The sequence below is a fragment of the Aphanizomenon flos-aquae FACHB-1287 genome (genome assembly GCF_014698755.1).
In the GTDB taxonomy this organism is placed as follows: Bacteria; Cyanobacteriota; Cyanobacteriia; order Cyanobacteriales; family Nostocaceae; genus Dolichospermum; species Dolichospermum flosaquae.
In genome coordinates, this window is sequence record NZ_JACJTO010000039.1 from 1 (window position 1) to 41839 (window position 41839).

The window sequence follows — 41839 nt, forward strand, 5'->3', positions numbered from 1 at the left end:
TAGGGTATTGCCACGACTCTAAACGGGCGCAGAGACAGAGTAAGACTACCTCGGTAGCATCAGTCTGTGAAGCGTCAAGAATCACCTCGCCTTCAGGCAGGTGAGTATGTCAATATGTGTTGCCATTATTTACCAAAAGAAAACAATTGTAGAGAATTTCTTCGCCAGATAATTACCAAAAGATTAGTCAATAAACAGGTGACAGCGAGGGATAATAAAATATAAGTTGGCGGCATAACTACACCAATCATAAACCAAGTATAAACGTGCAGCATCATGATACTAGCAAATGTACAGGCCAATCCTATCGATATCCATACCTGACTCATGGGACGATTTAGAAATGCGAGGATAATTGTTAATAAAGTGGTCAAGATATTAGCTGGAACAAGAAAGGCACAAATGCCTATACAGTTGTTTCGAGAAAATTCGGTTAAGGTGTGGAAATCTAACATTAATTTTTGGGGATAATTGTAGGTTCTTATTATTAATTTCTATTATAAATAATACATTACTAAAGTTATAGTACCTCACAAATGAGTCAATACACCATTTATGTTACATTTTTTAAAGAATTAGCCCTCTTCTTCTAAATTTTTAAGTAGTCAGGAGTGGAGGAGAATTATCAAATCATGATTTAACAAGCATTCTGACTCCTGACTCCTGAATTTTTGCAGATTAACCCATCAAAATCACAGTATCAATAACGTGAATCATGCCATTATCAGCATCAATATCCGCTGCCAAAACTGTGGCATTTTTTACCTCAAAACCATGATCACAATTAACTTTAATAGGAGAACCTTCCACAGAAGTGACTGTACCTAGTTTCGCTAAATCATCTTTTGTTAACTTGCCAGCTACGACGTGATAGGTTAAAATTCGTGCTAACTGGGGAATGTTTTGTAATAAAGTTGTAATTGTGCCTGGGGGTAACTTAGCAAAAGCGTCATCAGTTGGTGCAAACACAGTGAATGGACCAGGACTTTTCAATGTTTCCACTAACCCAGCAGCTTGGACTGCTGCAACTAATGTTTTGAAGGCATCATTACTAACTGCAATATCAACAATATCAGCCATTGACTTTACCTCGTATCTACCAAAGGTTCTAAAAAATAGTAAATCATGTTTAAGTTTTATAAATTACAATTCTGATAAAATATATTTTGATGATTTTCTGAATATTTTTTTATACATACAATGGATAAACGCACTGATGTAATCTTGGAAATCGGCGCATTAGATAGAAGTTAGACTCAAGCTTTGCTTATTCTCTGGGAAAAAACAGACAAATAAACCATTCCTATAGTTGTTATTTAAGGGGATAAAGCAAAGAAAAAACCTTTACCCCTATGGAGGATGTTGGGAAAATCAGCCCAGGCAAATCTATTGATTAGACAACATTTTCCTTTACTAATCGTTGGTCAGATGCTACTGACAAAAGTTCTTCTACAATATCCCAAGCTGCTGCACATTCACGAGAAGAATCGCCCTTAGTTGCACAAATTGTTCTCGCTTCTTCTCGTGCAACTTCTATTTCGTCCTCGATAAAGATGCGTTTGGGATTTTCGAACAAATCACTTTTTCTGAGGATATCCGTAATTGAGATGATTCCTAATAGCTTACCTTTAATTACAGGGGCACGACGGATGCCTGTATTGGCAAATAAGCGGGCTACATACTCCACACCAAGCTCAGGGTTGACGACAATACAAGGTTTGGTCATAATTTCATAAACTCGCACTTGTTTAGAGTCTTTACCATAGGCTGCAATTTTATAAACAATATCAGTTTCGGTAATCATGCCATAGGGATCATTTTCTGTACGAGGTTCGACAATTAAAGAACGTAAACCCTTAGATTTCATTAAATCTACGGCTTCGGCTACGGTTGCTGAACCACGAATTGTAATCACTTCTGTGGTCATTATGTCTTCTGCTTTCATCATGGTGAAAATCCTGAAAGTAATGAGTATGAATCTGTGGGAGATTGACTTGGGAAATGTCTAAATATAGAGCAGAATAAAATAGACTCACTGACTGTCAATATTTCCTGCTCACACATCTCTAGAGATACATTAGATGTAGTTAACGGTTTAAAATTACTTGGTATTCCTGGTGCGTAAGCTTCAATTACACTACCATCCAGAGAGCGTATTACCATCAGGTAGTCACAAACTGGACACTCTGTACGGATAATTTGATTCATCAAAGAATGCTTGTGAGCTAGTTTTCCATCAGTTAAAAACTGACGTTTTGCTTCACTACCGCAATTAGGACATGGAAATATATACGCTCTCTGCATGGAGAAACCCCCTCAAGAAGGTGAAAGTATTTTGTCTAAAGCTGTGGTGAATTTATCATAAGCAGCTACCCCGACAACTGTTTCTGATAATTCACCATTCTTGAAAAACATAACTGCGGGAATACTGCGAATACCGTACTCTTTGGCAACGCTTTGATTTTCGCCGTCACCAACATCTAATTTGACTACTTTTACCTGATTCTTGTATTCTTCGGCCAGTTTATCCATTAAAGGAGCAACCATTCTACAAGGTCCGCACCAACTCGCCGTACAGTCCATAACAAATAATTCTTTTGCCTCTAAAAATGATTCAAATTCTGATTTTTTGATATATGGAACAAGGGTTTCATTCGGACTTTCAGAAGTAGCCATAGGTTTCTCCGGTAAAAATTTAAATTGGTGATTATTTGGGTGGGAAATGGGAATTTTTCAAGTATGGGGAAGAATGTCCATTAGTTAATACTTAACTAGTAACGAGCGATATTTGAGATATCATGTTCATAGAGGTAATTGAATTCTGAAAACTATGGCAACTGGAAAATCAAAAGACTCTTACTCTTACCTGTGGGAAAAGCTAGACCAAGCCAGAAAAGCGAAAGCTGCCAGTGGCGGCTATGCCGGCTATGGTTCACCTGCTTTTGGTCAACAGTCAGTTGGTGGTGAACTGGTGGAGAATCCATCTGAACAACAGATTATTGAATTAATTCGCCGTCACCACAAGTCAGGAAAATCACTTCCACAAATTGCTGCGTGGCTGAACCAGCAAGGATATACAACCAAGCGAGGCAGTCAGTGGCAACCTGTATCAGTTAAAAGGGTTTTAGACAGGCTCTATGGTAAAATACAAAGAATTTCCGGTATGGATGAAGATTGATGTACACATTTGGCTCTGATTTAGAACCACAAAGTAAAAATGTCTTTTTTACCCCTACTGCGATAGATAACCCCGAATTTTAGCCCATATTTACCTTTTGATGATTCAATCCTTTATATAGAAACTGTTTCCCCCCTTTCATCCTTTACATCCCTCGTATTGTACCTGAAATTTATAGAAAATAATATGTATATGACAAAAAACTTTACAAAACTTTATAAATTAACTTCATCGGCTATTGTCAAATATGGAAATTGATGACCCACTCATTGGCGTTCCTTGCTTAGAAGATGCGATAGATAAGCGTCCGCTGGTTGTTACACCGAATACTTCCCTAATTGATGTTGTCAATTTAATGAATCAGACGCGAGGTAATAGTTGTTTCTTACCTGATTTTGATTCAGAAATGGGTTTTAGTTCCATGCAAGGTACGCGGTCAAGTTGTATTTTAGTTATAGAAGAAAACAGATTACTGGGCATTTTCACTGAAAGAGATGTTGTTAAACTTACAGCAATGGGTAGAGATTTTACTGGAGTGAAAATAGCTGATGTCATGATACATCCAGTAATAACCTTAGTGGAAACTTCATTTCGGGATATTTTTGCGGCACTGTTTTTATTTAGACGATATCGGATTCGTCACTTGGTAATAGTCAATGAAGAGAAAGAAGTAGTAGGAATTATCTCCCCGGAGAGTATTAGACAAGTTTTGCGCCCTACCAACTTACTGAAAATGCGGCGGGTATCAGAAGTCATGACAAACCAGGTAATTCATGCAGCACCCACAGCCTCCGTACTCAGCTTGGCGCAGATGATGGCACAATATCAAGTTAGTTGCGTGGTGATAACGAAAAGTGGTTCTGGGAATGATGCTGAATCCGCTTGTAAACCAGTAGGAATTGTTACAGAAAGAGACATAGTACAATTTCAAGCATTGGGCTTAAATTTATCGGAAATTCAAGCAAAAACAGTGATGAGTACACCCTTGTCTTTGCTGAGTCCAGACGACTCCTTATGTTTTGCTCATCAAGAAATGCAAAGGCGACGAGTGCGGCGATTGGTTGTATCCTGGGATTGGGGGTCAAAGTTGGCTATTGTGACTCAAACCAGTTTATTGCGGATATTTGACCCATTGGAGATGTATAGAGTCATGGAAACGTTACAATTAACTGTAGCTCAATTGGAAACCGAGAAAGCTAAATATTTACAGGATCAAAATAAATCCCAAGAATTAGAAGGTATAGTTGCTGATGAAAATTTAGATAACTTGATTACTACCGTTGAAAGCCGGATAGAACATTTGATCAAAAATCCTGATTTATCCAAAGAATTACAGCAAATGTATTTAGGTTTAGCGACAACGGAGATCCAGAAAATCCGTCATTGTCTTTATAGCTGAAAAATTCTCAGATCATGAATTTTTAATATAGCGATTCTCATGCTTGTGAGGTACAAAGTTTTTTAGTTTTAGGAAACAGTGATTGTATATCATTAGAATGGGAAACAATATAAATGACAAATTACATCTATATAAACGGGAAATAATAGGAAAGTAATAGAAGGAAAATATATGCAATATCGTCGTTTTGGTAAAACTAATTTATATCTTTCTATTTTTTCTCTAGGAACAATGCGCTATTTAACTAATAGCGAAAATGTCCAAAAGACGATTGAAAAAGCTTTATCTTTAGGAATTAATCATTTAGAAACTGCTAGGGGTTATGGTGACAGCGAAATATATCTAGGAAAAGCCATCAAAACTGGTTTATCTGTACCTCGTCATCAACTTTATATTACTACCAAAATTCCCCCCACACCTGACGCTGACACCATGGGTAGGTATATTGATGAATCTTTAAATCGGTTAAATTTAGATTATTTAGATTGTTTAGGAATTCATGGATTAAATACTTGGCAACATTTAGAATGGATACAAGCCAAAAACGGTTGTATGCAAGCTATACAGGAAGCTGTAAATGATGGAAGAGTGCGACATATTGGTTTTTCTACCCACGCTTCATTAGATATAATTTTAGCAGCTATAAATACAGAATTTTTTGAATTTATTAATCTCCATTATTACTATTTTTTCCAACATAATGCCCCCATAATTCAGTTAGCAACAGAGAAAGATATGGGTATTTTTATTATTTCTCCTGCTGATAAAGGGGGAAAATTATATAATCCTCCCGAAACCTTAAAAGAACTATGTTATCCATTCACACCATTAGATTTAAATTATCGGTTTCTGCTCAGTGACAACCGCATTACCACCTTGAGTATAGGACCTGGAAAACCGGAAGAGTTAGTAATATCTCCAGAACTTTTTGAACATGAAAACGAATTAACAGAAGCCGAAATTGCTATTTTTGAAAAATTAGAAAATCAGCAAAATAATCTTTTGTTAACTGATAAATGTAGTCAATGTTATGCTTGTTTACCTTGCCCGGAAAATATTCATATTCCCGAAGTTTTAAGATTACGAAATTTAGCCGTAGCTTACAATATGACAGATTATGGAGAATATCGTTATGGAATGTTTGAAAATGCCGGTCATTGGTTTCCAGGTATGAAAGCCAACCGTTGTACAGAATGTGGTGATTGTTTGCCCAAATGTCCAGAAAATTTAGATATTCCCGCTTTATTAAAAGATACTCATGAGCAATTACAAGGGAAAGCAGGAAGAAGATTGTGGGGATAAATCCAAAATCTAAAATCTAAAATTCTTTAACTCTGACCTCTTCAACTTCTGCCAATGTTTCCAGAGTTAGGGGTGTGGATTGACTTGCACCAGAGAGAAGTTTTAAAAGATTAGGACGGGCATCATATAATAGATAGATAATGCGATCGCCTGCAGCCCACTCCTGACTTGCTGAAATTACCTGTAGACGGTCTTCTCGTTCCAATAATAGTGGCACTAAAATCCCGTCTCGAATTTTTTCTTGTATATGTTCTTGTTGAGAATCAAATTCTGTGGCATTTAGTGTAGTTGTTCCTAACTTCACCTGTCCATTCACCAAATATTCATTCCAAGTTTTTACCGATAAATCAGAAACAAAAGCTTGTTCAACTTTACTATTAACAAAAGGAGAACCTTGAGGATGACGAGGGAATACAGATAAAACACAGGGGGGATTAAATTCCTCAGCAGCCCGTTGTGCTAAGACAAAATTCACCTCACCATTACTTGTAATAGCTAAAAAAGTCCCCATAGAACCAATCCCAGCTTCCTCCAATATTTCTTGATCCAAAGCACTACTAATAATCACCCGCAGATTCTGGGCTTCAGCTTGAGCGATATTTGCCGGGTCAGTGTCAATCATCACCACACTTTCGCCCCTTTCTTGAAAAAAGCGGGCAATTAATAAACCCAAGGGATTACAACCAACAATTACCGCCCCAGTTGCGTCTTTAGAGGTAATTCGTAACCATTTAACTAGCCACCCAGCGGTTAACCCTTGACAAAAAACCGTCATGATAATTGTCAAAAAGACTAAGGCTTTAATTGAGTCACCACCATTAATGCCCCGCTGCGTCAATAAAATCGCAAATAAAGAAGCCATAGAGGCCGAGACTATACCTCTAGGTGCAACCCAACTTAAAAACAATTTCTGTCGCCAATTTAGATCACTATTCCAAGTACACAAAATAATGTTAATGGGCCGAACCACAAACATTAAAACCAAAACAGTTAATAAACTCCCCCAACCTAAAGCCAACACACTGGCAATAGATAAATCAGCCGCTAAAAGGATGAATAAAACAGAAACGCTGAGAATTGTGAGTTGATTTTTAAAGCTTCGCAATAAACGTTCTTCTGGAACTGAAGAATTGGCAAATACCGCTCCAGCTACTACCGTGGTCATAATTCCCGATTCACTGCGGATCATTTGCGCTAGGGTAAATAATGCCCATAACACTGCCAGTACAACCAGATTTTTCAGTTCAAAGGAGATGAAATTGGCGCGTTTGAACATCCAACTCATTAAATACCCACCAATGCCACCTATGCCCGCACCCACAGCGAAACGTAACATTAGACCAACAATAGCATTAACCGGGTCCGTATCACCGTTTAAAATTGTATCCAGGACAACGTAAGCCAGAATAGCTCCCACTGGATCTATTAAAATCCCTTCGCCTTCTAACAACGTTGCTACCTGTCTATCTACATTAATTTGTTGAATTAATGGACCAATTACAGTGGGTCCGGTAACAACAACAATAGACGCATAAAGCAAGGCTATATTCCAAGGAAATTCACCTAACCAGTGAGCAGCGAGACTGCCCCCCAGCAGGGTGATTAGTGTCCCCAGGGTAACTAGTAGCTGGAGACTGAGGGAAACTTTGCCCAACTCCTGTCGATCTAACTTGAGTCCACCTTCAAACAAAATGATTGCCGTTGCCAGGGAAACAATGACTTCTAATCCTGTGCCTAGCAAATGCGGTTGTAATAGTCCCAGTCCGTCTTTACCTAAAAGAATGCCTAATAGGAGCAGTAAGACGATGCTGGGCAATTTGAAATATGCAGCCATTACCTGGGAGCTAATGCCTGCGAAAACAGTGATCACCATCTGGAGGGTGATTTCAAAAGATGCTTCCATATTGTAGATTTTGAGCCATTAATTTCAAAATCCTTTCTAAAGAATCATAAATATTAAGTTTACAGGAATACCCGGTAAGCGTAAAGCCCAGGGGCTAAAGCCTCTGATGGTGTCAAAGGAATCTGGTGCCAAGTATGAACGCCCTCTAGTAGAAATCAAAAATCCCCAAATAATTTATTTTTCTTGGCAAAAGCCCGAAATATGCCCCCGCAGCAGACTTTCTACCTCTTTCGACTGCTGCAAAAAAAAATTTCCCCAAACCTGTTGACATTCTCAAAACAATCCGCTATATTGTTAAAAGTGAAGAGAAACAAGCCCCCATCGTCTAGAGGCCTAGGACACCTCCCTTTCACGGAGGTAACAGGGATTCGAATTCCCTTGGGGGTATTATAAAAGGGATAGGAAAAGCGAAAATCTTTTTCTATCCCTTTAATTTTTGGAACATCTAGGGAATTTAGTTTTGTAAGACTATTGCTTCTACGGGTTGCTAACGTATTGCTAAGGGAATGATTTGCAAATCTTTACCAATTGATATTTTCAGTGTCATCATTTGAGGGGTAGAAAGGAAATAGCCGAAAATTGCCCTCAAAATCTGATAAGTTAAGTGATATGGAACACAAGCGCGTTAATATATTAAAGCAAATACCTCCACAAAAGGGGGAAAATGGTACAGAAAATAGAACCACAGCAAAAGAAACTCACAGAAGTTCTGATAATTTAAGCACAATTATTAGAAAACAATTAATTATACAAAACTTAAATTTTATTTATGTTATATGATAGCAAAATCTAAAAAATTTCGGTGGCAAAAACCTAAATATTCAGCTTTATCTCGAAAAATAGACATTTTCATAGCTGCGGGTAGATTTATGTTATGTCTTTGGTGGGATAGTATTTTTCATCGAGATTCTTTAGAACATCAGAAAAACCGCGCTACTTGGTTTGTTAATATTTTAATTGATTTAGGTCCGACTTTTATTAAAATTGGTCAAACTTTGTCAACCCGTGCGGATTTATTACCTTTAGAATATATAGAGGCTTTGGGAACTTTACAGGATCAAGTTCCGGCTTTTAATAGTCAAGAAGCAATTAATATGATTGAATTGGAATTAGGTAAACCTGTACAATTTATCTATAAAAAATTTGAATTTAATCCTTTAGCTGCTGCTAGTTTAGGTCAAGTTCATAAAGCTACATTATACACTAGTGAAGAAGTGGTTGTTAAAGTACAACGTCCGGGTTTAGAGGCTTTATTTAATTTAGATTTTAAGATATTATTGCAGTTAATTAAGTTTTGTAATAAATATTTTGTTGGACTGAGAAAGTATAATTTAGAATTAATTTATGATGAATTTTTTAATTTGTTGTTTCAAGAAATTGATTATATTCAAGAGGGCAAAAATTCTGATAAATTTAGGGAGAATTTTCATGGATATCCGCGAATTATTGTCCCTAAAGTATATTGGCAATATACCACAACTAAGATATTAACTTTAGAATATAGACCGGGAATTAAAATTAATGATAAAGCTGCTTTAGAAGCCTGTGGAATTAATATTAATAAGGTAAATGAAACGGGTATTTGTTGTTATTTAAAACAACTATTACAAGATGGATTTTTTCAAGTTGATCCCCATCCAGGGAATATGGCAGTCAATGCAGATGGTAGTATTATATTCTACGATTTTGGGATGATGGCAGAAATCAGAACCTTGGATAAAGAGCAGATGATTAAAACTTTTTTTGCTGTGTTAAAAAAGGATAGTGATGAGGTAGTAAATACTCTCATGAGTATGGGATTACTTGAACCTATCCCGGATATGACTCCAGTGAGAAGATTAATCACATTTTTATTAGATAAATTCACTAATAAACCTTTAGATATTAAAGCATTAACTGAAGTAAAAAGCGAACTTTATGAAATGTTTGAACAGCAACCATTTCGTTTACCTGCTCAAATGACATTTATTTTAAAAGCTTTAACCACATTAGATGGTATTGCTAGGACTTTAGATCCTAATTATAATCCTACAGCATCAGCCCAAGCATTTGTTAAAAGTTTAGCAGTAGCAAAGGGTAAAGGTAATACTATTGCTCAATTAAGTCATCAAGCTAGGGATTTTATCCAATATCAACTGACAAAACCAAATAAAACCGAAGTTTTGGTGAAGAATTTAGTAGAAAGAGTTGAAAGGGGAGAGATACAATTAAGAGTTAAAAATATTGAAAGCGAGCGCGTATTAAGACAAATTTATTTAGCGATAAAAACCTTAATTTATGCTTTTTTAACAGGATTTAGTGTGTTGACGGGATTAATTCTGATGATTGCTAATTATCATAATTGGGCGATCGCAATTTTTTGTGTATGTAGTTTTTGTTTGTATTTATTAGTTAAATCCCTCATGAAATTAGCCGTTATAGAGAAAATAGAAAAAATGGGTAAAAAGTAATTAAGGATTTATCTCTCTTCTGTCACTCTGCAACACCACAAGCTACAGATTATTTTTTGCTCTCCTTTGATTCCAAGGTTCATTTATTTTTGGGATTAGCTATTTTTAACTATAAATAAATACTCCATGTCCACAGTAGCAAATTCCTAATTGCTGAGGCATTTGGTAGCTTATGAACAAGTAGACATGGGATAAATGGATTTCACAGAAAAATTTACCTATTGAACATTTCTTTAAACATACTACACTTGTATTACTATCCTAGCTATACCCATAAGGAGAAAAACCATGCAGACCATCACACGCACCCCAACAACTGATATGGAAGTTACTAGTATTCGTCTAGAACGGGAACTCAAGGAGAAACTCAAAGATATCGCTGGAAATCAGGGATATCAATCTCTAATTCGGGATATCCTCTGGAATTATATCCAACAGAAATCAGGTGCGTGGAAACCCCGATTTTCTAAATCTGATATTCGCGCTAGTATTAATGCCATAGCTGAACAAGAGGAGCGTTGTGCCCTCACAGGTAAATTAATTGAATCACGACAGCCAATGTTATTAGGATTGACGAGGAATGGTGATATAATTCCTCTAAGTCTTCAGAGTTTGGACAATTAGTCGCCGTTTATAATCTCAAAATAACTTAGTATAATGGGGTTAACCGTATTTAACTGCAAGATAAATACCTAACCCCATAATAATTTAACAGCAAGGCCGAGTAACGTTGAAATTACTCCATATATTTTGCATTCCGACCCCCGGCCAAATTCCTTATAGCCAGGGGTAAGATAGAGAATCTAATTAAGCATGACGTTGACTGACTAAAACCTGATGAGAATATTCAAAATCATTATTAGTAATTCTGATATCAGCAGGATCTGTCTGTCCTTGCGCTCGGAAACGGCGAATAGCTTCTACAGCAGCTTGATTGCAGAGCAATACTAAATCAGCGCCATTCCAACCTTCTGTGACTTCAGACCAATATGTTAAATTCACATCTAATAATGGTCGTCCCTCAGTGTAGACCCGCAAAATATCTAAACGACTGGCCAAATCAGGCAAATCTACCTTAAGTTGTAAATCCAACCTACCCGCCCGTAATAACGCTGGGTCAAGAGCATCAGGACGGTTTGTCGCCCCAATAACCAGAATACTTGCACCGACCTCTACACCATCCAACTCAGTTAATAATTGCCCTACTACCCGGTTACTTACACCAGAATCACCGCTGTAAGTTCCCCTTGCGGGAGCTAAGGTATCAATTTCATCAATGAATATGACACAGGGTTCTGCTTGTCGAGCCTTAGCAAATAATTCCCGCACTGCTTGTTCACTAGCGCCCACCCAACGGGTCAGTAATTCCGGTCCATTGACACCAATAAAATTAGCTCTGGCCTGGGAAGCTACAGCCTTGGCTAATAAAGTTTTACCAGTTCCCGGTGGACCCCATAACAAAATCCCCTTAGGAGCTATAGCCTTAGTTTGTAGATAAAGTTCTGGATAAAGTAGAGCCCCTTCTACAGATTCTCGCAGAGTTTGCTTAATATTCTCTAAACCACCAATATCATCCCAAGCAACTTGGGGAACTTCAACTTCCACACTGCGAAGTACAGCCGGTTTGATTTCCTTTAGTCCCTGTAAAAAATCAGTTTGAGTAACCGTCATGTTTTCTGGAGCTTGCACCTCTATTGAAGGAACTTGACGACGGAGGGCGCTATAAGCCGCCTTTTGACAAACGGCCTTCAAATCAGCCCCCACAAATCCCACCGCCCGCTCGGCGATAAAATCGAGGTCAACGGTGTTATCCAAGGGCATAGAACGGGTGAGAATTTGCAGAATTTCTTTGCGGCCGTTGATATCAGGAATGCGAAACTGAACTTCCCGGTCAAATCGTCCTGGTCTTCGTAGGGCAGGGTCAAGGTGGTCAGGGCGGTTGGTAGCCGCGAGAACAATCACCCCTGGGCTATGGGAAAAACCATCCATTAAGCCTAATAATTGGGCAACCAGACGCTTTTCAACTTCCCCTTCTACGGCGCTGCGGTCTGGGGCGAGGCTATCAATTTCGTCAATAAAAATAATACAAGGAGCATTTTTAGCGGCTTTTTCAAAGATACCGCGCAATCTTTGTTCCGCTTCACCGTAATATTTACTGATGACTTCAGGCCCAACAATAGCAATGTAGTTAACGCCCAGTTCCTCTGCTAGAGCGCGGGCGGTGAGGGTTTTGCCCGTTCCTGGAGGACCAACTAATAATACGCCGTGGGTGGGTTCTAGTCCTAATTTAGCTAGTAGGTCAGGGCGTTTTAAAGGAATAGCAACCAGTTCTTTGAGTTCTTTGACAATTTCGCTCAGTCCACCGATATCTTTAAGAGCAATACCTGAAGTAGGATCGGGGGGAACAACTGGATCTGAGGGACCTGCACCTGCTGCTGGGGGAGCTTGAGTATTCATCCGACTTGTACCCACATCATTACCCATACTGCCCATGTTACCCCCCATATTACTAGTACGGGGCATATTTCCTGTTCTGGGAATACTGCTTAGGGGTCGGGAGTTAAACTGGACATTGGTCTTGATTTCTCCGTTTTCTGCTTTTTCTTCCAGAGCTTTCACCAGTTCCACTAACTGCTCAAATCCCTTGAATAAATTTTCACTCATCAGATTCCTCCAAAAATTGACTCTAAAAAACCATTGTTTCTTGGCTACATTATCCACTTAAAACAAAAGATCCGCAGCAACTTTAATTCTGGCAATGGGTTCGACAGATCTAGGTAAGTTAGGTAAGCGAATAATTGTTTGCTGTGAAAACAAGCTACTCTCAATCTCTACATCTTCAGTGTAGCGATTTTGCACCACATAACGCTGTTGAATTCCTATAGTTTTTAGAGATTCTGTTAAACGAATGTGTTCAGCTATAATTGCTGATTCAGCCTGAATTACACCCACAAATTGCGTATGCTTTGGGTTTTTTAATTTCTTCTGAGCTTTGACCACTTGTTGGCGCAGACTTCGCAACCGTCCAATAAAATCAACTCGACCCAAGACATTCTGATATTTCATCCACAATTTAAAGATCCAAGATAACCAATCTCCTAATGCAGTTGGCATTTCCAAAAATTGCAGAAGATGGCCTGTGGGCGCTGTATCTAGAATAATCAAATCTTGTTGGCTGCTGTCTAATAAATCCATAATCGTGATTAGGGATAGCATCTCATCAATACCTGGTAAAGCTTGAGACATAATTTGCCGCCAAGCCTCTGGAAGATAAGCAATATTTATAGTTGTATCTGTTTCTGTCCCTTCACCACTAATCATATCCGCTAATTCCCATAGGTAATCGGCACGAAATTGATCTAATATTTTCTCAGCATCAATTTCTTGTCCAGTTAAATTAGGAGCTAATAATTTCGGTTCATGTCCTAATTTTTCACCAAAAGCATCTCCCAAGGAATGAGCAGGATCTATAGAAATTACGCGAATATTTTTATCAGGATAACGATTAGCAAAAGCCCAGGCCATGGACGCTGATACTGTGGTTTTACCAACTCCTCCTTTGCCACCAACAACAATTAGTTGACAACCTTCCGCTACAAAGTCAGTAAAGCTAGGTGGAATCTTAGTCGGCCATTGAATTAGTGGTGCAGCAGCGAGTTCCACATGATCAATAGATTGAATTTGTGCTGCTAGATTGTCTAATGCAACTCCACCTAATGGCGCGAATTGCTGTTGTGGGACTATGAGAACGGGTTTATTTTGGGAAATTTTTAAGAATTTATTGATAAAGTTTTGCTGTTCTGCATAGCGGTCTGGTTCTACATTTGAATGTGCCAAAATTCGATTTATTACTATTCCTCCATAGGGAACTTTTAAGGTTTCTAAACTTTCGATAAATCGCTCAGTTTCGGCAAAACACATAGGTTCAGAAATAGCGACAACTATACAAGCTGTAAATTTATCATCTTGTAGTAGTCGTCTACCTTCTGCTAATTGAAATTTCAGGTCAGCTAAAAAGTCATCAACTTCATCAAGAACATAACTTTGTCTTGTCAAAGTTTCTGTAATTACCTGATGCTTTTTTTCAAATAACTCTAATGAATTTAAAATCACATCTAAAAAATCTTCCAATCGCAACAGGTTTAAAGCATGACCAGAAGGAGCCATATCAACCACTATGCGATCTACTTTTTTTTCAAACAGTAGACGTTGGATTTCTAGTAACCCCATTAATTCATTTAAACCAGGCCAGTTCAAATCCCAAACTGGCGCTAAATCTTGTCCGTCAGCTAAACTTCCTCGCTCAACCAGTAGTTCTAAAAATTGGCTATATTTGGACTTAAATTCTAAGAGTAGTTTTTCAGCATCTAAAGCCTGAACACTTAAATTAGGCAAATCTGGTAATGGTGAAGCATAATCTTTCACTTCTGTCAGTAATACATCTCCTAAGGAATGTGCCGGATCTGTAGACAGCAACAAAATTGTTTCTTCAGGGAACTGTTTTGCCCAATGACGAGCAAAACTGCAAGAAGTGGTAGTTTTACCAACTCCACCCTTGCCGCTAAACATAACTAAATTAAGTGAGTCGTAATGGTTCATAATAAAGTTAAAAAATTCACTAAAAGACTAATAGATAATCATTCAATAAAGTGGTAAGGAGGAAGACTATCTCCCAAAATTAAATCCCACCGTGGACAAGCTTTTTGCCAATTTAAAAATTGTTCTAAAAGCAAGTTTTTATCTTGACCACTAACCAAAAGATAAATTCGCACTTCCTCCTCTTGTTCTTGAATCACAACGGGTAATTGATTAACTTTGGTGATTAAATCAATAAGATATTGTTTTTCTTTTGCTTGAGCTATAAGGAAGTTATTTTGGTTTTGATAGCGTTGCTTTTTAGCTAGGAAATAATCCTTACCTCCCCCCTCAGATGGTACTTCTTCTATGATCCGTGGGATCAATTTTAAAGTAAATTCGTTTTTACCATTAATCTTTTCTAGCTTTTCTTGGTACTCTTGTTTATGGGATTTTAGATGATTTAGCAGATTATTTACGGAAGTAAAATAAGTTCCAAAACGTAATGGTAAAACCGTAATTTGCTTAAAAAGTTCACAAATCACTCGATCATGAGCTAAAGCCATTTTGATAATTTTTTCATCATTATTTTGGAATGATTCTAACAATATCCCCGGCTCGACAATAGCCGCAAGTTCATTACCATTAATTAGCACTACTTGATTAGCAGCACCCTGTGGCAAAATCAAGGGAGAGCTAGGTATTTCTAAAAAAGCATAAGTGTAGAGATTTTCTAATTCCATATATTTCACCTAGATAAAAATATTTGCTGTTACGAAGTATTTAAAGTTCATATTCATTAAAATCAGAGCTAAATTTTTTTCCAGATAATTTGGGGATTTACAATCACAAAAACTTGGTTATAATGATAAAAATATTTTCAGGTATCTTTCATGAAAACAGTTATTAATCGCAGTATTAGTGTAGCTAAAATTAGCACAATGCCTCGTCCTAAGTCTGATGCGTCAAGTCAGTTGGATCTTTATAAAATGGTGACAGAGAAACAACGTATTCAGCGAGATATGTCTTCCATAAAAGAGAAAATGGGTTTACTTCAACAACGCTTAGATATCCTCAATGAACAAATAGAAGCGACAGAAAAAACTATTCATAAATTCCGTCAACCTCACTCCAATACTTCTCAAAATATAGCCCGTTCAAGTATTTTTGTTGAGTCGAATAATTACCAAACTTTTGAGGTTGAATATTAGAAGCCAACGTCTTGATAAATGCGGTAAAGTATGAACACATCTTCTAAATTAACCCGCGAAAGCGGGTTTTCTATAGTCAGTTTCAACTTTACCCCATTGCAGGTAAATTAGGTACAAACCACAAAACCTTGTACTTAAAGGGTTTTACTAAAGCTGCTGCAATACACTTAGATTACAACCCTGCTCAAGAAAGGCTAGGAGTTTCTTAACTTTTCAATAATCAAATAGGATTCCTATGGGATCATTTATCATTACCGTTTCTCAAGAGTTTTAAATGTAAAAAAAGGTAGTTTACTTACCCCTATTTATACTAAGGTAGCGAAACAAGATCTTGATCTTGTTCAGCTTCTAATTCTAAGCGTGCTTCCTCTTGTTCAGCTTCTAGTTCTAAGCGTGCTTCCTCTTCTAGAGCTTGAATTTTTAAAAGAATCTCTTCTTCTTGAATCTCGAATTCCTCCTCACCAATTTCGCCAATATCAAAGGAAAGTTGCAAGCTTAATAATTGTTTATGCAAATTTTCCTGAGCATCAAACTCAGTATTAGTCCGCTCTTGGATTTTTTCCGCAATCCAGACAACTCCATTCAGTGGGCCCATGATTGGTAGTAGTAACAGTTTCGTCAACATCGTCATAACTCCTATGAATCAAGCAGAGCAAATGTATAGGGAGCAGTAAAATTGTTGTAGCGAATACGTAAGCGATCACCAAATTTCTGATCAATCATTTCGACACGCTCACCAAATTCAGATTCACTTTCCCAAGGAATCAAAAAGGCTGCATTGTAAATCATTTCCTCTGTCATAGTATCATTGACTACAATCTCTTGAGCCAAAGGGTCTAGTTCACTAGAGAAAGCTTGAATTACAGCTTGTTTGCGGGCTAATAAATTACTTTCAATTAATTGTCCAATTTGAATCACTTCCTCCATACTCAACTTTTTACCTTCCATGTTGTCGCGCTGCTGCTTCAACTCCTGATGAGACTCCATCATGTTTTGTAATTCCGCTTTAGCATCCCAAAAAACTTTAATGCTAACCTCTCTTTTCCCTGCCAATTTTTGAAACAATTGATTTAATTGATCCTTATGGGGATTAATCAGTTGACTCATGATGGTTTCCCAATCTTTAACCACTAATCCAAACCGCAGGGGGAGAAGAACACGATAACCCTCGTGCATTGTTTGTTCTAAAACTCTTTCATGAGCTAACAAATTACGACGAGAGGCCAAATATTTTTCTTGAAGAGCCTCTGAATATAAAAAACAAAACCCATCAACTACTTCACTATGAACAGGTTGTTTGTCCAATCCTTCAAGAACAAGAGTTTCAGGAATCTTGTCTGGGAAAATACCGTACAAATAAAGACCAGTAATCATAAGCTGTAAAAAGATCAAATCTAAATTTATGATTGATAAATTAGTATTAAATTGGTTTTGAAGTCAAAACCAACCGTAATTTAGCGTGAATAAGATCGATTTGAGCGATACCCAAATCTATCTCACCATCTACAACAATTCCCGTGTTTAAAAGTCGATCTAATAGCTCTAGTACCGAAGGACGACTACTGGGTTGACCTGGATAATAAGAACCGGAAGATGGCAAAAGGGTCCCAACATCTCCCAAATTTATATTTAAATCTGCGGGGTCAACGTCAAACGTCTTACATAAATGTAAAATTTGTTCTTCTAATTTTTGCAGACTATCTGCAGCCCGCTCTAAGTCAGGTTCACTCAGTAAATCCTCTTCCATGCGCCGAATTACTTGAGCTTCCATCAACTGGCGCACCAATTCCAATACAGTCAAAAGTAAAGGAGCTAAACCCGCCTCATTCTTGGCTTTAGCAGGAATAGTTAGTGAATTATTTAAGTTTTCAGCAGGAGTGCAAACCATGTTCATGATGCAACCTCAAGTTTTAAATGTCTCTGATCAAATTTGACTATTAAATTTTCCAGACTTTCAGTTTCTATTGAATGTAGATCATAGTTTAGATTAGACATCAATTGCTGGATCTACGGGTGATGAACCTTCTTCAATGGTTTCAGACTGAAAATCCAGAATTTCCACTGTTGAATCTACAGGTGATGAAATTTCTTCAACGGTTTCAGACTGAAAATCAAGAACCTCCATTGTTGAATCTAAGGGTGATGAACCTTCTTCAACGGTTTCAGACTGAAAATCCAGAATTTCCATTGTTGTGTTTAGATATGGTGAAGTTTCTCCACCGTTTTCAGACCGAAAATCCAGAACTTCAATCGGTGTATCTGGCGATGGAATTTCTTCAGCCGTTTGACGCAAATCATCCCCAATATCTGCTGATAAGGGGATATTCTCCTCCACACTAGAAGAAGTCAGTAAATTTAGCTTTGCCTCTAGGCTCTCTAGACGATGCTGAAGCTGTTGATTTTCTTCAACCAACCGTTGAGCCTTAGTGCTCAGATAGGGATCGCTTTCCCACCAATTGATGCCCATTTCCTTGGCTTTGTCCACGGAGGAAATCAACAAGCGAATCCGAATATGTATAAGTTCTGTGGAAGCTATAGATATAGAAATATCACCAGCAATCACAATGCCCTTATCTAAAACCCTTTCGAGAATGTCCGCTAAAGTCGAACCTTGGGTAGATGTGTTAATAGCTCGACTTGAGTTAGTATTAGGACGCGTTGGCAGCATTGGGGTAGAAGTCACAAGCAATTCAACTCTTGAATGTTATAGGGATCATACCTGATTTTACAAACCAAATATCACTGCTCTAAAGAAAATAAACCACTAGTTATTATTGGGTGATACCCATCAATACTTGTGTCAATTTCCCAAACACAGTTCTGAAACCCAATCAAATCATTACGACATCATAGGGTTTCAGGGTCTTGGCGAAGGTATTGACCCATCTGCTCAATATTATATCAAATTATTGAGTAGAAAAACTGGCAAATTAAAGTGTTCATTCCCCAGCGACTAACATTTCTGATTGAGCAATGATCAACTTTGCTAGTTGCTCTAGTGGTCACTTACCTAGATTGATCTCATCACCCCCCCGTCGGGTAAGTGAGAGACTTATACTTTATAACCTAATTCGCTTGATCAGCCAATTGTTGGGATGTAAATTGGGAATTGTCAGTCAAAAAAACATTGTCTCCCGTGACTCTATTATTTAATATCTCAAGTTCTTCAGCTGAGAATTTATCCAGTAACTCCAAGAAAATGTTCGTTGATTCGCTTATAGATAGATGAGAGCGGTTGAACAGAATATCTATAGCAATATCTGGAAAATCTAAACTTTCTGTTGTCACCGGAATATTATTATCCGCACAGACCTTAGCAATCATTAGACAAGACCGTAAGCCAGAAGTTTTCTCCGCTCCAGTCGCCAGACGAAATGATTTAACTAACCGTACTATGAAGTTAGCCGATTCTCGGTCTATATTTGTTTTCTGAATTAATATCTCTGTTTGAGTGATCTCATCTGGTTCTGGCATACTAATAGTCACCAATCTATCCATCAAAGCGTCTTGGGTTGAGTGAACTCCCGCATACTCTTCTGGATTTGATGTAAAAATCACCCGAAATTGAGGATTAACACTTAAGTATTCTGGCTGATTGCTGCTAGGAGGAAGACTGAGAATTTTTTCTTCTAATGCTGACAGCAAGACGTTATTAACTTCAGGACGTGAACGGTTAAATTCATCATAAACTAAGGTGAAACCTTCACGACAAGCTAAGGTTAATCGGGAATCAACCCAATTTTGCTTAAACTCATCCTCAAGTTTAACAACACTATGGATATAGTTATCTAGTACCTTCTTGTGGGTGTAACCAGATTCACTACCAATCAAATCTGAACTCTTAAATTGGTCGTCTCCAAACAGCATCATAACTGGTCTGTCCAGGCAATTAGCCAAGTGCATGGCTAAGGTTGTTTTCCCTGTACCTGCAGGTCCGCGTAAGTGAATAGGAAACCCTGATTTGAGATAACGTAGTGCCCTAATTGCCACTCGCTCAATAGCAGGTGTAACTACAAATTGACCTGGACGAAGACGAAGAACGGCTCTTTTGTGATTAACCTTGGTAGCAGTCATAAGTTGAAGATAGTAAAAAAAAGTTTATGTTTGTGCCGATACTGCTAAACTTGCATTTGTAAACAAAGCACAAAGTCTAGTTTAACAAGAGTATTAGCATTAATGCTAGGCTGATTTTCTATGTTAATAAATACAGAGTATAAATATAGACAACGAAAACTTCACGCCAAGACTGATTGTTGTTGAATTTTATTAACTACCCCCTTGTCTTACCAGTTGTGTAACTGGAATATCAGGGGGTTTTGCTATGTGTACCTATTGTCCAACTGGAATACAGGAACTAAGAGCATTTATTAACCAAAGATACTCACAAACAAATCCTGACGGAATTTAAGGAGAGACTCTTTCTGTTCCAGAGCTTGAGCAACTCTTGCTTTGTTTGTTTCTGACAAGAACTGCTCAGTTTTTTCTTGAAGATCCTTATAGAAGGCTAACAATTCTTGAGCTTGTTTTTCAGCTTGAGCCATTCTTGCTTGGGCTGTTTCTGATAAAAACTCTTGGCTTGTTTCTTGAAGATTCTTGTGGAATGCTAACAGTTCTTGAGCTTGTTTTTCAGCTTGAGCCATTCTTGCTTGGGCTGTTTCTGATAAAAACTGTTGACTTGTTTCCCGAAGATCCTTATAGAAGGCTAACAATTCTTGAGCTTGTTTTTCAGCTTGAGCAATTCTTGCTTGGGTTGTCTCTGATAAAGACTCTTTGCTTGTTTCTTGAAGATTTTTGTGGAACGTTTGCAGTTCTTGAGCTTGTTTTTCAGCTTGCTCTTGTCTTTTCGCTGTTGTGACGGACAAGAATTCTTGAGTACCAAGAGATAGTTCAGCCACTTTCTCAGCTATTGACTGATGCTCTTGCCGGATTTTTGCCATTAAAGAAATCATGAAGTTCTCCAAAAAAAATAGTAAATTAGCCCAGACCTACTAGAAATCGCTTCCCTAGGTACTACATTTCAAGGATTCGTACTTTTTTGTAATATACTTTGAGAAACGTTGATTTAAAAAAAGTAGAACTAATATCAGGATTAATAAATCCTGATATTCTGGAACTTGCTAATTAAGCAGGTACTGCTGCTGATTGGGTTAAACCAACTGCTTCAGCATACTTCAAGTAGGTTTCTACAGAAGCGATAACGATACGAGCTTCGATAGCTAGTAATTCAACACCAACTAAGGAAACACGAACCCAAGCGTCAATAACGATACCTTTGTCGAGGATTCTATCAATAACTTCTGCCAAGCTGGAGGAAGAATTGGTTTTTTCAACTGCCATTTTCTTAAGTCCTTTTTATTTATTGCCGGAAATTGGGGAAATGATGAGAATAACTAACCTAAATAGAGTAGCGGTTATTCTCTAACTTATTAAATTGCTAATTAAGCAGGTACTGCTGCTGATTGGGTTAAACCAACTGCTTCAGCATACTTCAAGTAGGTTTCTACAGAAGCGATAACGATACGAGCTTCGATAGCTAGTAATTCAACACCAACTAAGGAAACACGAACCCAAGCGTCAATAACGATACCTTTGTCAAGGATTCTATCAATAACTTCTGCCAAGCTGGAGGAAGAATTGGTTTTTTCAACTGCCATTTTCTTAAGTCCCTGTTGTTAGTTTTGTTACCTTTGATTAAGCAATTTGCTTAACCTTTAAACAAGTTATCATCGAATCCTCAGGATGTAAAGAAAAAATTGGTCAAGAAATGTGAAGTTTTATGAGTAGACAAAAATGATACGAATTTGAAATACAAAATATACATGATTGACAGGCTGTCAAACTTGACAGATATGGTTAATATTTTTATATTTGCTTAAAGATTATTGAAAAAGTTAGTCAAGAAGAAAATTATAGTATTAAGGCTTGTCTATTACACATTATTAATATTTATTATTGCTTAAATTATTGCTGTGTAAGGGTTTTAGTTGTATAAAGCTAATGCTAAAATATGATCTATCAGCAAATTTTAAGTGGTGAAATCAATCTAAAATTCACCATTGTAAAGATATATTTGAGTGTCTAGAAGGCATATTACGTATTTTGTTTATTTTGTTCAACCAGCAGAAATTGCGTGAACTTCGGCAACTTATTTGACATAGTAAAAGTTACATGGTTGCGTATAAATACTAAAAATAATTATGTAGACAGAGAAAATATGGTTATGTAACGAAAACTAGACTAGTTGATTATGACTACTTCAATCAAATTCCTGTAGATGAATTAAAATTGTGTATGGATTTTATTTTTTTAACTCAAAAATTATGACTACAGAAGGGACTCCTGCTAATATTTCCCAGGCAGCTTTAGCGACCTTGGTGGATGCTCTTGTTAAAAAAGGTCATCCACGTCAATATGCTGAAGCGATGGCGACTTCAATTATTTTTCAGACTGATTTAGATTTGCGGAATGCTCAGATGGCCAATCTATTAGGCTGGCTGAAACAGGAGCATAATGATATCTATGCTTCGGCGTTGGATGTAGTTGGAAAAACTGCTGAAGAATTTGAACGTCGAGTTCAAAAGGGTTAAGCACATAGACTCAATATAAAAAGATGGGGGAAAAATTAGCTATTTCAGCTATTTTTTCCTGAAAATCTGCTTAAAAGTACAATAGTGGTAAATGCACCTGGGAAAATTGATAGGATGGGAATCAATATATAGATTGTTGCTATACATGAGTAATTTCAAAATTGTTTCTCCTTTGACTGCTTTTGCTAAACAAACCCGTCAGGCTGCAAGCAAGCTGGCAGTTCTTTCTTTGGAGTCCAGAAATCAGGCGATTGAAGCGATCGCTCAGGCGTTAGAATTGGCAAGGGGTGATATTCTGCAAGCAAATCTGGCTGATTGTCAAGCAGCAACGGCGGCAGGAATCGCTGAACCTCTTTATAAAAGGTTGCAGTTAGATGAATATAAATTAAGAGATGCGATCGCAGGTGTGCGAGATGTTGGTAAATTAGATGATCCTATTGGTAAGGTACAAATTCATCGAGAAATTGATACGGGTTTAATTCTTAAACGAACTACTTGTCCTTTGGGGGTTTTAGGAATTATCTTTGAAGCGCGTCCTGAAGCGGCTATTCAAATTGTTTCTTTAGCAATTAAATCTGGTAATGGTGTAATTCTCAAAGGTGGTAAAGAGGCTTTAGGTTCTTGTGAGGCTATAGTTAAAGCGATTAAGCAAGGATTATCTGATACGGATGTTAATCCTGATGCGGTGCAATTGTTAACAACTAGGGAAGAAATATTAGAACTGTTACAATTAGATAAATATGTAGATTTAATTATTCCCAGGGGTTCTAATGCTTTCGTGAAATTTGTGCAAGATAATACCCGCATTCCAGTATTAGGTCATGCTGATGGTATTTGTCATCTTTATGTAGATCAAGGGGCAGATATTACTAAGGCTATTAATATTACTGTAGATTCTAAAATTCAATATCCTGCTGCTTGTAATGCTATTGAAACTTTGCTAGTTCATAGTAGTATTGCTGGCGAATTTTTGCCCCAAGTTGCGGCAGCTTTAGAAGCAAAAAATGTAGAATTAAGAGGTGATGAAGGTACTTTAAAAATTTTACCTAATATTGTCCCAGCAACGGAAATAGACTGGCAAACAGAATATAGTGATTTGATTTTAGCGATTAAAATTGTTGATTCTTTAAATGAAGCTATATGCCATATTGAAAATTATGGTTCTCGACATACAGAAGCAATTATTACTGAAGATATCACAGCGGCGGAAAGTTTCCAAAGTTTAGTAAATGCAGCGGGAGTTTATCATAATTGTTCTACCCGGTTTGCTGATGGTTTCCGTTATGGATTTGGTGCAGAAGTGGGTATTAGTACCCAACAAATGCCTCCGCGTGGACCTGTTGGTTTGGAAGGTTTGATTACATATAAATATCAAATGTCTGGTAATGGACATATTGTGAAAACCTACACAGGTGTAAATGCAAAATCATTTAGTCATCGGGATTTATAATGATTGATAATAGGGCACGTTGAGCTTGAGGGAGGTACATTTCATGCGGGCAAGATGCCCGCACCACAAGAGTTTTATTATTAGTATCTGTACTTGATAATATAATCTCGTTATTAGTCTCCGAGGGGGAATAAGGTAAACTCTTTTTCAAACTAATGCTTTTAATAAAGCTTGCAGTTTCAGTTGCACTTCTGCAAATTCTTTTTCTGGGTCTGAACCAGCAACAATACCGGCACCTGCATACAGTCTAGCATGATTACCATTAATTAAAGCTGAACGAATGCCGACAATAAATTCACAATTTCCTTCCCCGTCTACCCAACCTAAAGGTGCTGCATATAAACCCCTTTCAAAACTTTCATAATGGCGAATTTTTGCACAAGCAATATCTCGCGCTGCACCGGCAACTGCTGGTGTTGGATGCAGTTTTGCAACGATTTGTAGAGGGTGAATATTATTGGGAATAGCGGCACTAATTGGTGTCCATAAATGCTGGATATTAGATAATTGTCGGAGTCTGGGGGCTAAAACTTGGGGTAATAAACCTAGTTGAGATAAATGTTGAGTAATAAAATCTAGGACAAGTTTATGTTCATGTTTTTCTTTGGTACTATTGATTAAGTTGTTAGCATTTGCAGTATCTTCGGTGGGTGTTTTACCTCTGGGTGCTGAACCTGCTAAAGCGTCAGTAATTAACTGTTGTTTGTGAATACTAATTAATCTTTCTGGACTAGCGCCAATAAAATTTTGTCCTTGGCCATTACTGGTGGAAAATACATGACAATTAGGATGTAATTGACGGAGATTATTTAAAGATTGTAATAAGTTAAAATCATGATTAAGACTGACATCTAAGGTATCAGCTAAAACAATTTTTCTTAAATGATTGGAGTGAATTATTTCTAATACTGATGAAACAGAAGTTTTAAATTTCTCACCATTTTTAGTGATTTTTTTATATAAATTTAAAGTAAATGTATCAATATTTAGGGAGTGATTTTTCAAGGATTTAATAATTTCTAAATGACGTTGTAAATTATCTAATATTTTGGTAATATTAATACTAGAATTAATAATTTTATTCATTATTAATGTGCAGCGATTATTTTTTAAAGCTATTTGCCAAGCAGGTAAGAAAACTGTAGCAGAGGGAAATGGATAATCTGTTGTTTGGTGCTGATCAAAAAAACTAAAAGTACAAAAAAATTGAGGTAAAGAAAAAGTCTGATTTTGATCAGAAATAGGAATTATATTTTTCAGACAATTTTTGATAAATTCTTCTGATTTTGTAAACCTGTCTTGACCAGAAATTTCTATTTTATCTACAGTATCAATTGCTGCGATTGCTTCACCATTACTTCTATTTTCAAAATAAAAGTTTTTGCTATTTTTTTGACTAAATTTATCGAAAACCAGCAAAGGATCAACTAAACCAATTTCTAGAGAAATACTGACAATTTTACTATTATTATTGCGGTGGCAATTTTCCTGAATCTCTAATAGTAATTGATTCAGGTATTTGTAGTCTACAAAGGTGTGGCTGCGACATGGTGAAATTGTCATGGATGTATAAGTTAATTTTTATTAAGTTATCTTCCTAAAATGAATAAATCATGGTGGTATTTTTATAGGTAACATAATTCAGTCACCATTAACCAGCATAAAGTTAGCTTGATTCTGGGGTTGATCCTGTTTTGGTTGCAAAATGGCAGGTTTTATGGCAGGATATTCACCTGTAATCATAAAATTAGCATTTTTTGGTAATTTACCAAAGTTAAACTACAAAATTATAAAATTTAACTGATAACGCAAGTTCTAGTAATTTAACTAATCACGATTGATGACTTCAAATCAGATTTCACGACCTCAAGGTAAACTATGGCTGGCGGCTATTAAACCGCCAATGTACAGTGTTGCTATTATGCCGATTTGGGTAGGTTCTGCGGTAGCATTTAGGGAAATAAAGATTTTTAATATCACAATATTTTCTTTGTTTATTGCGGCAGCAATTTTAATTTTAGCCTGGGAAAATATTAGTAATGATGTCTTTGATGCCGAAACAGGAATTGATAAAAATAAAAATCATTCATTGGTGAATTTAACCGGTAACAAAACTTTAATGTTTTGGATAGGAAACCTATGTTTAGGCTTGGGTTTGTTGGGGATAATAGCGATCGCCTTTTTGCAAAAAGACCCGACAGTTATCGGTATAATTCTTTTATGCTGCGGTTTGGGCTATATGTACCAAGGTCCCCCCTTCCGTCTAGGATATCAGGGTTTAGGGGAAATTCTCTGCTTTTTTGCCTTTGGTCCTTTGGGTATGAGTGCAGCCTATTATAGCCAAACTCAAACCTGGTCTAGCACTAATTTAGCAGTTTCCGTAATTTTGGGTATTCTTACGAGTTTAGTGCTATTTTGTTCCCATTTTCACCAAGTTGCAGACGATATAGCCGCAGGAAAAAAATCTCCTATTGTGCGTCTAGGAACTCACACTGGTGCAAAGGTTTTAGTGGGTTTTACTGCGAGTATTTATCCTCTAATTTTACTGTTTGTAATCTTGAATATTTTCCCAATTGGGACATTACTAAGTTTCCTCAGTTTACCTTTTGCGGTGAAATTATGTCGTCACGTTTTAGAAAATCACAACCAACCGGATAAAGTGAGTAATTCTAAATTTATCGCTATCAGAGTTCATTTTGTAAGTTGCTTATTTTTGGGTTTAGGATTTATTTTTGGTTAAGTTACATTAAGAATAAACGAACCACAGAGGCACGGAGGACACGGAGGAATGAGGGGTTGAGTTTTTTTTGGAAGTCCCTAATGGGTTATCAATTTTCTTTTCGTTACTTTAGTCATAAATTCACAAATCCCATTATTACTAATTATGGGGTTTGGGAAATCCGCGAAAGCATAATTATTCGCTTGATTGATGAAAACAATAATATTACTTGGGGGGAAATTTCCCCCATTTCTTGGTTTGGTTCAGAAACCATAGAACAAGCTTTAGATTTTTGTTATCAACTTCCACAAATAATTACTAAAGAGATAATTTTCACTATTTCAGATAAGTTACCGGCTTGTCAATTTGCTTTTGAATCTTCAACCCACTTAGGTAGCTACGATTTCCAATTACTGGGTACTAATCTCACCTATAGTGCCTTATTATCAGCGGGAAAATTAGCTTTAAATCAATGGCATGATTTATGGGAAAAAGGATATAAAACGTTTAAATGGAAAATTGCGGTTGATGATATAAATCAAGAATTAGAAATATTTGATTTACTAATTTCTAGTTTACCAACCTCAGCAAAATTACGTTTAGATGCTAATGGTGGACTTACTTACCAACAGGCTGAATTATGGTTAAAAAAGTGCGATAAATTATTACCAAAAATTGAATTTATTGAACAACCTTTACAGAAAGATAAATTTACAGAAATGCAGGAATTAAGTAATTCCTATTCTACACCTATAGCCTTAGATGAATCTATTGCTAATTTCCAACAATTAGAATTTTGTTTTCACCAAGGTTGGGGGGGAATTTTTGTGATTAAATCGGCAATAATAGGTTCACCATTTAGGTTAAAAGAGTTTTGCAAAAAACATCAAATTGACATTGTATTTTCATCTGTATTTGAAACCGAAATTGGCAGAAAAGCTGCCTTAAAATTAGCAGCAGAATTATCTACAAATAACCGCGCTGTTGGTTTTGGAATTAACCACTTTTTTGAGCAACAAGAAGCAAACTGGCTAGAAAGTCTATGGAAAACCTTTTAGAAGATATACAAAACCATGATTGGCTAATTTGTGATCATAGCCAAGAATTACTACAAATAGCAACAGAATTATATTTACAATTAATGCAGTTATCAAATCCAAAAATTATCATTGCGGAAAGATCACCAGTGAGATTTTTAGGAAGTTTTATTGCTGCTTGTGCGGCTAAATGTCCAGTTTTTCTCTGTAACCCAGATTGGGGTAAAGACGAATGGGAACAGGTCTTTAACTTAGTTCAACCAGATATAGTTTTAGGAATAAATCATAACTTTTCAAAATCACCAATTATCAACCATGAATTACCAATTACTAATTCTATTATGATTCCTACCGGTGGTTCATCAGGAAAGATTAAATTCGCTATTCATACCTGGCAAACATTAACCGCTTCAGTAAAAGGATTTACAGAATATTTTTCCATAGATTCTGTTAATTCATTTTGTATATTACCATTATATCATGTGAGTGGATTAATGCAGTTTATGCGTTCTTTAACAACAGGAGGTAAATTAGTAATTAGCACATCTAAGAAATTAGAAAATTGTCAAATACCCAATATCAAAACAGAAGAATTTTTTATATCTTTAGTTCCCACCCAATTACAAAAACTTCTCCAAAATATTGAATTAACCCAATGGTTATCAAAATTTTCTACAGTTCTGTTAGGAGGTGCACCACCTTGGGAAGAACTATTAGAAAAAGCTAGATTTCATCAAATTAGATTAGCACCTACCTATGGAATGACAGAAACAGCGTCTCAAATTGCCACTCTGAAACCTGATGAATTTTTAAAAGGTAAATTTAATAGTGGAAAAATTCTTCCCCATGCTAAAATCATTATTGATAATCAACCGGGAAATATAAATATTCAAAGTCAATCTTTAGCTTTAGGTTATTATCCCCAAATATGGGAAAATAGAAATAATTTTCTAGTTGATGATATTGGTTTTTTAGATAATCAAGACTATTTACATATTATTGGCAGAAATAGCGACAAAATTATTACAGGTGGGGAAAATGTTTACCCAACAGAAATTGAATCAGCAATTAGAAAAACTCAAATGGTAATTGATGTTTGTGTAATTGGTATAGCTGATAAACATTGGGGACAAGCATTAACAGCTATTTATACTCCCAAAAATAAAAATATTTCCCACATAGAAATTCAAAATCAACTCAAAAATCAACTGAGTAAATTTAAAATTCCTAAATATTGGATTTCCCTAGCAAACTTACCCCGTAATGTCCAAGGTAAAATTAACCGTCAACAACTGCAAAAAATCGCTAAAGATATTCTGAAAACATAATACTTGAGATCCCCAACTTTTTGCAATAACTCGGAGATCTATATCCTGAAATCACATAACCTCCTCTCTCGACCTTCTTCTCTCCGCGCCCTCCGCGTCTCTGTGGTTAGTTTCTAACCAATGGTTCATATAGTTCGGTAATTCTTGCCTACTTCTAATACTAACATCAATACAAGTGTGTCTAGTAATTGCCTTAGCAGCTATTACTTCATCTACTGTCATTTCATAGGTAACTTCAAACTTATCTGAACCTATTTTTTCTGGTAACAAACTAATCACTAAATTGTCACCACAATACATGGGACGAAAAAAATCTACATTTGCATGAACAATAGGAAAAGCTACAGACGGATTAGTAAAAAATGATTTAAGATTAATACCAGAAGCTGCTAATGAAACCTCATAAGCTTCATGACAAATTCTCAACACATTGGCGAAATAAACGACTCCAGCCGCATCAGTATCTTGAAATCGTACAGTGTAGTAATATGCGAAAGCCATTTTTAAAATCTCCTCAATTAAGATATACTATTCATATCATTTTACTAGATATTAACTACTAATAGATCTGAACTAAGTACCATGATTGCTGACCTAAATTGTTTCTAGAAAATCAGTTTAAAGGCTGATATATATCCTCAGAACTAGGATTAAGATAGGGATGGTGCACATCAATCAAATGTTGGGCAAAGTGTTGATTAATAATTTCTATCCGTTCTTCCAAGGCATTTTTACCTTTTTGCCAAGATTCTAATAACGCATTGGCAACAATTTGACAACGATTCATACCAAAACTTTCTTGAGGAGCAAATTTTTGATTTGGTTCTTCTGCTAACCCTAATCCCGGAGCTAAGAATTTAGTAAATAAGGGAATTTCTGGCTGAAAATAAGCTTGATGTTTTTGATAAATGTCTTGAAGAATATTCCGAATTGTGGGGTAATCTTGGCATTCAAAATGTAGCACACCTGCATCATAACGCTGATATGCAGCGGGATTATAAAGAACTTGAAAACTAAAGATAATAGCCGCCTTATTTAAGGCTTGGGTTAAGCTATCCATGAGAACAATCGCCCCGGCTGATGTAAAATTAAAATAAATTCGTCCTTCTCTTAAATCAGAATTTCGGGGATTTTGGTTGTCTATGGCTATATTACTAACTGCCATATAACAGCCATTTTGCAAGCGATTTTTAGGCATCCATATTGCTATTAATTCCCCCACTTTATGGGACTTTTTCCGCTGTTGAAGATGACATTCCGGCTCAATATATAAGGTTAATCCATCCTTATTCACAGCCATGCTACCATCAGGTTCAATTCTCAAAATCTGCCAATTGGGCTCATAATGTCCTGTGCCATGATTGCTATGATGCAGTTGTTCATAGAAATTTTTATCTACACCCAAACTATTATTTTCAATTACATTAATATGAGATTGCTGATGATAATTATTTGCTGCTAAGACTGTTTGTAATGAACCATTATAATAAATACCGTAGAGAAAATTTCTCAGCAGTATGTTCAAATACTTCTGTTTTAAAGAAGGTGGGTTTTGTTGAAATCTATTTGCTATATTAGCCGGTAAAGCAAAAGGTTGATAATGGGGATGGTAAATACAGAAATTAGGTTCAATCTGGATATTACTGGCAATATCGAATAAGGAATTTAGGATTTGATTGCTACAATCATCAAACATTAACTTGTTTTGCACCTCAAACTTTAGAGAAATATATATGTAAGCATCGGTAATAATATTACTAACAACCCCGTAGGCGAGTTTTTTCGTAATAAAGAGGGACTAATTGTTGTTGCTTATGAGGACGAGAAGGTTGTTGTAGTCGGGGAAGAGATCCGCAGATTTCTAATTCAGAAATGCCAAAAATAGTTAATACTGATTGCTCAGGCATTGTCAAAAGACTTTTAGCAACTTCCAACATACACAAATTCCTGTTATCAAAGGATTTTTGGCATTCAATTCTGTCTTGAATTTGTTGAATTAATGCTAAACCGGCAAACTTAATTATCCGCATAATAAAGTCTTGATGATATTCTAAAATCATGGGAAAACCATCAAGATAAGCTTGAATTAAGGCTAAAATTGTAGGTTGTAGTGCTTCTAGAGGAATCACCGCTAAATTTAAAGATTCTTCTAACTCTAATGTTGGATCTACTATTAAACTAGACAACCAAATGCTTAAATAACTTGCTAAGAGAGTTCCTAAATCAAAAGCTGGATCTCCCCAACTACAAGCCTCCCAATCAATTAATCTAATCAAGCAATTATCTAGCTGTTCCCATCGAGAATGAACTAAAATATTGCCTAAATGTAAATCGTTGTGAGTTAAACAAGATGGTTTCCACTCATAAGCTAAATCGGCGATCGCTGATTCTAAACTTTCGTAACACTGATAAAGAAGATGAAACTGTAGAGCTTCAGCAGGAACTGTACCAAATGTGTCTGGAGTTATCGAGGGTATACCCTGGGCAGGATTGTAAAAATTGTAGCGAAACTGTCCTGCGGGAGCAGTGGACATAAAATCACGATACTCACGCTTATTAAACGTAGCTCGGTGTAATCCTGCTAACGTAGCGCCAATCGCCCTGGCGATTTCTCTAGGGAAAATACTCCTCTGTTGATAAAATTTTCCTAAGTCCAGATATTCCCCTAAATAGCTTCGGACTAGGATAGAATTTTTCTCATCAAAATGAAGCAAAGATGAAGCGATCGCGCCAATATTACCAATTACTGGAAATTGCTGTAATAATCGGTGAAATAGCCACTCATTAAAGAATTCATGAGCAATTTGATCATGATTAATGCGACATTCTTGTTTGATCAGCAGTTGGCGATTATCTGCAAGTATTACCATTAAATTTCGATTCTTTTTGCTATTTTCTGGCAATACAGATTTATATGTAGCGCCATCTTCCGCGCCACACAGCCCCTTATCGAGCAGGTACTGGATAACATTTTGAGAAGACAGTGATGATAACATGAATGATTTCCTAGTGATTGTAATGGCTAAAGAATTGCGGTGGTCTTGAGAGACTACAGCAGTTCTTAGTTAATGGTGAAAAATTTACGAAACATTGCTACTATCTACTAATATCTCATTTGTGCCAGAAAGACCTGCCAAAATGGCAATATTAGTTATTTTTTTACTTTCAAGTTCACAGAAGAAACTATAAAATCTTGACAATATCCGTAGTAGAGCTTTACACCTTGAATAAAACATTTCTGTTTCAGAAATAATTGCCAGTAGATAGGTAATGACAACAACTATTACTGATTATGGTTAGTGATCCATATTTCCTATACACAAGTAAACAATTTACCATGATTATCATCAGTATTAGTTTATTATCATTCCCGATCATCTCTACTTTAATATGTAAATGACTACACTTGTATTCCTGTAGGTATAAGTTTTATATTACTTCTCGCGGGTGAATCATTCACTTTAATTTCATCCACATCAGGCAAAATCAAAATGTCATAGTCAAAAGTCACCATTATACTTAACTTATGGTGAGAGATAATTTACCCAGTTTGATTGATGGATCATCTAGCAATGCTTACGGCAAATACTACATCTTATACAGCAGTTCAAGTTCTACAACGCCAAGCCGCCTCTCTTTTACTATATCAATCTGTCTTAAAAAGCGATGTGGGCAAAGCATTTCTTAATTTGTTGCAAACCATCCGTTATACTGATGCAGATGGGCGGGATTGTCTGCAGGCCTATGGTAATTACTTCCAAGCTTTAGCCAGCAGTCATCAAACTTGGGAAGAATATTTGATGAAGCAAATTCTCACAGTGGATAATCCTTTTAGCAAATTGGCACAGCAGGAGGAATTTAGTAAATTACCGTCAGCTTTAGTAGTGGCGGTTCAACATGATTTACAAGTATTACAAAGTTTGTATGAATGTAATAGTGCGATTTTAAGCGAGTGGGTCCAAATGGCGACCCATTTACCTATTTCTCCCGTGGTTTGGTACAGAGAACCGGAAACTTTGGGCATGGAACCGGGTTTAATGACATCTATTCCCCAATTAGACAATTGGGGTGAGGCCGTGGCGGATTTAGCCGCCTATTATCAGCAATATGGAACGGGTTTATTTGCCAAATATCGGGCTTTTCGTTGGCAAGATGGACAGTTGCTAGGCATTGCTAATACTGATTCCGTAAAATTGTCTACATTAGTGGGTTATGAGTGGCAAAAAGATGCTTTAGTGAAAAATACAGAATTTTTATTGTTAGGAGAAACAGCGCTGCACGTATTACTTTATGGTAGTCGTGGTTCGGGTAAATCTTCTTTAGTTAAAGCTCTGTTAAATGAGTATAGTCATAGAAACCTGCGTTTAATAGAAGTTTCCAAGTCAGAATTGCCAGATTTGCCGAAAATTGTGGAATTATTGCCAGGAGTTCCCCAGAAATTTATTATTTTTGTAGATGATCTTTCCTTTGAAGAAGATGATGATAGTTTTAAAGCAATGAAAGTAGTTTTGGAAGGTAATATCACGGCTAGACCGAAAAACGTAGTTGTATATGCTACTTCTAACCGTCGCCACTTAATTCGGGAATATTTTACTGATAGACCAGCCCCCAGGGATAACAATGAAGTTCATAGTTGGGATACAATGCAAGAAAAGTTATCTTTTAGCGATCGCTTTGGGTTAACATTAACCTTTGCGGACGCAGACCAAACAACCTATTTACAAATAGTCCAGCACCTAGCAGCAAATATCAATATTTCTCCCGAAGATTTAGAATATAAAGCATTACAATGGGCAACGAGACATAATGGCCGTTCTGGCAGAACTGCAAGGCAGTTTATTGACTTTTTAAAAGCAGATTTGGCTGTATTTGGTGACAATGTGAGGGATAATGAATGACGTTAATTACTAATAATTCTAACAACTTGACTACAATTAAACCTAGCAAGATGCAGCCAACAATAGTTAGTCATCGAGTCGTGCTGGGTATAATCGCTTTTAGTATTAGTTTTGGTTTAAGTCTTGTTCCTAACTGGGATATTTCTAAAGCCTTTTTTACGGGAATAATTACAGTATTAGCTACTTATGCGGCAGCATTTTTGGTTGATAAACGGCGTAGAAGTGATGAACTGAGGATGATTGGTTCTCTCCAAAGACGCATTCGGGATATAGAAGGGTTAAAATCGCGCATTCTCAAGGAAATACACCAATTGGAAGAATATAGAAATTTATTGTATACAGAAACGCAGCAACTAGAAAATCAAATTGGAGATTGTCGTAGTCAAAGAGATGGTTTACATCGAGATATAGGGACATTGGCTGCTCAAAAAAAGCAAATTGAAACCGAATTAAATAATCTACAAGATGAATTTAAAAACCTAGATAACAGCAATATAGAACTAAATAACATTTGCAATAATTTGATTGTTGAAAAACGGCGGTTAGAGGTAAATTGTAACGCCTCCCGTGCCGAACTCCATCAAATTCAACCTCAACTTGAGACAATTAAACAGCAAAAAAAATCACTAGAAAATGATGTAATTCTGTTAGAAAGACTTAAACCACAACTGGAGGAAAAACTTTATGAACTGCGAATAGAAGTTCAAAATCAAGAACTAGAAATTGCTAGACAAAATGATTTGCTATTGCAAACAAATACAGCTATAAATAGTCTCGAAAATACCGTCAATGCTTTACAAAACAGGACAATAGAACAAAAATCTGAAACTAATGAACTGCAAAATCAGATTTCTTTTTTACAGAATGAACGGGATTTATTACAAAATCAAGTTTGGGAATTACTTCAACAAATAGAAACAATTAATCCCCAAATATTACCAGATAATGAAGAAAATGATCTAGAGTTATTTCCTTTTGATGAACTTTTAGAACCATTGGATAATCAAGATTATTACACAGACAATTTACCTAAAGAATGGGATGATTTTTTAAAACATCTTCCCGTTGATAAAATTCAAGTTTTGCAAGCGATACTGGAGGGAGATAATCCTAAAGCTACTATTAAACAGATTGCTGAAGCTAATATTACTACACCAAATCTCTTAATTAATGCTATTAATGACATTGCTAGTAATACTATTGGTAAGTTAATTATTAAAACGAATACCGAAATTCCTGAAATTATCGAAGAACATTTATTAAATGTGAAAATAATGATTACTAAATATTCAGAAATTAGTTAATTTTTGTCCATAAAATTTTAGGGGTAAGGCGCATTGCACCCTACCCCTATAGATGATTTATAGTAGTCCTTAAGGCAGTTAGGATATTAATTGATCTTGAAATGCAGAATTTCGATCCTTACCTGCCGCTTAAACATCAATCAAAATGTTGCCCTCTTCGACTTTAAGGGGATAGATTGGCAAGGTTTTTTCTGAGGAACCCATAGATAGTAATTTACCAACTACAGGTGGGAAGGGACACCAAGTTTTTACTTCACCATTATTTAAGTCAAATGCACTGCGGTGAAAGGGACAAACCAGTGAGCCAGCTTCAATTTTCCCTTTTGCCAAAGACAGTTTTAAGTGAGGGCAGGCATCATCTACAGCATAAAGCTGATTTTCATGTTTTAAGAGTAGAATTTTGCGTTCTCCCACCTTTACCACTTCACGAGCACCCTCAGTCAGTGCATTAGCAGACAAAACTTGAGTCCAAGCCATGAGATTCTCCTAATTTGAATAGACTTGTTATTAGTTTCTCACAATTGCGTCCTATACAGCACTTCCCGGTGTTATGAGGTACATATCTGGCGGGCAAGATGCCCGCACCACAAGAGTTTAACGATTTAATTTTGTACCTCATCAGTGCGGAAAAAGCTATATGATCACTAGTATAACAAGAATCAGAAAAAAAGGCACAGGACTTCCACTTGTGGGAAATTTATTTAGATTTACGCAAATTCAATCGTCTTGACAAAATCTAAAATAGCTTTTTTCATTTTTCTAGCTTCTTCTTTCACAGAACCAGGTGTTTCACCATTTAAAAAGCTGCGTTGACTACTAACGATATACAAACATTCATTATTGACAAAAGACAACAATCCTCTATAGGCATCTAATCTGATTCCACTACCATTACTTTCTTGCTTAGATATAGTTGAACCTTGAGGCATATTTACTAATACATAGTAATATTTTTCTAAGGTATCTTGCAAATATTCTGTATGCTTAACTTCAGCATTGGGAATATTAGAAGTAATTGCCTGAGGGACATATTTATCTACAAGAACTTTATGCAGATATGTTTGATCTTCTTGAGATTCTAGATCATCAATCTGTTCGGGAGAGAGAGGATAATAATCAATTCTTAATAAAGTGCCAATATCATCAGAAAAACTTACCATTCCTTCTTCAGTTTGAATTTTCCCCCCCTGTTCAGAATCAAGGGGAATAGGAACTGTAAAGTTACCCAATGGTGATTGATAAAACTGTTCACCAGCTTCATTTAATATGACTGCTTCATATTCTTCGTCTAAATATTCTTCATCGTCTCCTGCTTCAATTGCATCAATTATCTCTTTGATAATTTCTTGTGCTTCTTGATCTTCCAATTTTAAGGTTATTTGTAGTTGTTTAAGAAAAGCCTTTTTAGATGGGGGAATAATTAAATTTTCTGCATCTAAAAGCATGATAACTCCAGCCCCAAAACCATCTAGAACTACTTCATCAGAAATCGCTGCCTTTGCAGCATTAAACAGAGAACCTAATCCAACATCCTCCGCAATTTCTACAAGTCTATCTACCGTTTCTAGCATTTCTTCCTCTGAGTATTCATCAAATATCTCAAAATCCCAGAGAATATCAGCTAAACTTTCCGCATCTATATTATCAATACCAGAATCAACTATGGTTGTAATTACAGCAATTGCTGCTACCGCTTGTTGTTCGTTCAATGATTCTTTGATTTTATCTTGGGAATTGAAAATATAATCATACTTTGTCATCATTTTTATCTCCTTAATTAATCTGCTGTTTGTACTTAATTACTAGGTTGAGAAATCCGGTTTTCAATATCTGCCAATGTTCGTAATAATAGGCGATTTGCCTGTAATTGCCAACCCCATTTTTGAATTCTAAAGGCCGCTACAGTCCCTCCTATAGCTGCTAATAACCCCAGGGGTTGATTTAGGGAAATCCCAAATAACAAACCCAAACCAGCAATTCCCCAAAATGGCAAGGCCACGACTTGTCTTTGCTCCTCCACAACTTCTGCAATTTTACCAGATGGCATTGTAGCTGATAATGTTGCTTTTAGTTGCCTCTGTTCTGTTAATGATAATGATAAACTAATCTTGCGGCGGAGTTTTTCCATTTTGCGGGCATCAGTGCTATACTCCGTAAGTTCATCTTCTGCCATTTTTAGCCATCGTTCCAATTGTGACATAGTAGATTAAGTTTTCTGACTGTGTTAGAGCTATTATTCTACATTTGCACACAATTACCAATAGATAAATCAGAATTTTTTTAGTTCTGAGGATCATAGATGGTCATACAGTCCTAGAATAGTATTGAATTGTTATTATTTCAAAAAAGCACTACAATAAGAGATGAAAAAAAATTGGTTTCGATTAGGAATAATCACAATATTTCTGTTTTCACTTGGTTTACGTTTTTGGGGATTAAACAGATTTAATACTCTAGTATTTGATGAAGTTTATTTTGCCAAATTCGGTAATAACTATCTTACCCATACGCCATTTTTTAATGCTCATCCACCATTAAGTCAATATATAATTGGATTGGGTATTTGGATTAGTAAGTACATTCCCATTGGCCGAGATACTGTAAATAGTCTCACAGATTCCTTATTATCCCCTTGGAATTATCGTTGGGTAAATGCGCTCACGGGTTCATTAATTCCCGTAGTCGTAACCTTATTAACTTATCAATTTAGTTATCGTCATCGTTTTGCTTTATTAGCAGGATTCTTTACCGCTTGTGACGGATTATTTTTAGTAGAATCTCGTTATGCTTTAAGTAATATCTATATCATTATCTTTGGTTTACTCGGACAATGGTTATTATTATTAGCCTTAGAAAAGCAAAAACAAAAACGTTGGTTTTGGTTAATTCTCTCTGGTATCAGTTTTGGTGCTTGTATTGGCACAAAATGGAACGGTTTATGGTTTTTAACTGGTACTTATGGGGTATGGATAGCAGCTTGGATAATTCGCTGGTTACAATCTTTTGATAATATTTATCGTGTGCCGTTATTCCCTTATTTAAAGTTTTTTAAACATCGCCATAATTTCCCAGTTGATACTATAGAAATACCCTGGCAAAACTTGACAAAAATAAATATTTGGCAAATGTTTTCCTATTTAGGAATTATTCCCGCAGCTATTTATAGTCTAATTTGGATTCCTCACCTCCAACTTGATAAAAGATATGGATTTATCGAAGTCCATAAACAAATTTTGCAATTTCATCTACAATTAGGTGGTAATAGCCCTAGTATTCATCCCTATTGTGCTGCATGGTATAAATGGCCATTGTTAACTCGGCCTATGGCTTATTATTATCAAACTGCTCAAAGTTCTAAGGATTCCTTACCTGTATTTGGACCACCTTTACCTGATGGTGCTGGTAAAGTAATTTATGATGTTCATGCTATGGGTAATCCTTTTTTATGGTGGTTCGGTTTAGCTGCAATGATATTTTTAATTGGTATGGTAATAATAACAATTACGAGGCCAGCAATAGAAAAACAGCAGTTATTTATCCCTAAAAATCTCAGCATTGATACCGGGATTGGATTATTTTTAATCATAAATTATGGGGCTAATTTCCTCCCTTGGGTAGAGGTAACAAGGTGTACTTTTATCTATCATTATATGTCTGCGGTTGTATTTACATTTATAGCCATTGCTTGGTTTGTTGATCAATGTTTACTAAGTTATTATCGCACCTTGCGGTTTTTAGGTGTAACTATAACTTTTATAATTATGGCCGCCTTCATTTTCTGGATACCTATTTATTTAGGTTTACCCCTCTCTCCTGATGATTATAGAATGCGGATGTGGTTTAATTCTTGGATTTGATTAGACATTTCAAGAAATGAGGTATGCGTATTCTAGAACCATTGTCGAGACGTGGACTGGGTAAAGATTCTTGGCTCGACATTCTTTTTCGGAAAGATAATATATTGAGAACTTAACCTTTATAACCCTTATTATTTGGCCTTTGCGCGAGACTTAAAAAAATGAAATCATCAGCCTTTATTTAAGAGTTAAATAAAAGTTGATGAATCATACTAAACTACCGCTTCTGCTTTTTCCTCTATTTTTGCCTTCACCGGTACATAGGGTGTTTCTGCACCTTGAGCTAAATACACAGCTAATTGACTTTCAATTTCATCACGGACAATTTGCCGATATTCCATAAAATGCTCAATGTGAGCGCAGGTGGAAACGTATTGTTCAATCACCTTGGGGTTATGCTTGAGAATACTAAATAAATGATGCCAGAATTTCCAGCGGGTTTGTCGTTTAAATCCTTGTCGCCAAATTACAATTAATAAGGCTCTCACAACTACCCATTCTGGTGTTTTTGCTGGTGCTGTCCATTTGGGAGTACCTAACATCATAAAACAGCGATAGGTGCGGTCTAAATAGGCCGCAGGGTCATATAAAGCACAGAAAGCCTCCACATATTCCCTGGCCAATTCTTCTAAAGGACGGGTAGGAATAAAATTCATCAATGTGGTTTGATTGATGTTCCCATCTTGATTTTCCCGTAATCTTCCTTCCTTTTTCAACCGATGCCATAAAGCAGTATTGGGTAATGCTTGTAACATAGCAAAAGTTGTAGAAGGGATAGCTGCTAATTCAGCAAAGCGGACAATGCGATCGCCAGCGCCAGACTTTTCACCATCAAAGCCAATAATAAACCCAGCCATGGGTCGCAAACCTGCTTTAATAATAGTTTCTACAGATTCAGCCAAGGAACTGCGAGTATTTTGGAACTTTTTAGTTAGTTGTAAACTGTCTTCATCTGGGGTTTCAATGCCCAAAAATACGGCTTTAAAACCACAATCTACCATCAATTCCATCATTTCGACATCTTGCGCCAAATCAATGGAAGCTTCTGTATCAAAATTGAAAGGATACTGATGTTCTTCCATCCAAACTTTTAACTCTTTCAGCAACAATTTTACATTACGTTTGTTGCCAATAAAGTTATCATCTACCATAAAAACACCGCGCCGCCAACCTAAATCATAGAGATAATCTAACTCGGCTAAAAGTTGTGCAGGGGTTTTCGTTCTCGGTTTGCGTCCGTATAAAACAATGATGTCGCAAAATTCGCACTGGAAAGGACAACCCCGGGAAAACTGCACCGACATCATATCATAAGCGCTGAAATCTAATAAATCAAACCGGGGAATAGGTGTACTAGTAACATCAGGCTTTTCAGTAGCGCGGAAAACTCCAGATTTTTCTCCCCGTTGTACCGCTGCTACAAACATGGGTAAAGTGAGTTCCCCTTCATCAAGAATCAGGTAATCTGCCCCTGCGGCTTCCACTTCATGGGGTGTGGAGGTAGGATAAGGACCACCTAAAGCTACCAATTTACCGCGTTTTTTCGCTTCTCGAATTTGTGCCAATAAGTCTTGTTTTTGGACAATCATGGCGGAAAAAATCACCATATCTGCCCATGCCCATTCTTCCTCAGTGGCGGCGCGGATGTTACGATCTACAAGCTTGAATTGCCATTCTTGGGGCAAAATTGCCGCTACTGTTACCAAACCCAAAGGTGGTAACAAAACTTTTCTGTCAACTAGTGCCAGAATTTTCTCATAGGACCAAAAGGTGCTTGGAAATATTGGATAAACTAGCAAAACACGCATAGTATCACCCCTCACGATTTATTTGTGATCTAACTGTAACTAAAAATTCAGACTAATTGACTTTTTTCTCAGTTTGTCCGTTGTATGGGAGAATGGGGGGATTGTCAGAATCAGGATATCCAGGATTTAAGGATGAACAGGATGAAGACTGAGATTTCAGTTTAAAGATTATTAATCCTTTTAAGTCGCGTTCTGAAAATCTGTGTTGTGTGTAATAATAGAGCAATAATTTTGATCGCTTGGTTGATTATGAAAGTAGACTTGGCACCGATTTTTGAACTAGGGTTGTCAGAAAAGCTACAACTTCTGGAAGATTTATGGGATGATATTGCTACGAAATCAGCTAATCTTCCTGTATTAGACTGGCAAAAAGAAGAACTTGCTCAAAGAAAAGCTCTCCATTTACAAGATCCCAGTTTAGCCAGTTCTTGGGAATCAGTAAAAGCAAGAATCCGTAGTAACATAAGTTTCTAGTTAGGGAATTTGTCTGAATCAGGATGTCCAGGATTTAAGGATTTACAGGATGAAAACTGGAATTTTATTACCAATTACCCATTACCAACCTTAACTAGATGATTAGTAACTTGAGTTAGTAACTATATATGGTGAAATTATTCCAGATCAAAACATTACTAGATTTAAATTACCAAATACTTCTGACCTTTTCAATACGTTTAAGCAAGACGTAATTGATACTATAAATTCAATCTTAGAATAACATACAGCAGTTTGATATCAAGTCCAGTACAAGAATAGCTATCTAAATAGGGTCAAAAAACAATCCACAATGATTAAACCAATTGAGAGCATTTTCATCAGTAATAGCATTAACC

Annotated in this window: 40 protein-coding genes and 1 tRNA gene; 16 read left to right on the forward strand and 25 right to left on the reverse strand. The window is 36.5% G+C overall.

What is annotated here, in order from left to right; translation table 11 throughout:
- Positions 1 to 125: 125 nt before the first annotated feature.
- The 5 genes from H6G44_RS16115 to trxA form a co-directional block, all read right to left on the reverse strand.
- Entirely contained in the window at positions 126 to 455 is a 330-nt protein-coding gene (locus H6G44_RS16115; RefSeq protein ID WP_190387997.1) for a hypothetical protein, read from the reverse strand.
- A gap of 223 nt (positions 456 to 678) precedes the next feature.
- The gene (locus H6G44_RS16120) at positions 679 to 1080 is read right to left on the reverse strand and encodes a fasciclin domain-containing protein (RefSeq protein ID WP_190387996.1); all 402 of its coding nucleotides are present in this window, start codon (positions 1078 to 1080) and stop codon (positions 679 to 681) included.
- A 313-nt stretch (positions 1081 to 1393) separates the two neighbouring features.
- Positions 1394 to 1948 (reverse strand): CBS domain-containing protein, encoded by a 555-nt coding sequence (locus tag H6G44_RS16125; RefSeq protein ID WP_190387995.1) that lies wholly within the window; start codon positions 1946 to 1948, stop codon positions 1394 to 1396.
- Complete coding sequence (locus H6G44_RS20675; protein ID WP_313885309.1) at positions 1945 to 2304, reverse strand: hypothetical protein; 360 nt, start codon at positions 2302 to 2304, stop codon at positions 1945 to 1947. Before H6G44_RS20675 ends, H6G44_RS16125 begins: the two co-directional genes overlap by 4 nt.
- A gap of 12 nt (positions 2305 to 2316) precedes the next feature.
- Entirely contained in the window at positions 2317 to 2676 is a 360-nt protein-coding gene (trxA, locus tag H6G44_RS16135) for a thioredoxin (protein WP_190387994.1), read from the reverse strand.
- A 154-nt stretch (positions 2677 to 2830) separates the two neighbouring features.
- Between trxA and H6G44_RS16140 the strand changes: the two genes are divergently transcribed.
- The 3 genes from H6G44_RS16140 to H6G44_RS16150 all read left to right on the forward strand — a co-directional run bounded on the left by H6G44_RS16140 (position 2831) and on the right by H6G44_RS16150 (position 5879).
- Positions 2831 to 3178, forward strand: coding sequence for a recombinase family protein (locus tag H6G44_RS16140; protein WP_190387993.1), 348 nt, complete (start codon positions 2831 to 2833; stop codon positions 3176 to 3178).
- 247 nt (positions 3179 to 3425) lie between these two features.
- Positions 3426 to 4577, forward strand: a complete 1152-nt coding sequence (locus H6G44_RS16145) for a CBS domain-containing protein (protein WP_190387992.1) — start codon at positions 3426 to 3428, stop codon at positions 4575 to 4577.
- 171 nt (positions 4578 to 4748) lie between these two features.
- Positions 4749 to 5879, forward strand: coding sequence for an aldo/keto reductase (locus H6G44_RS16150; protein WP_190387991.1), 1131 nt, complete (start codon positions 4749 to 4751; stop codon positions 5877 to 5879).
- 16 nt (positions 5880 to 5895) lie between these two features.
- Here the strand turns inward: H6G44_RS16150 and H6G44_RS16155 are convergent, their stop codons facing one another.
- Complete coding sequence (locus tag H6G44_RS16155; RefSeq protein ID WP_190387990.1) at positions 5896 to 7782, reverse strand: cation:proton antiporter; 1887 nt, start codon at positions 7780 to 7782, stop codon at positions 5896 to 5898.
- A gap of 314 nt (positions 7783 to 8096) precedes the next feature.
- On the opposite strand from H6G44_RS16155, the gene H6G44_RS16160 reads away from it, so the two are divergent.
- From H6G44_RS16160 to H6G44_RS16170, 3 genes are all read left to right on the forward strand, one after another.
- Positions 8097 to 8169 (forward strand) — tRNA-Glu (locus tag H6G44_RS16160).
- A gap of 389 nt (positions 8170 to 8558) precedes the next feature.
- Positions 8559 to 10232 carry an ABC1 kinase family protein gene (locus H6G44_RS16165; protein WP_190387989.1) on the forward strand — a complete coding sequence of 558 codons (1674 nt, stop codon included), beginning with the start codon at positions 8559 to 8561 and terminating at the stop codon, positions 10230 to 10232.
- 288 nt (positions 10233 to 10520) lie between these two features.
- Positions 10521 to 10856: a ribbon-helix-helix domain-containing protein gene (locus tag H6G44_RS16170; RefSeq protein WP_190387988.1), complete on the forward strand. Its 336-nt coding sequence runs from the start codon at positions 10521 to 10523 to the stop codon at positions 10854 to 10856.
- Positions 10857 to 11039: 183 nt separating this feature from the next.
- Here the strand turns inward: H6G44_RS16170 and H6G44_RS16175 are convergent, their stop codons facing one another.
- Genes H6G44_RS16175 through H6G44_RS16185 form a run of 3 tightly spaced genes read right to left on the reverse strand, consistent with a single transcriptional unit; the run spans position 11040 to position 15550 of the window.
- A complete protein-coding gene (locus H6G44_RS16175) occupies positions 11040 to 12896 on the reverse strand; it encodes an AAA family ATPase (protein WP_190387987.1) in 1857 nt (618 codons plus the stop codon).
- Between the two features lie 57 nt (positions 12897 to 12953).
- Complete coding sequence (locus H6G44_RS16180; protein WP_190387986.1) at positions 12954 to 14831, reverse strand: ArsA family ATPase; 1878 nt, start codon at positions 14829 to 14831, stop codon at positions 12954 to 12956.
- Between the two features lie 38 nt (positions 14832 to 14869).
- Positions 14870 to 15550, reverse strand: coding sequence for a GvpL/GvpF family gas vesicle protein (locus tag H6G44_RS16185; protein ID WP_190387985.1), 681 nt, complete (start codon positions 15548 to 15550; stop codon positions 14870 to 14872).
- A gap of 150 nt (positions 15551 to 15700) precedes the next feature.
- Between H6G44_RS16185 and H6G44_RS16190 the strand changes: the two genes are divergently transcribed.
- Positions 15701 to 16018, forward strand: coding sequence for a gas vesicle protein (locus H6G44_RS16190; protein ID WP_190387984.1), 318 nt, complete (start codon positions 15701 to 15703; stop codon positions 16016 to 16018).
- Between the two features lie 310 nt (positions 16019 to 16328).
- Here H6G44_RS16190 and H6G44_RS16195 read toward each other — a convergent pair whose 3' ends face one another.
- The 8 genes from H6G44_RS16195 to gvpA (H6G44_RS16230) form a co-directional block, all read right to left on the reverse strand.
- Entirely contained in the window at positions 16329 to 16643 is a 315-nt protein-coding gene (locus H6G44_RS16195; protein ID WP_190387983.1) for a gas vesicle protein GvpG, read from the reverse strand.
- Positions 16644 to 16654: 11 nt separating this feature from the next.
- Positions 16655 to 17392 (reverse strand): gas vesicle protein GvpF, encoded by a 738-nt coding sequence (gene gvpF, locus H6G44_RS16200; protein ID WP_190387982.1) that lies wholly within the window; start codon positions 17390 to 17392, stop codon positions 16655 to 16657.
- A 46-nt stretch (positions 17393 to 17438) separates the two neighbouring features.
- Positions 17439 to 17906, reverse strand: coding sequence for a gas vesicle protein K (locus tag H6G44_RS16205; RefSeq protein ID WP_199291880.1), 468 nt, complete (start codon positions 17904 to 17906; stop codon positions 17439 to 17441).
- Positions 17907 to 18005: 99 nt separating this feature from the next.
- Positions 18006 to 18701 carry a gas vesicle protein gene (locus H6G44_RS20395; RefSeq protein WP_313885310.1) on the reverse strand — a complete coding sequence of 232 codons (696 nt, stop codon included), beginning with the start codon at positions 18699 to 18701 and terminating at the stop codon, positions 18006 to 18008.
- 383 nt (positions 18702 to 19084) lie between these two features.
- On the reverse strand, positions 19085 to 20092 hold the full coding sequence (gene gvpN, locus H6G44_RS16215) for a gas vesicle protein GvpN (protein WP_190387980.1): 1008 nt from the start codon (positions 20090 to 20092) through the stop codon (positions 19085 to 19087).
- Between the two features lie 293 nt (positions 20093 to 20385).
- Positions 20386 to 20967 (reverse strand): gas vesicle protein GvpC, encoded by a 582-nt coding sequence (gvpC, locus tag H6G44_RS16220; protein ID WP_190387979.1) that lies wholly within the window; start codon positions 20965 to 20967, stop codon positions 20386 to 20388.
- A 172-nt stretch (positions 20968 to 21139) separates the two neighbouring features.
- Positions 21140 to 21355, reverse strand: coding sequence for a gas vesicle structural protein GvpA (gene gvpA, locus H6G44_RS16225; RefSeq protein WP_190387978.1), 216 nt, complete (start codon positions 21353 to 21355; stop codon positions 21140 to 21142).
- Positions 21356 to 21456: 101 nt separating this feature from the next.
- Positions 21457 to 21672, reverse strand: a complete 216-nt coding sequence (gene gvpA / locus H6G44_RS16230) for a gas vesicle structural protein GvpA (protein ID WP_190387978.1) — start codon at positions 21670 to 21672, stop codon at positions 21457 to 21459.
- A 666-nt stretch (positions 21673 to 22338) separates the two neighbouring features.
- Here gvpA (H6G44_RS16230) and H6G44_RS16235 point away from each other — a divergent pair.
- Positions 22339 to 22605 carry a hypothetical protein gene (locus H6G44_RS16235; protein WP_190387998.1) on the forward strand — a complete coding sequence of 89 codons (267 nt, stop codon included), beginning with the start codon at positions 22339 to 22341 and terminating at the stop codon, positions 22603 to 22605.
- 145 nt (positions 22606 to 22750) lie between these two features.
- Entirely contained in the window at positions 22751 to 24055 is a 1305-nt protein-coding gene (locus tag H6G44_RS16240) for a glutamate-5-semialdehyde dehydrogenase (RefSeq protein WP_190387999.1), read from the forward strand.
- A gap of 147 nt (positions 24056 to 24202) precedes the next feature.
- On the opposite strand, the gene H6G44_RS16245 is transcribed toward H6G44_RS16240, so the two are convergent.
- Positions 24203 to 25618 (reverse strand): isochorismate synthase, encoded by a 1416-nt coding sequence (locus H6G44_RS16245; RefSeq protein WP_190388000.1) that lies wholly within the window; start codon positions 25616 to 25618, stop codon positions 24203 to 24205.
- Positions 25619 to 25895: 277 nt separating this feature from the next.
- Here H6G44_RS16245 and menA point away from each other — a divergent pair, with 277 nt between their 5' ends.
- From menA to H6G44_RS16260, 3 genes are all read left to right on the forward strand, one after another.
- The gene (gene menA, locus H6G44_RS16250) at positions 25896 to 26795 is read left to right on the forward strand and encodes a 2-carboxy-1,4-naphthoquinone phytyltransferase (RefSeq protein WP_190388001.1); all 900 of its coding nucleotides are present in this window, start codon (positions 25896 to 25898) and stop codon (positions 26793 to 26795) included.
- An 80-nt stretch (positions 26796 to 26875) separates the two neighbouring features.
- A complete protein-coding gene (locus H6G44_RS16255; protein ID WP_190388002.1) occupies positions 26876 to 27832 on the forward strand; it encodes an o-succinylbenzoate synthase in 957 nt (318 codons plus the stop codon).
- Positions 27817 to 29139, forward strand: coding sequence for a 2-succinylbenzoate--CoA ligase (locus H6G44_RS16260; protein ID WP_190388003.1), 1323 nt, complete (start codon positions 27817 to 27819; stop codon positions 29137 to 29139). The genes H6G44_RS16255 and H6G44_RS16260 overlap by 16 nt, the downstream gene beginning before the upstream one ends.
- Before the next feature lie 51 nt (positions 29140 to 29190).
- Here H6G44_RS16260 and H6G44_RS16265 read toward each other — a convergent pair whose 3' ends face one another.
- The 3 genes from H6G44_RS16265 to H6G44_RS16275 all read right to left on the reverse strand — a co-directional run bounded on the left by H6G44_RS16265 (position 29191) and on the right by H6G44_RS16275 (position 32135).
- Positions 29191 to 29640 carry an acyl-CoA thioesterase gene (locus tag H6G44_RS16265; RefSeq protein WP_190388004.1) on the reverse strand — a complete coding sequence of 150 codons (450 nt, stop codon included), beginning with the start codon at positions 29638 to 29640 and terminating at the stop codon, positions 29191 to 29193.
- Between the two features lie 112 nt (positions 29641 to 29752).
- Positions 29753 to 30835, reverse strand: a complete 1083-nt coding sequence (locus H6G44_RS16270; protein WP_190388005.1) for a T3SS effector HopA1 family protein — start codon at positions 30833 to 30835, stop codon at positions 29753 to 29755.
- A gap of 61 nt (positions 30836 to 30896) precedes the next feature.
- A complete protein-coding gene (locus tag H6G44_RS16275) occupies positions 30897 to 32135 on the reverse strand; it encodes an aminoglycoside phosphotransferase family protein (RefSeq protein ID WP_190388006.1) in 1239 nt (412 codons plus the stop codon).
- Positions 32136 to 32696: 561 nt separating this feature from the next.
- Here H6G44_RS16275 and H6G44_RS16280 point away from each other — a divergent pair.
- Complete coding sequence (locus tag H6G44_RS16280; protein WP_190388007.1) at positions 32697 to 34037, forward strand: ATP-binding protein; 1341 nt, start codon at positions 32697 to 32699, stop codon at positions 34035 to 34037.
- Positions 34034 to 35341, forward strand: coding sequence for a tellurite resistance TerB C-terminal domain-containing protein (locus H6G44_RS16285; RefSeq protein WP_190388008.1), 1308 nt, complete (start codon positions 34034 to 34036; stop codon positions 35339 to 35341). Before H6G44_RS16280 ends, H6G44_RS16285 begins: the two co-directional genes overlap by 4 nt.
- Positions 35342 to 35470: 129 nt before the next feature.
- Here H6G44_RS16285 and H6G44_RS16290 read toward each other — a convergent pair whose 3' ends face one another.
- The 3 genes from H6G44_RS16290 to H6G44_RS16300 form a co-directional block, all read right to left on the reverse strand.
- The gene (locus tag H6G44_RS16290) at positions 35471 to 35818 is read right to left on the reverse strand and encodes a Rieske (2Fe-2S) protein (RefSeq protein ID WP_190388009.1); all 348 of its coding nucleotides are present in this window, start codon (positions 35816 to 35818) and stop codon (positions 35471 to 35473) included.
- Positions 35819 to 36048: 230 nt separating this feature from the next.
- Complete coding sequence (locus tag H6G44_RS16295) at positions 36049 to 37101, reverse strand: tellurite resistance TerB family protein (protein WP_190388015.1); 1053 nt, start codon at positions 37099 to 37101, stop codon at positions 36049 to 36051.
- A gap of 35 nt (positions 37102 to 37136) precedes the next feature.
- A complete protein-coding gene (locus H6G44_RS16300; RefSeq protein WP_190388010.1) occupies positions 37137 to 37541 on the reverse strand; it encodes a hypothetical protein in 405 nt (134 codons plus the stop codon).
- 163 nt (positions 37542 to 37704) lie between these two features.
- Between H6G44_RS16300 and H6G44_RS16305 the strand changes: the two genes are divergently transcribed.
- Positions 37705 to 39198, forward strand: a complete 1494-nt coding sequence (locus H6G44_RS16305; protein ID WP_190388011.1) for a dolichyl-phosphate-mannose--protein mannosyltransferase — start codon at positions 37705 to 37707, stop codon at positions 39196 to 39198.
- A 212-nt stretch (positions 39199 to 39410) separates the two neighbouring features.
- On the opposite strand, the gene H6G44_RS16310 is transcribed toward H6G44_RS16305, so the two are convergent.
- Positions 39411 to 41006: a B12-binding domain-containing radical SAM protein gene (locus tag H6G44_RS16310; protein ID WP_190388012.1), complete on the reverse strand. Its 1596-nt coding sequence runs from the start codon at positions 41004 to 41006 to the stop codon at positions 39411 to 39413.
- Between the two features lie 249 nt (positions 41007 to 41255).
- On the opposite strand from H6G44_RS16310, the gene H6G44_RS16315 reads away from it, so the two are divergent.
- Complete coding sequence (locus tag H6G44_RS16315; RefSeq protein ID WP_190388013.1) at positions 41256 to 41480, forward strand: addiction module protein; 225 nt, start codon at positions 41256 to 41258, stop codon at positions 41478 to 41480.
- Positions 41481 to 41839: the final 359 nt, after the last annotated feature.

Coding starts and splice junctions, on each gene's coding strand:
- H6G44_RS16115 (WP_190387997.1), bottom strand. CDS start 455: ATGTTAGATTTCCACACCTTAACCGAATTTTCTCGAAACAACTGTATA.
- H6G44_RS16120 (WP_190387996.1), bottom strand. CDS start 1,080: ATGGCTGATATTGTTGATATTGCAGTTAGTAATGATGCCTTCAAAACA.
- H6G44_RS16125 (WP_190387995.1), bottom strand. CDS start 1,948: ATGATGAAAGCAGAAGACATAATGACCACAGAAGTGATTACAATTCGT.
- H6G44_RS20675 (WP_313885309.1), bottom strand. CDS start 2,304: ATGCAGAGAGCGTATATATTTCCATGTCCTAATTGCGGTAGTGAAGCA.
- trxA (WP_190387994.1), bottom strand. CDS start 2,676: ATGGCTACTTCTGAAAGTCCGAATGAAACCCTTGTTCCATATATCAAA.
- H6G44_RS16140 (WP_190387993.1), top strand. CDS start 2,831: ATGGCAACTGGAAAATCAAAAGACTCTTACTCTTACCTGTGGGAAAAG.
- H6G44_RS16145 (WP_190387992.1), top strand. CDS start 3,426: ATGGAAATTGATGACCCACTCATTGGCGTTCCTTGCTTAGAAGATGCG.
- H6G44_RS16150 (WP_190387991.1), top strand. CDS start 4,749: ATGCAATATCGTCGTTTTGGTAAAACTAATTTATATCTTTCTATTTTT.
- H6G44_RS16155 (WP_190387990.1), bottom strand. CDS start 7,782: ATGGAAGCATCTTTTGAAATCACCCTCCAGATGGTGATCACTGTTTTC.
- H6G44_RS16165 (WP_190387989.1), top strand. CDS start 8,559: ATGATAGCAAAATCTAAAAAATTTCGGTGGCAAAAACCTAAATATTCA.
- H6G44_RS16170 (WP_190387988.1), top strand. CDS start 10,521: ATGCAGACCATCACACGCACCCCAACAACTGATATGGAAGTTACTAGT.
- H6G44_RS16175 (WP_190387987.1), bottom strand. CDS start 12,896: ATGAGTGAAAATTTATTCAAGGGATTTGAGCAGTTAGTGGAACTGGTG.
- H6G44_RS16180 (WP_190387986.1), bottom strand. CDS start 14,831: ATGAACCATTACGACTCACTTAATTTAGTTATGTTTAGCGGCAAGGGT.
- H6G44_RS16185 (WP_190387985.1), bottom strand. CDS start 15,550: ATGGAATTAGAAAATCTCTACACTTATGCTTTTTTAGAAATACCTAGC.
- H6G44_RS16190 (WP_190387984.1), top strand. CDS start 15,701: ATGAAAACAGTTATTAATCGCAGTATTAGTGTAGCTAAAATTAGCACA.
- H6G44_RS16195 (WP_190387983.1), bottom strand. CDS start 16,643: ATGTTGACGAAACTGTTACTACTACCAATCATGGGCCCACTGAATGGA.
- gvpF (WP_190387982.1), bottom strand. CDS start 17,392: ATGATTACTGGTCTTTATTTGTACGGTATTTTCCCAGACAAGATTCCT.
- H6G44_RS16205 (WP_199291880.1), bottom strand. CDS start 17,906: ATGGTTTGCACTCCTGCTGAAAACTTAAATAATTCACTAACTATTCCT.
- gvpN (WP_190387980.1), bottom strand. CDS start 20,092: ATGACTGCTACCAAGGTTAATCACAAAAGAGCCGTTCTTCGTCTTCGT.
- gvpC (WP_190387979.1), bottom strand. CDS start 20,967: ATGATTTCTTTAATGGCAAAAATCCGGCAAGAGCATCAGTCAATAGCT.
- gvpA (WP_190387978.1), bottom strand. CDS start 21,355: ATGGCAGTTGAAAAAACCAATTCTTCCTCCAGCTTGGCAGAAGTTATT.
- gvpA (WP_190387978.1), bottom strand. CDS start 21,672: ATGGCAGTTGAAAAAACCAATTCTTCCTCCAGCTTGGCAGAAGTTATT.
- H6G44_RS16235 (WP_190387998.1), top strand. CDS start 22,339: ATGACTACAGAAGGGACTCCTGCTAATATTTCCCAGGCAGCTTTAGCG.
- H6G44_RS16240 (WP_190387999.1), top strand. CDS start 22,751: ATGAGTAATTTCAAAATTGTTTCTCCTTTGACTGCTTTTGCTAAACAA.
- H6G44_RS16245 (WP_190388000.1), bottom strand. CDS start 25,618: ATGACAATTTCACCATGTCGCAGCCACACCTTTGTAGACTACAAATAC.
- menA (WP_190388001.1), top strand. CDS start 25,896: ATGACTTCAAATCAGATTTCACGACCTCAAGGTAAACTATGGCTGGCG.
- H6G44_RS16255 (WP_190388002.1), top strand. CDS start 26,876: ATGGGTTATCAATTTTCTTTTCGTTACTTTAGTCATAAATTCACAAAT.
- H6G44_RS16260 (WP_190388003.1), top strand. CDS start 27,817: ATGGAAAACCTTTTAGAAGATATACAAAACCATGATTGGCTAATTTGT.
- H6G44_RS16265 (WP_190388004.1), bottom strand. CDS start 29,640: ATGGCTTTCGCATATTACTACACTGTACGATTTCAAGATACTGATGCG.
- H6G44_RS16270 (WP_190388005.1), bottom strand. CDS start 30,835: ATGTTTGATGATTGTAGCAATCAAATCCTAAATTCCTTATTCGATATT.
- H6G44_RS16275 (WP_190388006.1), bottom strand. CDS start 32,135: ATGTTATCATCACTGTCTTCTCAAAATGTTATCCAGTACCTGCTCGAT.
- H6G44_RS16280 (WP_190388007.1), top strand. CDS start 32,697: ATGGATCATCTAGCAATGCTTACGGCAAATACTACATCTTATACAGCA.
- H6G44_RS16285 (WP_190388008.1), top strand. CDS start 34,034: ATGACGTTAATTACTAATAATTCTAACAACTTGACTACAATTAAACCT.
- H6G44_RS16290 (WP_190388009.1), bottom strand. CDS start 35,818: ATGGCTTGGACTCAAGTTTTGTCTGCTAATGCACTGACTGAGGGTGCT.
- H6G44_RS16295 (WP_190388015.1), bottom strand. CDS start 37,101: ATGACAAAGTATGATTATATTTTCAATTCCCAAGATAAAATCAAAGAA.
- H6G44_RS16300 (WP_190388010.1), bottom strand. CDS start 37,541: ATGTCACAATTGGAACGATGGCTAAAAATGGCAGAAGATGAACTTACG.
- H6G44_RS16305 (WP_190388011.1), top strand. CDS start 37,705: ATGAAAAAAAATTGGTTTCGATTAGGAATAATCACAATATTTCTGTTT.
- H6G44_RS16310 (WP_190388012.1), bottom strand. CDS start 41,006: ATGCGTGTTTTGCTAGTTTATCCAATATTTCCAAGCACCTTTTGGTCC.
- H6G44_RS16315 (WP_190388013.1), top strand. CDS start 41,256: ATGAAAGTAGACTTGGCACCGATTTTTGAACTAGGGTTGTCAGAAAAG.